The 57671-nt window shown below is 67.8% G+C and carries 33 protein-coding genes and 2 pseudogenes (2 of these 35 cut by a window edge); 17 read left to right on the top strand and 18 right to left on the bottom strand.

Going from position 1 to position 57671, the window contains the following annotated elements:
- The 3 genes from IPK27_08190 to IPK27_08180 form a co-directional block, all read right to left on the bottom strand.
- Window positions 1–311, bottom strand: partial view of a type II toxin-antitoxin system VapC family toxin gene (locus tag IPK27_08190; GenBank protein MBK8067600.1) — the 5' portion only. 100 nt of this gene lie to the left of the window's left edge; the window shows 311 of its 411 coding nt (coding positions 1–311); its start codon is at window positions 309–311; its stop codon lies beyond the left edge, outside the window.
- The gene (locus tag IPK27_08185) at window positions 311–565 is read right to left on the bottom strand and encodes a type II toxin-antitoxin system Phd/YefM family antitoxin (GenBank protein ID MBK8067599.1); all 255 of its coding nucleotides are present in this window, start codon (window positions 563–565) and stop codon (window positions 311–313) included. The genes IPK27_08190 and IPK27_08185 overlap by 1 nt, the downstream gene beginning before the upstream one ends.
- Before the next feature lie 101 nt (window positions 566–666).
- The gene (locus IPK27_08180) at window positions 667–1431 is read right to left on the bottom strand and encodes a DUF4124 domain-containing protein (protein ID MBK8067598.1); all 765 of its coding nucleotides are present in this window, start codon (window positions 1429–1431) and stop codon (window positions 667–669) included.
- Window positions 1432–1627: 196 nt separating this feature from the next.
- On the opposite strand from IPK27_08180, the pseudogene aceE reads away from it, so the two are divergent.
- The 9 genes and pseudogenes from aceE (at window position 1628) to IPK27_08135 (ending at window position 34503) form a co-directional block, all read left to right on the top strand.
- Window positions 1628–3829: pseudogene (aceE, locus tag IPK27_08175) on the top strand (pyruvate dehydrogenase (acetyl-transferring), homodimeric type).
- Window positions 3830–4163: 334 nt separating this feature from the next.
- Entirely contained in the window at window positions 4164–4559 is a 396-nt protein-coding gene (locus tag IPK27_08170; protein MBK8067597.1) for a hypothetical protein, read from the top strand.
- Window positions 4560–4736: 177 nt separating this feature from the next.
- Entirely contained in the window at window positions 4737–6773 is a 2037-nt protein-coding gene (locus IPK27_08165; GenBank protein MBK8067596.1) for a cadherin-like domain-containing protein, read from the top strand.
- 47 nt (window positions 6774–6820) lie between these two features.
- A complete protein-coding gene (locus IPK27_08160; GenBank protein MBK8067595.1) occupies window positions 6821–8035 on the top strand; it encodes a hypothetical protein in 1215 nt (404 codons plus the stop codon).
- Between the two features lie 116 nt (window positions 8036–8151).
- Window positions 8152–8373, top strand: coding sequence for a hypothetical protein (locus IPK27_08155; protein ID MBK8067594.1), 222 nt, complete (start codon window positions 8152–8154; stop codon window positions 8371–8373).
- Between the two features lie 14 nt (window positions 8374–8387).
- Entirely contained in the window at window positions 8388–16781 is an 8394-nt protein-coding gene (locus IPK27_08150) for an Ig-like domain repeat protein (GenBank protein ID MBK8067593.1), read from the top strand.
- 309 nt (window positions 16782–17090) lie between these two features.
- Window positions 17091–21122, top strand: a complete 4032-nt coding sequence (locus IPK27_08145) for a response regulator (GenBank protein MBK8067592.1) — start codon at window positions 17091–17093, stop codon at window positions 21120–21122.
- Window positions 21123–21400: 278 nt separating this feature from the next.
- Entirely contained in the window at window positions 21401–32926 is an 11526-nt protein-coding gene (locus IPK27_08140; GenBank protein ID MBK8067591.1) for a DUF11 domain-containing protein, read from the top strand.
- Window positions 32923–34503, top strand: a complete 1581-nt coding sequence (locus IPK27_08135; GenBank protein MBK8067590.1) for an Ig-like domain repeat protein — start codon at window positions 32923–32925, stop codon at window positions 34501–34503. Before IPK27_08140 ends, IPK27_08135 begins: the two co-directional genes overlap by 4 nt.
- 108 nt (window positions 34504–34611) lie before the next feature.
- Here IPK27_08135 and IPK27_08130 read toward each other — a convergent pair whose 3' ends face one another.
- Together IPK27_08130 and IPK27_08125 are read right to left on the bottom strand one after the other, a co-directional pair.
- A complete protein-coding gene (locus tag IPK27_08130) occupies window positions 34612–36177 on the bottom strand; it encodes a DUF1501 domain-containing protein (protein ID MBK8067589.1) in 1566 nt (521 codons plus the stop codon).
- A 166-nt stretch (window positions 36178–36343) separates the two neighbouring features.
- Window positions 36344–38167, bottom strand: a complete 1824-nt coding sequence (locus IPK27_08125; protein ID MBK8067588.1) for a DUF1800 family protein — start codon at window positions 38165–38167, stop codon at window positions 36344–36346.
- A 181-nt stretch (window positions 38168–38348) separates the two neighbouring features.
- Between IPK27_08125 and IPK27_08120 the strand changes: the two genes are divergently transcribed.
- Window positions 38349–38804, top strand: coding sequence for a hypothetical protein (locus IPK27_08120; GenBank protein MBK8067587.1), 456 nt, complete (start codon window positions 38349–38351; stop codon window positions 38802–38804).
- A gap of 122 nt (window positions 38805–38926) precedes the next feature.
- Here IPK27_08120 and IPK27_08115 read toward each other — a convergent pair whose 3' ends face one another.
- From IPK27_08115 to IPK27_08105, 3 genes are all read right to left on the bottom strand, one after another.
- Entirely contained in the window at window positions 38927–40438 is a 1512-nt protein-coding gene (locus IPK27_08115; GenBank protein ID MBK8067586.1) for a DUF1501 domain-containing protein, read from the bottom strand.
- A gap of 172 nt (window positions 40439–40610) precedes the next feature.
- Complete coding sequence (locus IPK27_08110; protein MBK8067585.1) at window positions 40611–41021, bottom strand: hypothetical protein; 411 nt, start codon at window positions 41019–41021, stop codon at window positions 40611–40613.
- Window positions 40906–43281 carry a DUF1800 family protein gene (locus IPK27_08105; protein ID MBK8067584.1) on the bottom strand — a complete coding sequence of 792 codons (2376 nt, stop codon included), beginning with the start codon at window positions 43279–43281 and terminating at the stop codon, window positions 40906–40908. The genes IPK27_08110 and IPK27_08105 overlap by 116 nt, the downstream gene beginning before the upstream one ends.
- Window positions 43282–44071: 790 nt before the next feature.
- Here IPK27_08105 and IPK27_08100 point away from each other — a divergent pair.
- Both IPK27_08100 and IPK27_08095 read left to right on the top strand, forming a co-directional pair.
- Window positions 44072–44452 carry a bacteriohemerythrin gene (locus tag IPK27_08100; GenBank protein MBK8067583.1) on the top strand — a complete coding sequence of 127 codons (381 nt, stop codon included), beginning with the start codon at window positions 44072–44074 and terminating at the stop codon, window positions 44450–44452.
- Window positions 44453–44465: 13 nt separating this feature from the next.
- Complete coding sequence (locus IPK27_08095) at window positions 44466–44921, top strand: bacteriohemerythrin (protein MBK8067582.1); 456 nt, start codon at window positions 44466–44468, stop codon at window positions 44919–44921.
- Window positions 44922–44958: 37 nt separating this feature from the next.
- Here IPK27_08095 and IPK27_08090 read toward each other — a convergent pair whose 3' ends face one another.
- Window positions 44959–46251, bottom strand: a complete 1293-nt coding sequence (locus IPK27_08090) for an NCS2 family permease (protein MBK8067581.1) — start codon at window positions 46249–46251, stop codon at window positions 44959–44961.
- Window positions 46252–46399: 148 nt separating this feature from the next.
- Here IPK27_08090 and IPK27_08085 point away from each other — a divergent pair, with 148 nt between their 5' ends.
- Both IPK27_08085 and IPK27_08080 read left to right on the top strand, forming a co-directional pair.
- The gene (locus IPK27_08085) at window positions 46400–46750 is read left to right on the top strand and encodes a YciI family protein (GenBank protein MBK8067580.1); all 351 of its coding nucleotides are present in this window, start codon (window positions 46400–46402) and stop codon (window positions 46748–46750) included.
- 4 nt (window positions 46751–46754) lie between these two features.
- Window positions 46755–47975 (top strand): RNA polymerase subunit sigma-24, encoded by a 1221-nt coding sequence (locus IPK27_08080; protein ID MBK8067579.1) that lies wholly within the window; start codon window positions 46755–46757, stop codon window positions 47973–47975.
- Here IPK27_08080 and IPK27_08075 read toward each other — a convergent pair.
- Window positions 47972–48820, bottom strand: a complete 849-nt coding sequence (locus tag IPK27_08075; protein ID MBK8067578.1) for a hypothetical protein — start codon at window positions 48818–48820, stop codon at window positions 47972–47974. The genes IPK27_08080 and IPK27_08075 overlap by 4 nt on opposite strands.
- Before the next feature lie 137 nt (window positions 48821–48957).
- Between IPK27_08075 and IPK27_08070 the strand changes: the two genes are divergently transcribed.
- The 3 genes and pseudogenes from IPK27_08070 to IPK27_08060 all read left to right on the top strand — a co-directional run bounded on the left by IPK27_08070 (window position 48958) and on the right by IPK27_08060 (window position 51286).
- Window positions 48958–49539: a sigma-70 family RNA polymerase sigma factor gene (locus IPK27_08070; protein MBK8067577.1), complete on the top strand. Its 582-nt coding sequence runs from the start codon at window positions 48958–48960 to the stop codon at window positions 49537–49539.
- Between the two features lie 3 nt (window positions 49540–49542).
- A pseudogene (locus IPK27_08065) lies at window positions 49543–50598 on the top strand (serine/threonine protein kinase).
- A gap of 109 nt (window positions 50599–50707) precedes the next feature.
- The gene (locus IPK27_08060; GenBank protein ID MBK8067576.1) at window positions 50708–51286 is read left to right on the top strand and encodes a DUF4384 domain-containing protein; all 579 of its coding nucleotides are present in this window, start codon (window positions 50708–50710) and stop codon (window positions 51284–51286) included.
- 49 nt (window positions 51287–51335) lie between these two features.
- Here the strand turns inward: IPK27_08060 and IPK27_08055 are convergent, their stop codons facing one another.
- The 8 genes in view from IPK27_08055 to IPK27_08020 are tightly spaced (at most 37 nt apart) and all read right to left on the bottom strand, a layout consistent with a single transcriptional unit that may run on beyond the window.
- A complete protein-coding gene (locus IPK27_08055) occupies window positions 51336–51884 on the bottom strand; it encodes a thioredoxin family protein (GenBank protein MBK8067575.1) in 549 nt (182 codons plus the stop codon).
- A gap of 16 nt (window positions 51885–51900) precedes the next feature.
- The gene (locus IPK27_08050) at window positions 51901–52938 is read right to left on the bottom strand and encodes a fructose-bisphosphate aldolase class II (GenBank protein ID MBK8067574.1); all 1038 of its coding nucleotides are present in this window, start codon (window positions 52936–52938) and stop codon (window positions 51901–51903) included.
- 23 nt (window positions 52939–52961) lie between these two features.
- A complete protein-coding gene (locus IPK27_08045; protein MBK8067573.1) occupies window positions 52962–53657 on the bottom strand; it encodes an HAD-IA family hydrolase in 696 nt (231 codons plus the stop codon).
- 10 nt (window positions 53658–53667) lie between these two features.
- Window positions 53668–54543, bottom strand: a complete 876-nt coding sequence (locus IPK27_08040) for a phosphoribulokinase (GenBank protein MBK8067572.1) — start codon at window positions 54541–54543, stop codon at window positions 53668–53670.
- A 37-nt stretch (window positions 54544–54580) separates the two neighbouring features.
- A complete protein-coding gene (locus tag IPK27_08035) occupies window positions 54581–55660 on the bottom strand; it encodes a class 1 fructose-bisphosphatase (protein ID MBK8067571.1) in 1080 nt (359 codons plus the stop codon).
- Between the two features lie 15 nt (window positions 55661–55675).
- A complete protein-coding gene (gene cbbX, locus IPK27_08030; GenBank protein ID MBK8067570.1) occupies window positions 55676–56635 on the bottom strand; it encodes a CbbX protein in 960 nt (319 codons plus the stop codon).
- Window positions 56636–56638: 3 nt separating this feature from the next.
- On the bottom strand, window positions 56639–57079 hold the full coding sequence (locus IPK27_08025; protein ID MBK8067569.1) for a ribulose bisphosphate carboxylase small subunit: 441 nt from the start codon (window positions 57077–57079) through the stop codon (window positions 56639–56641).
- Window positions 57080–57100: 21 nt separating this feature from the next.
- Window positions 57101–57671, bottom strand: partial view of a form I ribulose bisphosphate carboxylase large subunit gene (locus IPK27_08020; protein ID MBK8067568.1) — the 3' end only. It continues 869 nt past the right edge of the window; only the last 571 of its 1440 coding nucleotides appear in the window; its start codon lies off the right edge, out of view; it ends in the stop codon at window positions 57101–57103.

Here is a 57671-nt window from a genome sequence, read left to right as displayed (position 1 = left end):
AGCGCATCGCGCTCGGCGCGCGGGTCAGGCACATGCAGGCTTGCGCAACGCAAAGCCACCTTGAGGTCCACCGCCATGATCCGGCCGTCAAAACGGGTCAATACCTGATCGTTGATCCACTCGCGCAGCAATGCGCCTTGTCCGGCGTCCCGGCGCGCCACCCTCAGCGCACCCAGTTCCAGTTCCAGCAGGCTGATCACTGACAGGAAGCAACTCGCCGCCGCTTGCGCGTTTGCCCATGCGAGCACGCGCGGGTTGGCGCGCTGTGGCCGGCGCAGCTCCGACACCACGTTGGTGTCGAGCAGGTACATCAATCGAACTCGGCTGGCCGGGCGATCTGACCCAGACGCGCAGGTTCAAAGTCCACATCCGGCGCATCGTCCTGCGCGACCGCTTGCGCGAGGCTCATGCCGGCCCCGATCAAGCGCCGATAGTCCTCGATCGAAAGCAGCACATGCGCGGGCTTGCCACGGTCGGTGATGAAGACTGGGCCCTCGTTCGCGGCCTTCTTGGCTTCACTGGCGTTCTGGTTGAACTCGCGACTGGACACGGTGGTTGCAGTCATGACCTTGCGCTCCAACGAGTATGTAGGCACGTTACTACACACTTGCGACAGCCGCAACCGAGCGAACGGCGGTGATCGCCCTTGGGTTCACGCCAGCACGCTCAGCGCACCTGCGTGCACGACTGCCCGGGACCTTCGCGGGGAAACAGCACCTCGGTCGACACCGTCAGCGGATCCTCACCCGCCGCCCGTCGCTCGCGATACGCGTCCTTGCATGCCTGCGGACAGCACCGGGCATCCGGGGTCAGCCTGCCGCCAGGGCAAACCGGCGCATGGGCGAAGCATTGGTCCAGCGAGTGTCCCGCCACTCCGGGCTGGAAGCATGCGGTCACCAGATCCCCGCAGCGGCCGGCCAGCGTGACCGGGTCGTTGGCATCGTTGTGCACGGTGACGCGCCCGCTGCGTGACAGTCTGAACACCTGGCCGTTTGCCTCGATCCGATGCGCCAGCCAGCCGCCCTCGACCGCCCGGCACAGCATCAGCGTCCCACGGCCGTCGAGGTGCGCCTGGATCGCGTCGAAATCCTCGCGCTTGACGCCGGCCAGGACCATGCCACGGACGATGCCCATCAGGGCGAGGCGCTGCGGCTCCGGCAGCTGTTCCAGCGCGTCCTTGATGGCAACGGGTTTTCCGACCGGCGCCGCGCAACGCCGGGTCAGGGCGGCCCCGTCGGGGACGGCGGTGCTTTCCGATGGCTGCCCCAGCGATTGTTGGCTCACGACGGCTTCGCCGGCCGTGCCGGTCTGGCCGCAGGGCCGGTCTGCATAGATGACGCCGCCGCTGGCGGTGGTGCACTTGTAGAGGCTCGACGCAGTGGCAGGAACGCCCGTCAGCAGCAGTGCGACACCCGCCAGTAGGCATCGCATGCACGCCCAGGAATGCTGGTGGAATCGAGGCATCAAAGTGACTCCGGTCCTTGGGCCGCAGCATCGTAGGGCAAGCGCAGAAACGTTGAACCAGGCGTGGGTGCACGGATGCCGACCGAAGGGAATTCGGCGAGACTGCCGCCGTGGCCCATTCCAGCCTAGTCTTCGCGCCCAGCTTCCGTCGAGCCTGTGCAGCATGTCCCTCCCCGAAAACGACCGCGATTTTCCCCGTGCCGCCGAACGTGTGCTGGCGGTGACGCCGACCGTCGCGGACGCCGATCCCGAGGAAACGCGCGAATGGCTGGAGGCCCTCGACGCGGTCGTCCACATTGACGGCAAGGAGCGCGCGCAGTACCTCTACGATCGACTGGCCGACCACGCCCTCACGCGCGGCGTGCAGTCGGCCCGCGCGCGCATCACGCCCTACTGCAATACCATTGCGCACACGGCGCAGCCGCCCTACCCCGGCGATCTGGAACTGGAAGCTCGCTTGGGCGCGGCGATGCGCTGGAACGCGCTGGCGATGGTGGTGCGCGCCAATACCGAGGCCGGCGAACTAGGCGGGCATATTGCCAGCTATGCGTCAGCGGCCGATTTGTTCGAGGTGGGCTTCCACCATTTCTTCAAGGCCGCCGGCCACCCGGACGGCGCGGACCTGGTGTACTTCCAGCCGCACTCCTCACCTGGTGTTTACGCGCGTGCGTACCTCGAAGGCTTCCTGCCGGAGGAACGGCTCGCGCGGTACCGTCGCGAGATCGGCGCGCCCGGCCTGTGTTCCTACCCGCATCCCTGGCTGATGCCGGATTTCTGGCAGTTCCCGACCGGCTCGATGGGCCTGGGTCCGATCAGCGCGATCTACCAGGCGCGCTTCCTGCGCTATCTCGAACATCGGGGTCTTGCGACCACCCACGGCCGGCGCGTCTGGGGCTTCTTCGGCGATGGCGAGATGGACGAGCCCGAATCGATCGGCGCGCTCTCGCTCGCCGCGCGTGAGCGGCTGGACAACCTGACCTTCGTCATCAACTGCAATCTGCAGCGCCTCGACGGTCCGGTGCGCGGCAACAGCCGGGTGATCGATGAGCTGGAGGCGCTGTTCACCGGCGCTGGCTGGAACGTGATCAAGGTGCTGTGGGGCTCCGATTGGGACGCGCTGTTCGCGCGCGACACCGGCGGCGAGCTGCTGCGCGCCTTCGCGCACACCGTCGACGGCCAGTTCCAGACCTTCTCCGCCAACGACGGCGCCTACAACCGCGAGCGCTTTTTCGGCCAGAACGCGGAGCTCGCGGGGCTGGTCGAGGGCCTGTCGGACGGCGACATCGATCGTCTGAAACGCGGCGGCCACGATGCGCGCAAGCTGCACGCGGCCTATGCCCACGCACTGGCGCACAAGGGCCAACCGACCGTAGTGCTGGCCAAGACCATGAAGGGCTTCGGCATGGGCAAGGCCGGCCAGGGCCGCATGACCACCCACCAGCAGAAGAAGCTCGACATCGACGAGCTGCGTGCCTTCCGCGACCGCTTCGGGCTGCCGCTGGCGGATGCCGAGGTCGAGCAGTTGCGCTTCTACAAGCCGGCCGAGGACAGCCCGGAAATGCGCTACCTGCACGCGCGCCGCGCGGCACTCGGCGGCCAGCTTCCGCGCCGCCGGGCGCGCAGCAGCGAGAAGCTGCCGGTGCCCGCGGTGGAGTCCTTCGCGAAGTTTGCGCTGGAGGCCGAGGCCAAGGAGATGTCGACCACGATGGCGGTGGTGCGCATGCTCGGCAACCTGCTGAAGGACGCAGCGCTCGGCCCGCGCGTGGTGCCAATCGTCGCCGACGAGGCGCGCACCTTCGGTATGGCCAGCCTGTTCCGCCAGGTCGGCATCTACGCGCCGCACGGCCAGCAGTACGAGCCCGAGGACCTCGGCTCGATGCTCTACTACCGCGAGGAGAAAAGCGGCCAGATCCTGGAGGAGGGCATCAGCGAAGCCGGTGCGATCAGCTCGTGGATCGCTGCGGCGACGAGTTATTCGACCCACGACCTGCCGATGCTGCCCTGCTACATCTATTACTCGATGTTCGGCTGGCAGCGCGTCGGCGATCTGATCTGGGCCGCGGCCGACCAGCGTGCGCGTGGTTTCCTGCTCGGCGCCACCAGCGGCCGCACCACCCTCGGCGGCGAGGGCCTGCAGCACCAGGACGGCGCCAGCCATCTCGGCTTCGCCGGCGTGCCGAACTGCCGCGCCTACGACCCGGCCTTCGCCTACGAGGTGGCCCTGATCGTGCAGCGCGGCATCGAGGAGATGCTCGGCGAGCAGAACGACGTCTTCTATTACCTGACCGTTGGCAACGAGAACTACCCGCAGCCGTCGATGCCGGCGGGCGTGCGGGAGGGCGTGCTGAGGGGGATGTACTGCGTGAGCCCGGGGCTCGGGACTCGGGAATGGGGAATTGGTGGCGCGGCGGCCCACCTTCTTGCGGGTCTGACCGATCGGGAGCTACGAGTGTTGCGGACGGCTTCGCGGCGCAAGCGGCTTCCTGCGCAGTTAGGCCCGCAACAACGCATCCGGGAATAGGCGAAGGCCTGGGAAGCTGAAGGGGCGTCGTGCGCGTTCCGCCACCGATTCCCCGTTCCCCATTCCCGAATCCCGCCGTCCCCAGGTTCAGCTCCTCGCCTCCGGCGCCATCCTTCCGCAGGCCCTGAAAGCCGCGGACCTCCTCGCGGAGCTCGGCGTCGACGCCCAGGTGTGGAGCGTGACCAGCGGGACCGAACTGCACCGCGATGCGATCGACTGCGAGCGTCTGGCGCGCGTGCGCTGGGACGAGCCGGCGCCGGTGGCCTATGTCTCGCGCCAGCTCGCGGCAACCTCCGGGCCGGTGATCGCCGCCAGCGACTATCTGCGCGCATTGCCGGAACTGATCCGCGCCGCGGTGCCGCGGCGCTACGTCACGCTCGGCACCGACGGCTTTGGCCGCAGCGACACCCGTGCCGGACTGCGCGATTTCTTCGAGGTGGATGCGTCCGCGATCGCGTTCGCGGCGCTGCGCGCATTGCACCAGGATGGGTGCATCGAGTCGAAGGTGCTGGGCGCGGCCGCCGCGCAACTGGGCTGGAACAACCGCGAGCCTGACGCGCCCTGGCTGCGCTGAATTCGCAAGAGTGCGTACTCCCATTGACACGTATTCGGCGTATTGTCCGACGAGCGGTAGGGCCGGGGCCCGAACCGTGAAATCGACAACTGATTGCGCCGCGTGGACGTGTATCGCCACGCCCGCGGCACTGGGAGTTCGCGTATGCCCGCACCGGTCTTCAGGTCCTCTCACTGGTTGGCTGCGGCGCTTGCGTGCGCTGCCGCGTCCACCGCCGGCGCGGCGCCCACGGTTGCCAATGACAGCTACAGTGTCAACGTCAATGCCTCGTTGAGCGTGCCCGTCGGTTCCGGCCTGCTGGCCAACGACACCGGCTTCAATGCAACGACTCACCGGCTCGAGTCCAGCGACGAGTTCAGCCAGTTTGGCGGGCGCGTGATCGTCGCCGCCGACGGCAGCTTCAGCTACCAGCCGGTGCCGGGCTTCCGCGGCGTCGACAGCTTCCAGTACACCGTGCGCGACGCCACCGGCGCGAGCACTGCTCTGGTCAGCATCGACGTGAGTGGCGAAACCGTCTGGTTCGTCGACGACAGCGCACCGGCGGGCGGCAACGGAACGCGCTCGGCGCCGTTCAACAGCTTCGCCCCGCTCAACGGCGCTTCCGGCGTCGGCGATATGGACGCCAACGGCGACACCATTTTCGTGTTTGCCGGCACCTACGATGTGACCTTCGACCTGGAACCCGGGCAGAAGCTGTTTGGCGAGGCGGCGGGCCTCGATCTGGTCGGCACCGCCAACGATGTTCCGCCAGGCACCCGGCCGCTGATTTCGTCCGGCAACAGCTTCCCCTTGATCGAGTTGTTCGGCGCTGGCGGCCGTGTCCGCGAGTTCAATATCGCCAATTCCGGCGGCAAGGCCATTTCCGGCAACGGGGCCGGCGGCTTCACGCTGGAGGGCATTGGCATTGCTTCTGCCGCCGGAGCCAGCGGTGCGATCGAGTTCATCAACAGCGCGGGCGTGATCACGATCCAGGGCGTCGCCATCACTGGCGCTACCCAGGCGACCGGATCAGCCCTGTCCTTCCTCAACAACGCGGCCGCAGTCAGTCTGTTCGGAACCACTGTGTCCGCCTTCACCGGCGGCTACGTGCTGAATGTCTCGGACAACAGTGGCACGATCACCTTCGACAGCGCCAGCGATCTCAGCAGCAGCAACACCCGCGGACTGGCCATCACCACGCAGGGCGCCGCCGGAACCGTGACCCTGGCAGGTGTCGATCTGAACGGCGGCGCCGCGAGTGAACCGCTGATCCGGCTTCAGGGCAACAATGCGACATCGCGAGTGATCTTCGCCGAAGGTGTGCTCGCCGATGCGACCAGCACCGACACCCAGGCCTTCAGCTCTGACGGTGGTCGTCTGCGCATCGACGGCACCAACAGCGTGCTGACGTCCACCGACGGCCCGGCGTTGTACCTGGAAAACGTGAATCTCGTGGCGAATGCCACCTTCACCACACTGTCATCGACCAGCAGCAACGCGCGCGGCATCAGCGTGGACAGCCCGGTGGGCAACAACGACGTCATCGTCACCGGCACCACGACCATCAGCAGTCCGACCACCGAGGCCATCCGCGTCAACAGCGCCTCCGCCAGCGACTTCCTGCTGCAACTGGCCACGCTGACCTCGACCGGCGGCACCGTCGGCATCTCACTGACCAACGCAGCCCTGACCGTCAGCAACAACACCAGTGCGATCACCACCAGCGCGGGCCCCGCGGTGGTCTGCACCGGCGGCACCGCGAATCTGGCGCTGGCCACGCTGACGGCGGCCGGCGGCAGCAATGGCGTGTCCTTCGATGGCTGCGCCGGCACCGTGACCGCGGCCGCCGGCACGCTCAACAGCACCGCCGGTGCCAGCAATGCCGTGGTGAACCTGGTCAACGGCGCCGGTACCAATGCGCTCAACTTCACCTACGGCGGAACCATCAACAAGGCGAATGCCGGCCCTGCAGTCAACATCGTCGGTCTGGCGGTGACTGGCAGCAACGCATCGGGTGGGGTCGTCATCAACAACAATGCCCGCAATGTCACCTTCACAAATCTCAACCTCGGCACTGCCGGCGCCCGCTTCGCCACCACGCCCGTCGCGCTTGGCGGCAACACCGGCAGGGTCAACCTGGGCAATGTCGCGATCTACACCAATGCCGCGACCGCTCTGAACATCAATTACGCCAATGCCAGCCCGGGCCGCGTGACCACTGTCTTCTGGATGTGACGGGCAATGCGACAGCGTTGGTCGTCAATCACGCCACCCTGCATGAAGTGGTCCTGACATTCGCCACGATCACCAGCACTGGCGCGGGTACTCACGGCATCAATCTCAACCGGACCAGCGGCCTGTTGCTGGTCGAGACTCTGGTCAACCTGGGCGCCAAGACGACTGCCGGTGTCGAGATCGCCAACTCGAGCATTTCCGCGAACATCCAGGAACTCGACATCAATGGGGCCCTGGACGGTGTGCGCTTGAGCAACAACACCGGCGATTTCACGATCATGGGCGATCTCAATTTCGTCAATGTGCACAGCGACGGACTCGGCGGCACCTTCACCAATATTGTCGACAACGCCTTCGACCTGACCAACATCCAGGATTTCCGGGCGACCGACGTCATCGTCAACGGGACCGGCGGGCATGGCGTGACCGGCACCGGGATCACCGGCACCAACAACATCTTCTCGAACGTCGATTTCAACAATATTGGCAACGCCGACAACGAGCACGTTTTCAATTTCCGTGAGGGCGCCGTCTCCGGCGCTCAGGTCAGTGGCACCCTCGATATCAACAACAGCATCATCCAGAACTTCACCGACAACGGTTTGTACCTGGAGAACTTCAGCGGAAACCTGGATTTCCGTTGGACCAACATGACCCTGCGCAACAACATCACGACGACGGCCTGCGGTGGCGGCAACTGCAATGGTAACGGCATCCTGTTGCGCGCGGACGGCACCGCGCGGATCAATGCCTTCATCCAGAATGCGGTTTTCGAGGATATCGACGGCATCGCCCTGACCGCCAATCCGGAAGGCAACAGCGGGGCACGCATGGACCTCGCTGTCGTCTCCAGTGCCTTTACCGCGGAACCCTACGCTGGCCCTTCGAATACCAACAATGGCGAGGTCGCGATCAGCCTGCGCAATGCCCAGGGCAACAGCACCCTGAATTTCCGGCTGTTCTCGAACGACATCCGCAACTACACCGGCGAGTTCGCCCTCGGAATCGTCGAGATCGAAGGCGGTGATTTCACCACCACCAACGGCGTGGTCAGCGACCTCTATATCTACAACGCGCACGAAGGCGATGCCGTCGGCATCTTCTCGGACGGTGCCAACACCGGCGGTTCCGGCACCACCAACTACGACCTGATCCTCTCGTTCAACAATGTGCGGACGCCCGCGGCACCGCGGGCTCATCGTTCTACTTCTCCGGCAATGGCGCGATCAGCGGCAGCGATGCGAACGCCCAGATCACCCTGACCAACAGCCAGTTCCCGATTTCGCCCACCAAGGCCTTCTGGCGCACGGTCGACCTGACTTTCGATTCCGGATCTGCCAATTTCAACCGCGCCTGTTTCGACATCCGCAACAACCAGGTGGCAGCCGGCAGCAGCGGATTGCCCGCCATCGACCTCTACTACATCAGCTCCACCATCTTGCGGCTGGAGGGCATGAGCGGTACCGGCGATGTGAACGCGCAGAACTACCTGAATGCCAACAACACGCTTGGCATTTCGTCATCGGTGGGAGTGCTGAACAACATCACCAGCGCCACGTGTACCGACCCAACCCTGCCCGCCGCGTTCCCGTTCAACTGAGCCGGAGGAAAACCATGAACAGCCTTCGCTCAAACAAGTCCTTGCGCACCCTCGGCCTGGCCTGTGGCCTGTTGCTGCTGCCCGCGGCGCCTTTGTCCGCGGCCGTGGTCCAGATCCAGAAGGCCCTGCCCTCCGACTTCACGGTCGACGTACCGCTGAATGTCCCGGATGAGCGCATGGGTGAATCGGTGGCCATGCACCAGACCTGGATGGCGGTCGGTTCGCCGAATGGTCCGGCGCGCAGCGGTTCGGTGTCCATCTACGAACGCGTCGCAGGTGCCTGGGTGTTCCGGCGCAAGCTCGCGCCGCCGACGGAACAGGCCGGCAGCGGCTTCGGCTCGGATGTCGATATCTATGAGGCGGGCGGACTGGTGACCGTGATCGTCGGCGCCCCACAGTGGGATGCCGCGCAGGTCAACCAGGGCCGCGCCTTCATCTTTTCGGACACGGACGCATCGTCCACCGGGTTCAGCTTCACCACCGTCACCATCGATCCACCGGGCGCCGAGACAGACGGCCGGTTTGGCGCCGCCGTGGCGCTTTTCGGCGACATCGCGGCCATTGGCGAGCCGAATGATGGGGTGACCAACGACGGCTCGGTGTCCATCCGATCGCGCAACAACGGCGGCACCAATGCCTGGGGCGCGGCTGCGCTGCCCAAGGTCGGCAACTTGGGCAACGCCTTCGGCGCCTCGGTCGACGTGTCCGGTGAGTACCTGATCATCGGCGCGCCGTACGCGTCCAATCCAAGCGGCGACCGGATCGGACAGGCATTTGTCTTTCGCCAGGACCTCGGCGGTTCCAATGCCTTCGGTCTCAAGCACACGCTGTCGCCGGCTATCGCCGAATCCGGCATGGGCTTCGGTCAAAGTGTCGCGATCTGGGACTCCAATCCCGGGGCCGCGGATTCGGCTTCGCGCTCGCTGGTAGGCGCACCACTGTCCGACAACAGCGGCTTCGTCGATACCGGCTCGGTCGCATTCTTCAACGATGGCACGCTCAACTTCAGCCATGCTTCCGCGGCCGCTGGCAACGTGAATGGGCACCAGGGCTACAGCGTTGCGCTCGATGGCGACAACGCGATTGCCGGCCGGCCCTCGCAAGCGGTGTCCGCACAGGCGTCGGCCGGGCAAGCGAATACCTATGCCTACAACGGCTCGATCTGGGCCACCAACACCATCAACCTGGCGCAGACCGGTGCAGCTGCCGGACACCAGTACGGTCGGTCCGTTGCCATGGCCGGTACGCTGGCGGTAGTCAGCGCGCCGGGAACACGCCTCGGCCAGGTGCCGCGCGCCGGCTCGCTGACCTCGCTGAACAAGCCGGGCGTCACTTGGGCCGTCGACACGGCGGCCACACCGGTGAATGCGCTGGAAGACTTGCCCACCCTGTCGCTGAACCAGCAATTCAGTGATCGAACCGCCATGAGCAGTCAATGGCTTGCCGTCGGCGTGGAGGGTGATGACAACGCGAAGGGTGCCGATGCGGGCGCGGTCTACATGTACCGCAACAATGCCGGCATCTGGACGCCGCACAGCAAGTTGACAGCGCTGTACGGGGCCGCTGGCGATCATTTTGGGCAGGGAATCAGCGTGGACGGAAATCGCCTGGTTGTCGGCGCCCCCACTTTCGATGGTTTCCCGACCGCCACCAACGACGCGGGCGCCGCCTATGTGTTCTTGTTCAATGGAACCGAATGGGTCCAGACGCTGGAGCGGACGGCGCCGAGCCCATCGGCGAATGCCTTCTTCGGCAATCGCGTTGACCTGATGGGTGATGTGCTCACGGTCAGTGCCACTGGCGAGAATTCAAACACCGGGGCGGTCTACGCCTACCGTGACCTGACCTTCATGACGGGAGCGATTGCGCTGCCGATCCCGGGCCTGACGCCGGGCGCGGGCGCCGGCTATAGCGTGTCCGTTGACGAGCCAGCCGCCGGCACCGCCAACGATGAGAGCATCGCGGTCGGGGCGCTCTTCCTGAATGCGAACGAGGGCGCGGCGTGGGTGTTCAGCGGCGCCACGTTCGCCAGTGTCGTCAGCCTGGCCAATCCGACACCTGCCACGCGGTTCTTTGGCAACAGCATTTCGATTTTCAACGGACGTCTGGCCGTCGGCGCGCCCACCGCGTCCCCAGCCACCAGCGGCGCGGTGCATGTGTTCACCGGCCCCGGCTACACCAATGTGCAGACCCTCTCACCGAGTGGCTCGCCGGGTCAGTTCGGGTTTGAAGTCGACCTCGACGACACCCGCCTTCTGGTCGGCGCTCCTGCGACCAACGGGCGCGCCGGCAGTGCTTACGTCTTCTCGCGCAGCGGCAGCAGTTTCAGCGAAAGCGCCATCGCACTGCCCGCCGACCTGCTCGCCAACGACGAATTCGGTGGAACGCTGGCGATGGCCAACGGCATCTTCGCCGTTGGCGCACCGCTGCATGACGCCGCGGGCAATGGCGTCGGCGCCGCCTACCTGTTCGAGGAGGCGCCCGAAGTCACCGTCACGCCGACCACGCTCGCCGTGTCCGAAACCGGACCGACCAGCGACAACTTCAGCGTGTCGTTGAACCAGACGCCGACCTCGAACGTCACCATCGAGCTGACCTTCGGCACCGATGTCCAGGTCAACGCGGGCAGCGGCTTTGGCGCGTCGCCGCAGACTGTCACCCTGACCCCGGCCAACGCCACCACGGGCGTCAGCGTGGCCGTGCGCGCAGTCGATGACGGCATCGACGAGGTCGATCCCGAAGCCGTCACCATCGTCAGCGCCAACACCAGCAGTGCCCAGTCGCGCTTCAACAACCTTGTGGTGGCCGATGTCACGGTCAATGTGGCCGACAACGACACCGCCGGCGTCGGCATCGCGCAGACGGCCGGCAGCACCGCCGTCAGCGAATCGGGCAGCACCGATACCTACACCATCGTGCTCGACAGCCAGCCCGCCGCCACGGTCAACGTCGCCATCGCCTTCCCCGCCAGCGACCTCAGCGTCAACGGCGATACCGATGGCATCTTCGACATCAGCTTCACCACGGCCAACTGGAATACGCCGCAGGTCATCTCCGTGGCCGCGGTCAACGATCGTGCGCTGGAAGGCAACCACAGCGGCAACCTGGTCCATGCATTCACCAGCGCCGACGCGATCTACCATGGCATCACCGCCCGTATCGATGGCAATGCCGGCAACAACTTGCCGGTAAGCATCGTCGACGACGAGTCGGCAGTGCTCGAATGGGTGCCGGCCAGCGCCAGTGCTGCCGAGGGCGCGAACAACATCACCACGGTGCGCCTTGACATCACGGCCTCCCCGGCTGGCGGAACGCCAACCCTTGAAGGCACCATCGACGCCAGCATCGGCCAGACCCTGGTAAGCGCGGAAGCGGCCGATCTGGGCGCGTTCACGCCGAGTGTCTCGTTCACCAACTCGGTCGACCTCGCCACCGTTGCGGTGACGGCCGCGCACAATGTCGACACCCTGGTCGAGGGCAACGAGAGCTACTCGCTGACGCTGTCGATCACCGGCGCGCCGCTTGGGACCAGTGTGTCGCCGACCCCGTTCTCCGGCACGATCACCGACGCGCAATCGGCCACGGTCACGCTCAGCGGCAACGCAAGCGTGAGTGAGTCGGCGGGCAGCACGCCGCTGACCGTCACCCTGAACACCGGCGCCGGCAACACGCTGGAGGGCGCCGCCAGCGTCCAGATCAACCTGGTCGATGGCACTGCCAGCTACGGCGGCGGCACCGGCGACTTCTCCTTCAGCGGACCGAGCAACACCGCGACCGTGAACTTCAGCGCGGGATCCGCCAACGGCGCGACCCAAAGCGCACCGGTGAGCATCGGCGAGGATGTCCTGGTGGAAGGCACCGAGAACTTCACCGCCAGCCTCGGCGGAACCACCGGCGCGATCAGCGCGTCCGGTCCGGGCGCCACGCTGACGATCACCGACAACGACACGGCGGTGGTGAGTTTCCAGGCGCCGACCAGTACCGTCGGCGAAGCCACCACGCCGCACAGCGTCAATGCCCTGCTGACGATCACGGCCGTGGGCAGCGGCACGGCGTCGCTGGCGTCGCCGCTGACCGTCGCGGTCACACAGTCGCCGGGAACGGCCACCCCGGCGGATTACACCCTGTCGACCACCAGCGTGGTCTTTGCCGCGGCCGCTCAGAGTGCCGCCACCCAGCCGATCGCGATCGCCATCGTCGACGACATCATCACCGAGTCCGATGAGACCTTCACACTCGGCTTTGGCGCGGTCACCGGCAGCGGCACTGCGTCCGGCACCCACGTGGTCACGATCACCGACAACGACACCCCGGGGATCACCGTCACCGAGAGCGGCGGCAACACGAGCGTGGTCGAAGGCGGTGCCAACGACAGCTACTCGGTGGTGCTGAACAGCCAGCCGACGGCGGACGTCACCGTCAACCTCACCTTCGATCCGGCCCAGGTCGTCGTCAACGGCGATACGGACGGTACAGTGTCGCTGCTGTTCACGCCGGGTAACTGGAACCTGGCGATCACGGTTCCGGTGGTGGCGGTCGACGACACCGTGATCGAAGCCAATCCGCACGGCACCACCATCGTGCAGGCCGCGGCCAGCAGCGATCCCTTCTATGCTGCGATCGATCCGGCGGATGTCGCGGTCAGCATCGGCGAGAACGACACGCGGGAAATCACCTTCGCCCTCGCGAGCAGCAGTGTCAGCGAGACTGCCGGCACGCACGTGGTCAACGCACGCCTCAACCTCGTGGCCAACGGCACCCCGGGCGGCACCATCGCGACCGACATGTCGGCGAACGTGTTCCTGGTGCTTGGCAGTGCCGAGCTGGCCGACCTCAGCCTGGATAGGGCCCAGGTGACCTTTGCGGCCGGCAGCGCCCACAACGCCATCCTGCCGATCAGCCTGACGCTCATCAATGACCGCCTCCTCGAAGGCGACGAAACCGGCACGCTGAATTTCGGTCTGGTCGGCAGCCCCGGCACGGTCAGCGGCACGCATGTGCTGACCCTGACCGACGACGAGTCGGGCGCAATCGCGTTCACCGCGCCCACCGGCAGCACCAGCGAGTCGGCGGGCACCTACGGGGCTACCGGACGCCTGACGATCAGCGGGACGGGTACCGGTCCGCTGGCCTCCGAAGCCGCCGTCAGTGTGGCCCTCAGCGACACCGCGGGCAGCGCAGCGACCCCGGCCGACTACACCCGCAGCACCGGCAGCCTGGTGTTTGCGGCGAATGCGCCGTCGCCGGTTGACCAGCCGATCTCGGTCAGCATCGCCAACGACGTGCTGATCGAGAACGTCGAGACCTTCACGCTCGGCTTCGGCGCGGTCACCGGCGCAGGCGCGCTCAGCGCCAGCGGCACGCAGTCGGTCAGCATTGCCGACAACGATCTGGCGCAGGTGGCGTTTGCGCCGGCCAATGACACGGTCAGCGAAGGTGCCGGCAGCTTCAGCAAGCCGGTGGTCCTGACCCTGACCGCCGATGGCGTTGGCACGCCGAGCCTGCAGAACGCCATCGTGGTGCCGGTGGGCTTCACCGAAGGCACCGCGACCGAGCCCGAGGACTTCACGCTGGCGACCAGCAGCCTGAGCTTCCCCGCTGGCGCGCTGAACGGCGCGGCGCTGAACGCGACCGCCAACCTGATCGACGACGCGATCAGCGAGGCTGGCGAGGCCTTCGACCTGACCTTGGGCAATGGCTTCGTCACGCCCAACATCACCCTCGGCCGCGCAGCGACCACCGTCAGCATCACCGACAACGACACCCCGGGCGTGACCATCACCGAGAGCGGCGGCACCGCCGTCACCGAGGGCGGCGCTACGGACAGCTACACGGTGGTGCTGACCAGCCAGCCGACGGCCGACGTGAGCATCGCGCTGACCGGCAGCCAGGTGACGACGACGCCATCCTCGCTGACCTTCACCAGCGCCAACTGGGACACGCCGCAACCGGTGACCGTGACGGCCATCGACGACGACATCGACGAAGCCAGCCCGCACACCGGTTCGGTGAGCTTTGCGGTCACCAGCGGCGACAGCAACTACAACAACTTCGTGGTGCCCGCAGTCAGCGTCCAGGTCACAGACAACGACACTGCCGGCGTGACCGTGACCGAGTCCGGCGGCAACACCGCCGTGACCGAGGGCGCTGCCACCGACAGCTACACCGTGGTGCTGCAGAGCGAGCCGACGGGCAATGTGACTGTGGTGCTGTCGACCACCGCCCAGATCAGCCTGGCGCCGCCGGGCCTGACCTTCACACCGGCCAACTGGAACGTGCCGCAGACCGTGACCGTCACCGCCACCGACGACAGTGTGGTCGAAGGCCCGCACACCGCGAGCATCAACCAGTCGGTCACCAGCAGCGACCCGAACTACAGCCAGGCGCTGCCGGCGATCAGCGTGGCCATCACGGACAACGACAGCGCGGTGGTGAACTTCGCGCCGGCGGCGCTCAGCCAGTTGGAAGGCAGCACCCCGATGGCCTTCAGCGTGACCCTGAGCAACCCGGTGGCTTCGGGCGTGACCCTGACGCTGAACAGCGCCAACGGCACCGCGACCGCGGCCGACTACACGCCGATCAGCGGCGCCACGGTCAGCTTCCCGGCCAGCAGCACCACCGCGCAAACGGTCAACGTGGCCATCGCCAGCGACGCGCTGGACGAGGACGACGAGACCTACACGCTGACGCTCTCGGGCCTGACCGCCACCGGCGACGTGACGCTCGGTACCGCGGTGGCCACCGGCACCATCCTCGACGATGACGCCACGCCGACGCTGTCGATCACCAGCCCGAGCCAGCCTGAAGGCGATGCCGGCACCAGCACGATGACCTTCACGGTCAGCCTGTCGGCGGTCTCCGGTCGCGATGTGAGCTTCACGCGGGCCACGGCCGATGGCAGCGCGACGGTGGCGGACAACGACTACGTGGCCATCCCGTCCGGCAGCCTGACCATTCCGGCCGGCGATAGCAGCCTGACCATTCCGGTGACGATCAACGGCAACACCACCTTCGAAGGCAACGAGACCTTCAGCGTCGAGCTGACCGGCATCGCCAATGCCACGCCAGGCATGCTGACCGGCACCGGCACCATCGAGGACGACGACCAGCAGCCGACCACGACCACGATCACCTCCGACCTGCCCGATCCGTCCGTGGTCGGCCAGCCGTACACGGTGAGCGTCACGGTGGCGGCGCAGACGCTGTCGCCCAGCGGCACGGTGACCATCAGCGACGGCAGCGCGAGCTGCGGTCCGGTGACGCTGACGGCAGGCACCGCGCCGAACGCGACGGCGAGCTGCGCCCTGACCAGCACCACCGCCGGCGCCAAGACCCTGACCGCGAGCTACACCGCCGCGACCACGGCCTTCGGCGACAGCAGCGGCACCACCAGCCACCAGGTCGATCCGGCCAGCACCAGCATCAGCGTCACCGGCCCGACCCGTAGCCGGATCAACCAGCCGACGAGCTTCAGCTTCGCCCTCAGCGTCAACGCGCCGGGTGCGGGCACGCCGACCGGTACGGTGACCCTGAGCAGCGGATCGGCCAGCTGCACGGCCACGCTGCCGGCGACCGCTTGCGACCTGAGCTTCGACGCCCTCGGCAACCGCACGGTGAGCGCCAGTTACGCCGGCGATGGCAACTTCAGCGGCTCGAGCAGCAGCGGCGCGGGCAATGCGCAGACCTTGGTGTATGCGTTGTCGGATCTGTCGCTGACCAAGAGCGACGGCGTGCCGACTTACGAGCCCGGCGATCTGCTGGTCTACTCGGTGATCGTGCGCAACCTTGGGCCGGACGCGGCGGCGAATATCCGCATCACCGACGCCATCCCGGCCGGCCTGATCGACGTGACCTGGACCTGCGACGCCTCTGGTGGTGTGGCCTGTCCGGTGACCGGCGGCACGGGCAACCTGGATGTCACCATCGCCAGCTTCCCGGTCGGCGGCCTGCTGAACTTGACCTTCTACGGCAACGTGGACGGCAGCCCGGCGAGCATCGCCAACACCGCGGCGATCACCCTGCCGGCGGACACCACCATCGAGGATCCGGTGCTGGGCAACAACAGCGCGACCGACACCGATTTGCTCGACGGGCTGTTCGCCAATGGCTTCGAGGACCCGCAGGTGAACGCGCCCACCGGCAGCGTGCGCATCCCGGCGCTGGCCCTCGGGCGCTCGCTTGGCGACGAAGCCAGCGTCGCATTCCGCCTGCGAGACGCGCAGGGCGAGGCGGTGCGTGTCTACGCGCGACTGAACGAGGCCACGATCCAGTACGCGGTGGCGCAGCGCGCCGGCAACGGCCGCCTGCGCCTCGGCGCGTGGACGGCGCTGCCCGGCGAGCCGAGCCTGAGCTGGACCGCGCGGCAGACGGCGGCGGGCTGGCTGGTGGAGACGGCGGCGCTGCGCTGAGCGGCCGCAGCGCCGTGGAACGCCTTCGCCGAACCCTGGCCTACGAAAGCCTGTCCCGCAGCCCGGTGTACGCGGCTCCATCGCGTACACCGGGTGCTCGCCTCAAGCGCCGCCGGGGAACGACTTCGCCGCACACCGACCAACGAAATCCCACCCCGTTGCCGGGTGTTCGCAGCGCCGTTGCGTTCACTGGGCAGGACCGAGCGTTGCGCTTTCCGTGGGCCTTTGACCCCTATGGCATGATCGGCCGCTCTGCAGATGACCAGGTTTTGAATGCGGTGCTTCGGCCCACGAGATCGGATCGGCCTGATGCTTGGATCGCTGCTGGTCTGCTCCGGGGCGTTGGGTCGACCGATGGTGGTCCGCCATCTGAGTTCCACCGAGGGCCTGCCGGTGGCCAGCGCCAGCGCGGCACGCATCGACGCCGACGGATTCCTGTGGGTAGCGACGCACGACGGCCTGGCACGCTTCGACGGTCGCGAGTTCACCGTCTACGACGCCGCCAGCAATCCCGACATGTCGGGCAACCGGATCAATTCGCTGCATGCTGATTCCGCGCGGCGCGTGTATGCCCTGTCTTCACGCGGTGAACTCCTCGCCGTGCATTCGTCCGGGATCACACGCATCCGCCCGGATTCCGCAGATCCTGAATCCCCCATTCATTATGTTGATCCGTCGACCCTCTGCCTGACGCTGAATCGCGGCTGGTTCTGTCCGGACGGCCAGGGCAAGTTCTCTCTGCGCAAACAATTCGCCTCGCCTGGCCAGGTCGCACTTGCGCTCAGTGCGGGCGACGGCGCGCTGTGGCTGGTGGTCCACCATGAGGGCGTGTACCTCGATGACGCCAACGGTCATCGCCTGGTCTACGCCGATCCCGATCTGGTGCTGCGGCCCAGGCTGGCGGAAACGCCGCTCGCCGTCGCCACCGACGCCGGTGAACTGCTGTTGGCCACCGATCTCGATCTGCTGCGGGTAACGGCCGACGGCGGTGACCCGGTAACGACCCCCGACGGCAACCGAATCATCGTGGTGCAAATGCGCGCCGACCCGAATACCGGCATCTGGGTCGGTTCCGATCTCGGCTTGTATCGCGTCGACCCCGGCTTATCCACAGCTGTGCGTGTCGGCCCGCCATCGCTGACGGGTTCGCGCAGTTGGCTCGCACCAGACGGAACGCTGTGGCGCTCCCACGACGGAGATCTGTACCGCGGCGAGGTCGCACAGCTGAAAAGTCGTGGGGAAGTGCGCGATCTGCATTTCGACAGCGCCGGCAGCGTCTGGGTCAGCACGCTGCGCGACGGCCTGTACGCCCTGTACCCGACGCGCGTCGATCTGCTCAATGTCGACAACTCGATGGTCAATGACAACATCTACGCAGTGTCCGAGGCTGGCGACGGCAGCATGTGGCTGGGCAGCCTCGGTGGCGGCCTCCAGCACGTCGCAACCGACGGAACGGTACGCACCTACGGCCTGGAGTCAGGCCTGCCGGGGCTCAACCCCTGGGTGGTATCCGTGGCGCCCGACCAGAGCATCTACGCTGCGACGTTCGCCCCGGGTCTGTATCGCAAAGCCGCCGACAGCGAACGCTTCCAGCCCGTCGCGCTGCCGCCGCCGCTCCAGGAGCAGCAGATCCTCGCGCTCAGCTTTGCGTCCGATGATCGACTCTGGGTGGGTGGCGGTGCCGGTGCGTGGCGCCAGGATGGCGAACAGTGGCAGCGCATAGGGCCCGGGGATAGTGTCGTACGCGTCAACGCCATCCTGCACGGTTCGGACGGCAGCGTGCATCTGGCCAGTCACCAGGGCCTTTGGCGGATCGATGCCGGCGGCGTGCATGCAGTCGCGAGCGCGCTGTTGGCTGGCTTGCCGGTGCGCGGCCTGTTCCGCGCCAGAGACGGTACACTGTGGGGCTGCACCGAAGGTCGCGGATTGGTGCGCATCGATGCTGATGACGCCACGGGCAGTCGCGCACGGTTCATCGGTCGCGCTGCTGGCTTGCCTTCGAACAGCCCGCATGCGGTGGTCGAGGACGCCAGTGGCAATCTGTGGGTCAACAGCAACCAGGGCATCTTCCGCCTGACCCGTACCGGCCTGACCGAGTTTCTGGAGGGGCGCAGCCGCTTCCTGTCGCCGCTGACCCTGGGCCTCGCCGACGGCCTGACCGAACTGGAGGGCAATGGCGGTGTGCAGCCCGCTGCCGCCGTCGACACCGTCGGGCGCATCTGGTTTCCGTCGCAGCGCGGCGTCGTGCGCGTCGATCCGGGGAAGTTGCCCTTGCGGCGCTCGGCCCCGCGGGCGGTCATCGATGGCGTCGACAGTCAGGGCTCGCCGGTCAAACTCGACCAACAGCGGCTGCCAATCGGGATGCGTTCGGTGCAGGTGCGCTACAACGCCGCCGATCTGCACGCCGGTGCCGAAGTGCGCTTCCGCTACCGGTTGCATCCGGTCGACCGCGACTGGACCGATGCAGGCACCCGCCGGGTAGCCGCATTCGCGGCGCTGGCGCCAAACCACTATCGCCTCGACGTGGTGGCCGGCAACAGCGACGGCTTCTGGTCGCAAGATCCCGTGGCACTCGAATTCACCGTGCCCGCTTACTGGCATGAGACCCGCGAGTTTCGCTGGTTGCTGGGCCTCGGCTGCCTGCTGCTGATGGCCGGACTGGCCCAATGGCGCGTGAGTCGATTGCGCCAGCGTGCCAAAGACCTCGATGCCCAGGTGCGCCTGCGGACTCAGGAACTCAGCGCCGAAAAGGAGCGTGTGGAAGCCACCCTGGTTGAGCTGGCGCAAGTGCACGGCGATCTGGCGGTGACCCATGGGGAGATCGAAGTTCGCAATCGCAAGCTCGCCGAGCAGACCGCACGGCTTCAGGCCCTCGACCGATTCCGTATCCGACTTCTGGCGGACGTCAGCCACGAGTTGCGCACCCCGCTGATGCTGATCAAGCTGCCGCTGCGAGAGCTGATGGAAGGCCCGCGGAGCCTTCCGTCCACTGATCGGCAACGTCTGCAATTGCCGCTGCAGCAAACCGAGCGCCTGAGCCATCTGGTCGAGCAACTGGTCGGGCTGGTGCAGGCCGAGGGTGGGCAGTTGCGCCTCAAGGTGCGCCGAATCGACCTCGTCGCCTGGGCGAAAAAGGTCATCGCCGGATTTGCGCCAATCACCGAGCAACATCAGGTGCAAGTGGTATTGCACAGCGGGGTCAGCAGCCTGCCGGTCTACGCCGACGCCGATCACCTGACCACCATCCTCGGCAATCTCCTGGACAACGCGCTGAAATACGCGCCGAGCCATACGGCCGTTCGCGTCAGCATCGATATCGACGCGCACGGCGACCGCGTCCACATCGGCGTGGCTGACCGCGGGCCGGGCTACCCCCCCGAACTGGCCGATTCGCTGTTCGATCGATTCTTTCGCGCCGACGGTCCACCGCGCGCTGGGCGCGAAGGCCTGGGCATCGGTCTGGCGTTGGCGCGCGAATTGACCGAGTTGCATGGCGGTCGCATCGGCACGTCGGTCGACGCCGCCGAAGGTACCGTGTTCTGGCTGGATCTCCCGCTCGGCAGTGCGCACATTGCCCTAGACGAGGTGGTGCTGGAAACCCCCGATGAAGCGGGTCTGCCGCTGATCGCTTCAGGACAGGATGGCGGCATTCTGCTGGTCGAGGATCACCCCGAACTGGCGGCGTACCTGAGCGAACGGCTGGCCGAGTTCTTTGCGGTGCGCACGGTGGCCACGGCCGAGCTGGCGATGGCGGAGATGCAGCGTGGTGACGTGCGCGTGCTGGTCAGCGACGTCAAGCTGCCAGGCATGGATGGCGTGGCGCTGTGCCGGACCTTGAAGGCCATGCCGGAATTTGCCGCACTGCCGGTGATCCTGATCTCGGCGAAATCAACGCTGATGGATCGCGATGCCGGAATCGACGCGGGCGCGGTCACCTGGATCACGAAGCCATTCGAGCTCTCCGAGCTGATCGCCGAGATTCGACGCTATTGGCCGCAGCAGCAGGGTGCCGCAGCGCGGCCGGCTGCACCCGCGAACGCCATCGCCCATCTTGACGACCCGATCCTGCAGATCGTGCGCCAGCGGATGGCCGATCCTGCCTTCGGGGTCGCTGAGTGGTCCGACGCTGCACACTTGTCGGATCGACAACTACGGCGAAGAGTGACTGATCTAACCGGTTTGTCGCCGATCGTCTGGTTACGCGTGCAGCGACTGAACTCGGTTCGTGAACTGATCAGCAGTGGCAGCTGCCAGACGCTCGCCGAAGCGGGTCGCCAATGTGGGTTCGACAACCCGAGCTATCTGTATCGGCTGTACCGCGCCCAGTTCGGCGAGGTCTGAACGTCAACGACCCAGCGCTGAGCGTCACGCCCGCCGCGCCGCTCGGCAGCCGGCTTGGAGCTGTTCACAGCTGGCCGCTTGGCGCGCTGCCCTGCGCAAACCGATGCAAAAGTCCGATTTGTGCCTGTCGATGGCCGAATCCTGTCTATGTCCGATTCGCGCCTGAGTTCATGCTCCCGGGCGCCACGCAGTTGCCGCGTGGCAATTCGCCTGCCGACCCGTTCGCCATTCAGGGCTTGCCGCAAATGAACAATCTCTCGCCGTCGCACTCCGGTCGCATGATGTTGTGGGTCGTGAGGCTGCGCCGGCTGGTCATCGGGCTGGCTCTGCTGTCCCTGGGCATGCCGCTGGCGGCGCAGGTGGTAACCAGTCTGGCGGACAACGTGGCGTCGCCACCGGCCGGCAGCCTGCGCGCGGCGTTGAACACTGCAAATGCATCGGGCAGTGCCGCAACGATCACCTTCAACATTGCCGGCGGCGGCACCATCAACCTGGCCGGCGCGTTGCCGGTGCTGCGCAATCCGAACGGGATCAGCATCAACGGCGCCAACGGCGGCCAGGGTGCCATCGTGATCGATGGCGGTTCGTCCTCCGCCACCACGGGGGATCGCATTTTCTTCCTCGGCGTGCGTGGCAGCGACGGCAGCGGACTGACCGCCACCCCCGGCGCGACCTGGAGCATTTCCAATCTCACGCTGCAGGACGGCAATGCGCGCGGCGGTGCCGGCGGCAACGGGAGCAGCATCAACGGCGGGTGGAGCGCTGGCGGCGGCGGGGCCGGCCTCGGCGGGGCGGTCTTCGTCAACGAAGGCAATGCGACGCTGAGCAACGTGCAGTTGCTGACCAACCGCGCGACCGGCGGAAACGGCGGCAACGTCAGCGCGGCCGTGGCCGAGGGGGGCTCCGGTGGCGGTGGCGGTATGGGCGGCAACGGTGGCAATGGCGGCAGCTACAATGCCGGCGGTGGCGGTGGCCTGGGCCTGGGCGCCAATGGCGGTGTCGGGTCTGGCGGCGCCGGTAGTTCTGGCCTGTTGGCCGGCGCAACCGCCGGCGGCGCGGGGGCGGGTACTGGCGTTGGTGCTGGCGGCGCAAACGGCGGCGGCGGTGGTGGCTCGGGCGCCAATCAGAATGGCGGTGGCGGCGGCCCGGGCGGCGAAACCGCCACCGTTGTTGGCCCTCCTGGCGGCGCCGGGAAAGGCGGCAACGGTGCTTTCGGCGGTGGTGGCGGCGCGGGTGGCGGCAATAACACCCAGGTGGGTGGCATCGGCGGCTATGGCGGCGGTGGCGGTGGGGCCGGGGCGGGTTCCGGCGGTGCCGGCGGCTTCGCAGGTGGCGGTGGTGCAGGGCAGAACGGTGGCGCAGCCGGCTTCGGCGGCGGCAGCGGCGCCGCCAACTACCAGGGCGGTGGCGGTGGGGCCGGGCTCGGCGGCGCTGTGTTCGTGCGCCAGGGCGCGACCCTCACTGTCGTCGGCGGCGGTATGAGCGGCGGCTCCGTCCTGGCCGGCAGCGCGGGTCCCAGCGCCGGCAGTGGCTTGGGCCTCGGCACCGCAGCCTTCCTGGCCGGCAACCTGACCTGGACGGTGTCCACCGGCCAGACCGTGACCGTGGCATCCAGCCAGACCCTGAGCGGCGGCAGCGATCCGCTGGTCAGCGGCGGCCTGACCAAATCGGGTCCGGGCACCCTGGTGCTGAACAGCACCAGCACCTATGTCGGCCCGACCACCGTTGCGGCCGGCCAGCTGCAAGTCAACGGCAGTTCCGTGGGCACCGGCGCGATCAGCGTGGCCAGTGGCGCCACTCTGGCCGGCACCGGCACGCTCGGCGGCGCCACCAGCGTGGCGAGCGGCGGCACCCTGGCGCCGGGCCAGGGCGCGCCCGGGCGCCTCAACACGGTCAACATGGCGCTGACGGCCGGCGCCACCTTCGCCGCCGAGATCACCGGCGCGACCGTCGCCACGCAATACGACCAGCTCGACGTCACCGGCACGGTCAATCTGGGCGGCGCCACGTTGGCGCTGTCCGGCGCCTTCGTGCCCGGCAGCGGGCAGAGCTTCGTGCTGATCGACAACGACGCCAGCGACGCGATCACCGGCACCTTTGCCGGCCTGCCGAACGGCGGCACTGTGCTGTTCAACGGCGTCAGTCTGACCATCAGCTACAACGGCGGCGACGGCAACGACGTGGTGCTGACCTTCGTGGATCCCTGCGCCGCCTATGTATTTCCCTACACGCTGACCGGTGCCAACAATGCCGCGCGGGTGGCCAACCTGCGCCAGGCCATGCAATGCGCCAATTCGAACGGTGCAGGTGCCGACAGCATCAACCTCAATGGCCAGACGCTCTCGTTCACCGACGCCCATGGCGACTACGCGGGCGCCACGGCGCTGCCCCAGGTCACCAGCAGCATGACCCTGACCGGCGGCACCTTGACCCGACCCACCGGTGGCAGCCAGTTCCGCCTGGTGAACGTGGCGCCGGCCGGCACGCTGAACCTGGTGCAGCTGACCCTCAGCAATGGTTATGGCTTTGGGCCGGGCGGGGCCGGCGGTGGCGGTGCGGTCTTCAACAGCGGCACGCTGAACATCACCGACAGCGTGATCAGCAGCAATTTTTCTGAACTCGATGGCGGTGCCATCTACAACGATTTCGGCACCATCAGCCTGATCCGGTCCACGCTGAACGGCAATTCCACCAACACGGCCGGCGGTGGCGTGGGCGGTGCACTCGCCAACACCGGCGGCACCGTGGTCATCACCAACGTGCTGATCTCCGGCAATCGGGGGGTGCAGGGTGGCGGCATCTACAACAACAATGCCGGGATCCTGACGCTGAACAACAGCACCATCGCCAGCAACCTTACCAATGACCAGGGCGGCGGCCTGCGCAACGAGAACAGTGACTCGCCGGCAGTGCTCTCCAACACGCTGCTGTTCGGCAACCAGTCCACGGTATTCCCCGCGACCAACGACATCGGCGGTACCACCACCAACCAGTCCAGCCTGGTTGGCGTGAATCCGTCGTTTGTCAATCCGCAGAGCGCTGCCGCCGCACCCAACGCGCTCGGGGACTATCGGCTCGGCAATCTCAGCAGTGCAGTCGACGCCGGCAACAATGCCCTGATTCCGGGCGGCACCACCCTGGATCGGGATGGCAATCCGCGCCGCTACAACGACACCGGCGTCACCGACACGGGCAGCGGCACCGCGCCGATCGTCGATGTCGGCGCCTTCGAGAAGCAGACCAATTCGACCCTGCCCACGGTGAGCATCGCAGTCACCCCGGCCAGCGTGCTGGAGAACGGCGCCGGCAACCTGACCTACACCGTCACCCGCAGTCCCAGCCTGCCAACCGCCACCACCGTCAATATCGGCACGGCCGGCACCGCGACCAGCGGCGGCGACTACACCGGTGGTGGAATCGCGACGCTGGTCATCCCGTCCAATTCGAGCACCGCGACGATCACCATCGATCCCACCGGGGACACCACTGTCGAACCGGATGAAACCGTGATCCTGAGCGTCGCTTCGGGAAGCGGCTACACGGTGGGATCGCCGATCAGCGCCACCGGCACGATCCAGAACGACGACGCGGACCCCTGCGCCGCGATCAGCTTCCCGTACACGCTGCCGGACAATCTGCCGGCGACGTTGACTCAGGCCATCGAATGCGCGAACGCCAATGGCACGGCCGACATCATCAACCTCAACGGCCAGACCGTCACCCTCACCAGTTCCTTCGCGGACTACACCGGTGCCACCGGCCTGCCGCAGGTCACCACCGACCTCACGCTGCGCAACGGCACGATCACCCGCAGCGGTGCCAGCGAGTTCCGTCTGCTCAGCGCGTCCACGGCGGCGACCCTGAGGCTCACGGATCTGACCCTGAGCAATGGTGGTGGTACGACCTACGCCAGCCTGGGCGGCGGTTTGTCCTCGCAAGGCTCGTTGTTCCTGACCGGCGTGACGATGTCCGGTCACCGCAGCACCCAGGGCGGTGGTGCCATCGCAATTCCGGCGCTGCAGAGTGGCGCGACGGTCTCCATTGTCGACTCCACGCTCAGCGGCAACACTTCTCTGGGCGGCAGCGCGCTGTATTTCTCGCCGGGCGTCAGCGCAACCGTGACCCTCGCCGGCAGCACGCTGGCCAGCAATGTGGGCAGCGGCGGGCCAGGTGCGATCTTCATCACCGGCACGGGTGCGGTGATCAACGTCCGCAACAGCACCTTCAGTGGCAACAGTTCCGGCAATAGCGCCTCCCCCGATGCCATCGGTGTGTTCGCTGCGGCGCAGGCCAACATCGCCTTCACCACCTTCTCGGGCCATGACAACGGGACCAGTGCGTCCACGGTCGGCATCGTTCACGCGACCGGCAGTTCGACGGTCAACCTGCGGGCGTCGGTGATCGCCAACAATGTGCGCACCGGCGGCGGCACTGCGCGGGAATGCACCGCGTCCGGGTCCACCTTCACCGGCACCAGCAATTACGCGGCCGACACTTTCTGCCCGGGACGCGTGGCCACTCCGCAATTCATCGACACGACGCTGGCCGCAAACGGCGGCCCGACCCAGACGCATCTGCCGGCCCCGCACAGCAATGTGGTGAATGCCGACAGCACCAACCTGTGCGGACCGGCCAATCTGAACCTGACGGTGGATCAGCGCGGCGAGCCGCGCCAGGTCGGACCGGCCTGTGATGTGGGCGCGGTGGAAATCGACGCCTGCGGGTCGATCTCTTTCCCGTACACCCTGCCGGACAACACGCCCGCGACCCTCAACGCGGCGATCGACTGCGCCAACTCCACCGCAGCGACTGCGGATCTGATCGACCTGAACGGCCAGACCGTCACGCTGACCCAGTCGGCAGTGGATGCCGGCGGCCTGACGGGTCTGGTCAGCATTCGCAGCCCGATCACGCTGCGCAACGGGACGATCACCCGCAGCGGCAGCAATCAATTCCGCCTGCTCAACGTCAACGGCACCGGCAACCTGACGCTGCGCGACATGAGCCTGACCAATGGCGGCGGCACGGCCTATGCCGATACCGGCGGCCTGATCAGCTCCGATACCGGCAGCACGCTCACCATTGTCCGCAGCACGCTCAGCGGCGCCGTGGGCAGCACGGCGAGCAGCGGCGGCGCGATCTTCGCCAGTGGTGCGCTGAACCTGGTCAACAGCACCGTCCATGGCAACAGTGCCGGGCGCGGTGGCGCCCTGTCCGCACAGAATGGTCCGATCGTCATCGCCAACAGCGTGCTGTCCGGCAATGTCGCGACCAACACCACCAGCAATGGCGGTGGAGCGATGTATCTGAGTTCCATCACGGCCAACGACGCGCGGATCATCAACAGCACGGTTACCGGGAACTACGCGACCGGCAGCGCTCGGACCGGCGGCATCGCCGGGGATGCCACTTCCGGCGTCGATCTGATCCTGCAGAACAGCATCGTCTGGGGCAACGGCAATGCCGGCACGGCGGCGGCGCAGATCGTCAATGCGGCCGCCTCCAGCACCAACACGGTCAGCAACAGCATTGTCGCGGGCGGCCTGTTCGGTGCGCTCGACAGCGATCCGCTGTTCACCACCCCGCTGACAGCGTCGGCCACGCCGAGCACGGCGGGCAACTTCGCGCTGCAGAACACCAGCCCGGCGATCGATGCCGGCGCCAATGCCAACGTCCCGGCGGACGGCTTCGACGTCAACGGCAACAGCAACTCCACCGAAGACGCCCCCGACCGCGCCGGCAATCCGCGTCGCTACGACGACACCGGCGTCACCGACACCGGTAGCGGCACGGCACCGATCGTCGACCTCGGCGCATTCGAAAAGCAGACCAACTCGACGCTGTCGCAGCTGACGCTGACCAAGACGGCCAGTGCCGCCAGTTTCGTGGTCGGTACGCCGGTCAGCTTCACCTTGCAGCTGAGCAACACCGGCACGGCCGCAACGACGGCCGCCAGCATGATCACCGACCCAATTCCAGCAGGACTCGTGATCGGCACGCTACCGGCAGGCTGCACGGCGGCCGGCCAGACGGTGACCTGCACGGTGCCGGCGGGCCTCGCGGCCAGCGGCAGCACCAGCTTCGTGATCCCAGTGACGCCGAGTGTCGCGACCGCGGCAAGCATCACCAATACGGCGACGGTCAGCGGTGGCGGGGATTCGACCTGCCCGGCGGCGGCGCGCTGCAGCGGTTCGGTGACGGTGGCCGTCAATCGGCCCCAGTTGACCCTGACGAAGACGGCCAGTGGCCCAAGCTTTACGGTCGGCACGCCCGCCAACTTCACCTTGCAGCTGAGCAACACCGGCACGGCCGCCACGACGGCCGCCAGCACGATCACCGACACGATTCCCGCCGGATTGACGATCGGCACGCTGCCCGCAGGTTGCGCGGCGGCCGGCCAGACGGTGACTTGCACTGTGCCAGCGGGTCTCGCGGCGAGCGGCAGCGCCGGCTTCGTGATCCCGGTGACGCCGGGTGTCGCGACCGCGGCGAGCATCACCAACACGGCAACGGTCAGCGGAGGCGGGGATTCGACCTGCCCGGCGGCGGCGCGCTGCAGCAGCTCGGTGACGGTGGCGGTGAGCGGCACCTGCACCGGCTTCACCTTCCCCTACACGCTGGCGGGAGCCAACAACGCGGCGCGGGTGGCCAGCCTGCGCCAGGCCATCCAGTGCGCGAATCTCAATGGCACGGCCGACAGCATCGACCTGAACGCGCAGACGGTCACTCTGAGCGATGCCTTCGCGGACTACGCCGGCGCCACAGGTCTGCCGCAAGTCACGACCGAAATCACGCTCGAGAACGGCTCCGTCACCCGCGACAGCGGCGCACCGCAGTTCCGCTTCCTGGCGGTTTCGTCCACCGGCAGTCTCGTTCTGGATGGCGTGAACTTGTCGGGCGGCGGCCTCGGGAATCTTTCCAATGCAGGGGCCATTTACAACGATGGCGGCATCCTGACCCTCCGCGCCAGCACGCTCTCCGGGAATGGCGCGGGATTCGGCGGCGCGATCTACAACCTGGGCAGCGTGATGGCGATCAACAGCCAGTTCACCGGCAACAGCGCCAGCCAGAACAGCGGCTTCCTGATGAACGACAATGCGACCGCAACCATCATCGGCAGCACGATTTCCGGCAACAGCTCCAGCGGGGTCGCCGGCAACGGCGCCATCTACAATGCCAACGGTGCGCTCGACATCATCGACAGCGCAGTCTCCGGCAACACCTCCACGTCGGTCGGGGCGGTGCAGAATTTCGGCGGCACCACCCGCATCGCCAACAGCGTTTTCACCGGCAACAGCGCGGCGAGTGGCATTGGCGCGGTCTCGAATAACTCTGCCGGTCAAATGACCATCAGCAACAGCGCCTTGACCGGCAACAGGGCTGGTACGTCGCCGGGTGCGCTGTTCAACAACGTCGGCAGCACGCTGACGATCAGCAACAGCACGATCGCCGGCAACCATGCAACCTCTGGCGGTGCCATCCTGAACAATGGCGGCACGCTGACCATCGGCAACAGCATCCTGTGGGGCAACAGCGGCAGCAGCGTGCTGACTGGCGCGACCATCACCCACACCATCGTCGAGGGTGGTTTTGCGGGGACCGGCAATCTGTCCGTCGATCCGTTGTTCGTTGCGCCGGTCGCTTCGGCATCGGCGCCGACCACCTCGGGAGATTACCGCCTGCAGGATTCGAGCCCGGCGACGGATGCTGGCAACAACGCGCAGGTGCCGGTCGATACCTTCGATCTGAACGACAACGCCAGCACGACCGACGAAGCCCCCGACCTCGCCGGCAATCCGCGGCGCTACAACGATGCCGGGGTGCCAGACACCGGGCTCGGAACAGCCCCGATCGTCGACATGGGCGCATACGAGCGGCAAACCGACACCCCGTTCCAGGCCGACCTTTCCATCGCCAAGACCGACGGCCGGACCACCGATGTGCCGGGGACGTCGATCACGTACACGATCACCGCCAGCAATGCCGGTCCGCTGGCAGTGCCCAGCGCGACGGTGGCGGACACCTTCCCGGCCAACATCACGGGCGTGAGCTGGACCTGCGTGGGCGCCGGTGGCGGCAGCTGTCCGGCATCGGGCAGCGGCAATCTCAACGCGACGGTGAACCTGCCGGTGGGCGGCAGCGTGAGCTTCACGGCGACCGGCACGATCAGCGCGGCGGCGGCGGGGACGCTGAGCAACACGGCGACGGTGAGTTCGGCCGTCAGCGACCCGGTTCCGGGCAACAACAGCGCGACCGACAGCACAACCCTGACGCCACAAGCCGATCTCTCCATCACCAAGACCGACGGCCAGACCGCGGCGATCCCGGGCTCGGGGATCAGCTACACCATCGTGGCGAGCAACGCCGGTCCGAGCAGTGTGGCCAGTGCGACGGTCGCAGACACCTTCCCGGCCAGCATCACGGGCGTCAACTGGACCTGCGTGGGCGCGGGCGGCGCGACCTGCCCGGCTTCGGGCAGTGGCAACCTCAATGCGACCGTGGGCCTGCCGGCGGGCGGCAGCGTGAGCTTCACGGCAACCGGCACGATCAACGTGGCGGCGACGGGGACGCTAAGCAACACGGCGACGGTGACTTCGGCGGTGACTGACCCGACGCCGGGCAACAACAGCGCAACCGACACCACCACGCTGTCGACCTTGCCGCAGTTGAGCATCTCCGATGTCAGCCTCAGCGAGGGCAACAGCGGCACCACGCAGTTCGATTTCATTGTGAGTCTGTCCAGCCCGGCGCTGGCGGGCGGCGTCAGTTTCGATATTGCGACGGCAAACGGCACGGCGACAGCTGGCAGTGACTACCAGGCTCGCTCGCTGACCGGCCAGAGCATCCCGGCGGGCAGCAGTGACTACACCTTCTCGGTGCAGGTCAACGGTGATGTCGTGGCCGAGGCCAATGAGACCTTCGTCGTCAATGTGAGCAACGTGGTCGGGGCGGGCGTGTTGGACGGCCAGGGCCAGGGCACGATCCAGAACGATGACATTGCCGGCATCACGGTCAATCCGACCGCAGGTCTGGTCACCACTGAAGCCGGTGGTACTGCGACCTTCACGGTGGTGCTGAACAGCCAGCCGACCGCCGATGTCAGCATCGGCCTGAGCAGCAGCGACGCCACCGAAGGCAGCGTCGCGCCGACCAGCCTCGTGTTCACCAGCGGCAACTGGAATGTGGCACGTACGGTGACGGTGACCGGCATCGACGACCTGATCGCGGACGGCACCGTCGCCTACACGATCGTGACGGCAGCGGCGACCAGCGCAGACAGCAGCTACAACGGCTTGAATGCGACCGACGTCGGTGTCAGCAACAGCGACAATGACATCGTCGGCATCACGGTCAGCCCGACCGCAGGTCTGGTCACCACCGAAGCCGGTGGTACGGCGACCTTCACGGTGGTGCTGAACAGCGAGCCGACCGCCGATGTCACCATCGGCCTCAGCAGCAGCGACGCCACAGAAGGCAGCGTCGCCCCGACCAGTCTGGTGTTCACCGCGGTCAACTGGAATGTGGCGCGCACGGTGACGGTGACCGGCGTCGACGATCTGATCGTCGACGGCACTGTCGCCTACACGGTCGTGACAGCGGCGGCGACCAGCGCGGACAGCAGCTACAACGGCGTGAATGCGACCGATGTAGGTGTCAGCAACAGCGACGACGACACCGCCGGGGTGATCCTGGCCGAGTCCGACGGCAGCACTGCGGTGACCGAAGGCGGCGCAACGGACACCTATACGCTGGTGCTTCGCAGTCAGCCGACGGCGGACGTGACGGTGGCGATCAACCCGAACGCGCAACTGACGATGGCGCCCTCGGTGACGTTCACCCCTGCGAACTGGAATGTGCCACGGACGGTGACCGTGACGGCGACCAATGACACCGTGGTCGAGGGCACGCACAGTGCGGGCGTCTCCCACTCGGTGACCAGCGCCGATGCCAGCTACAACGGGCTGAGCGTGGCCGCCGTGACCGCGACGATCAGCGACAACGACACCGCCGAGATCATTCTTGCTTCGAGCGGCTTCAGCGTCGTGGAAGGGGCGGTGTTCTCGCCTGGCGCGACGCTCAAGGTCACGGCCAATGGAGCGCCGGGTGGGACTATCGCAGCGCAGGTCGTTGCCACCATGAATCTTACCCTGGGCACGGCCGGTGCCGCCGACGTGGCAGTGTCCGGCAGCTTCGTGTTTCCGGCCGGATCTAGCCACGATACGGTGGCGAACAGTGCCGAGGCCTCCGTCACCGACGACCGTCTGGTCGAAGCCACGGAAACCTTCACCCTTTCGCTGGAAATCCAGAGCGGGCTTGCCACCACCAGCGCCAGCAACAGCTATTCAATCCTCAGCGACGACAGCGCCGCTATCACCTTCGTGGCGTCGACGAGCAGTGTGGGCGAGTCCGCCGGCACCACTGGCGTCCCCGTCGTGCTGGCCATCTCCGGCACCGGGACAGGCCCGGCAGCGCTGGGTGTCGATATCGCTGTCAGCGTGCAGCAGACGGCCGAATCAGCGACCACACCAACCGACTACCAACTCACCACCACGTCACTGAGTTTCCTCGGAGGCACCGCGGATGGCGATACGCGCAACATCGACGTGACAGTGGTCAACGACGGACTGATCGAAGGCAACCACACCTTCCAGTTGGGGTTCGGTGCGCTGACCACGACTGCGACCAACGCATCGGCAAGCGGCCTGCATCGGGTCACCTTGGTCGATGACGACGTCGCAGGTGTCGTCATCACCGAATCTGCGGGGGAGACGGTGGTCACTGAGGGCGGTCCGGGCGATTCATTTACGCTGGAACTGACTGCCCAGCCCGCCAGCACCGTCACCATCACCTTCGACGTCGGCACCCAGGTGAACTTTGCGCCGAATCCGCTGGTGATCACGCCTGCCCAGTGGAACGTCCCGCAGACCGTCACGGTGACGGCGGTGGACGATGGCGCCTCCGAGGGACCGCACTCGGCCACCGTCGGCCTGATCTTCACCGGCGATGCCGACTTTGCCGCCATCACGCCCAACTTGATCGGGGTGCAGGTGGCGATCATCGACCGCGCGGACGTGACGGTGACGCAATCTGGCGGTACCACCGCGGTCACCGAGGGCGGCGCGACGGATACCTACACGGTGGTTCTGACCAGCCAGCCGACCAGCGATGTCGCGGTGATCCTCGGCGCTGGCGCGCAACTCAGCCTGTCGCCGCCGAACCTCGTGTTCACCAGCGCTAACTGGAATGTGGCGCGAACGGTCACGGTGACCGCGACCGACGATGCCGTGGTCGAAGGCCCGCAGAGCGTGGCGATCACGCACTCGACCAGCAGCAGCGATCCGAACTACAGCGGCATCACGGTGGCCGGGATCGATGTCGACATCACGGACAACGACAGCGCCGTGGTGAGCTTCGCGTTGGCGGCGCTCAGCCAGTTGGAAGGCAGCACCCCGATGGCCTTCAGCGTGACCCTGAGCAACCCGGTGGCCTCCGGCGTGACCCTGACGCTGAACAGCGCGAACGGCACGGCGACCGCAGCGGACTACACGCCGATCAGCGGCGCCACGGTCAGCTTCCCGGCCAGCAGCACCACCGCGCAAACGGTCAACGTGGCCATCGCCAGCGACGCGCTGGACGAGGACGACGAGACCTACACGCTGACGCTCTCGGGCCTGACCGCCACCGGCGACGTGACGCTCGGTACCGCGGTGGCACCGGCACCATCCTCGACGATGACGCCACGCCGACGCTGTCGATCACCAGCCCGAGCCAGCCTGAAGGCGATGCCGGCACCAGCACGATGACCTTCACGGTCAGCCTGTCGGCGGTCTCCGGTCGCGATGTGAGCTTCACGCGGGCCACGGCCGATGGCAGCGCGACGGTGGCGGACAACGACTACGTGGCCATCCCGTCCGGCAGCCTGACCATTCCGGCCGGCGATAGCAGCCTGACCATTCCGGTGACGATCAACGGCAACACCACCTTCGAAGGCAACGAGACCTTCAGCGTCAAGCTGACCGGCATCGCCAATGCCACGCCGGGCATGCTGACCGGCACCGGCACCATCGAGGACGACGACCAGCAACCGACCACGACCACGATCACCTCCGATCTGCCCGATCCGTCCGTGGTCGGCCAGCCGTACACGGTGAGCGTCACGGTGGCGGCGCAGACGCTGTCGCCCAGCGGCACGGTGACCATCAGCGACGGCAGCGCGAGCTGCGGTCCGGTGACGCTGACGGCAGGCACCGCGCCGAACGCGACGGCGAGCTGCGCCCTGACCAGCACCACCGCCGGCGCCAAGACCCTGACCGCGAGCTACACCGCCGCGACCACGGCCTTCGGCGACAGCAGCGGCACCACCAGCCACCAGGTCGATCCGGCCAGCACCAGCATCAGCGTCACCGGCCCGACCCGTAGCCGGATCAACCAGCCGACGAGCTTCAGCTTCGCCCTCAGCGTCAACGCGCCGGGTGCGGGCACGCCGACCGGTACGGTGACCCTGAGCAGCGGATCGGCCAGCTGCACGGCCACGCTGCCGGCGACCGCTTGCGACCTGAGCTTCGACGCCCTCGGCAACCGCACGGTGAGCGCCAGTTATGCCGGCGATGGCAACTTCAGCGGCTCGAGCAGCAGCGGCGCGGGCAATGCGCAGACCTTGGTGTATGCGTTGTCCGATCTGTCGCTGACCAAGAGCGACGGCGTGCCGACTTACGAGCCCGGCGATCTGCTGGTCTACTCGGTGATCGTGCGCAACCTTGGGCCGGACGCGGCAGCGAATATCCGCATCACCGACGCCATCCCGGCCGGCCTGATCGACGTGACCTGGACCTGCGACGCCTCTGGTGGTGTGGCCTGTCCGGTGACCGGCGGCACGGGCAACCTGGATGTCACCATCGCCAGCTTCCCGGTCGGCGGCCTGCTGAACTTCACCTTCTACGGCAACGTGGACGGCAGCCCGGCGAGCATCGCCAACACCGCGGCGATCACCCTGCCGGCGGACACCACCATCGAGGATCCGGTGCTGGGCAACAACAGCGCGACCGACACCGATTTGCTCGACGGGCTGTTCGCCAATGGCTTCGAGGACCCGCAGGTGAACGCGCCCACCGGCAGCGTGCGCATCCCGGCGATCGTACTCGGGCGCACGCTGGGCGATGACGCGACCATCGTGCTCAGGCTGACCGATGCCAACGGCGAGGCGGTCCGCGTCTACGCGCGGCTGCACGAGGCGGCAATCCAGTACGCCGTGGCCAAGCGCGCCGCCAGCGGCAAGTTGCGCCTGGGTGCATGGGCAGCGCTGCCCGGCGAGCCGACGTTGAGCTGGAGCGCGCGGCAGACGGCAGCGGGCTGGATGCTGGAGACGGCGGAGCTGCGCTGACCGAGCACCCCGCGTAGCCCGGGGTACTCGCGCCAGCGCGTTCCCCCGGGTGCTTGCGCAAGCTCCGGCGGTGAATCGCTGCGCGATACACCGACCTACGCGGTCGCTTCAGGCCGGGAGGAACCCCAGCGGCCCGCTGAAATTGCCCAGGTTCGGGAACACCGTGCCAAGGTCACCCGCGCCCACGCCGAGCCAGCGCGCGAGCGTCGCTGCCATCTGGTCGCTCGCGGTGCTCGGGATGTACTGCCCGCGGCCAAAGCTCCAGTCCTGTTGGGCATTGTTGTTGCTGTTGGCCACCAGTAGCGGATAGCGCCCGTAGATCTGGCCGCCCAACACGGCGCCCCCGACCGCGAACTGCACGCCGCCCCACGCGTGATCAGTGCCATCGCCGTTGGACGACAGCGTGCGCCCGAAGTCGCTCATCGTGAACAGGCTGACCTCGTTCTGCGCGCCGATCTCGCCCAGCGCCTGCCAGAACCAGCCGATGGCCTGGGTCAGGCGCCCCAGCAGCAAGGGGTGCAGGTCCATCTGGTCGCCATGGGTATCGAAACCATCCAGGCGCACGTAGTAGATCTGGCGCGACTGGTCTACGCCGGCCACCGGATCCCGGCTGACCTTGATCATGCGTGCGACCATGCGCAACTGGTCGAGCAACTGGTTGCTGTAGTCGGTGCCAAGCACGCGTACATTGGCGTTCGGATAGAAATTGCCGGCAGGATTCGGCGGCGTGCCGCCGACATAGTCGTAGGGCGTGGTGATCCGGCCTGCGCTGCTGTTGAGCGCGGACTGCAGCAGCGCTGCCAGTTGGCGCGAGCGCGTCAGCACTGCGCGATATTCCTGCGTCAGCAGATGTGGCGAGGATTGTGCAAGCAGTTCGTCGAGCGCAGCGCGGCGTTGGTCGCCGAAATTGAACCCCCCCGAGAAATTGGTCAGCTGGGTGACACCGGTCGAAGGCGACATCTGGTACGGAAACACGCTGCTGCCGACCTGGTAGCGGGTGCTCCCTGCAACCGAGATGCACGGCGACAGGATCGCCAAGCCACCTGGATCGATCAGGTCCATCGTCCTGCCGCCCCAGCCGTGCTGGACCGCGGCACTGGTGGTACCGAGGTTCCATTGCAGCTCCTGGTCACTGTGCGAATAGAGCTGCGGCGGAATTGGCGCGCCATTGGTGAAATCGGTCAGCGACGTTGGCTGGACCAACGGACCCACGTTCGCCACGAACGCAAGCTTCTGCTGCGTGAACAGCGACGCCAGACCCGGGTGGTTGTAGTTCTGTCCATTGCGCGTGACCACATAGTCGGCTGCCTGGGGATGCAAGCCGAAGGCGGAGGACTGGCCAGGCGGCGTGCCGAGGTCCAGCAGTGCATTGAAATCGAGCGCCAGTCCGAAGGGGTTGGAATTGGCGTTGTAGATCCCCCCGCGCGAATCGCGATAGGTGCTGTAGCGTGAGCCGGGGTTGGTCGAATCGCGCGGCACCAGCAGGTTGAAGGAATCATTGCCACCGGCGAGGTAGATGCACACCAGCGCCTTGTAGCCGGGCAGGCCACCTCGGGTGGCAGCCAGAGCCTGGCCGACCAGTCCGAGACCGGGCATCAGGGCAGCACCCGCTCCGGCGCAGAGCGCGGCGCTGGTCTGGCGGAGGAACTGGCGGCGGGAGGCGTGGGTGGTCATGGCGCGGGAATCCGGGATTTGAGAAGCGGGGCAAGGGGAAGGGGGCAAGGGACGCGACCCGCCGGCATGAACGACAGCGCCGCGGATCGTGGATTCGACGAGCGACGTCTGGACGACGGTGTCAGTCCCCTGCCCCCCGCCCCGTCCTCCGTTTTTCGATTCCGACTCATCGCTGCACCGCATACTCCGGCGATACCAGCACCAGATGGATCAGGCCGAGCTTCTTGCGCCGGGCGTCGGCGGCCGCCATGTCGCACTGGAGCAGCTTGTACAGCGTGCCCTTCATGCCGCTGCCCGCGGCGCAGTTGCCGGCGGTGTAGCTGCCGCTCATCGAACCGAACAGGAGCCTGGCGTTCATCGCATCGACCAGGCCGGCCGCGTCGTTCGGCAGCGCGTCCAGCGTGGTCGTGGGAATCGAGGCATTCCGCGGCGGCGCCGTGAACGCCCCATCGTTCGTCGAGTAGCCGGGCCACACCATCGACCACAGTTCGTTGGCCGCGGTCACGCTGCTGGTCTCGTCGAAAATCTGGAACTCGGGCGCGTACAGGCCGGCGTTGGCGATCGGCCCCGGCTGACGGAAATCAGGTTCGAAGAAATTGAACACGCTCGGCGCACCCAGCGGCCGCTGCAGGAAGGCCACCTGGGGGGCACGCTGGCCCATGCGCAGCTCGGACAAGGTCGGCGGTGCGCCCGACTGGTCGAGACAGGAGCCGGCACAAACCCCGGCCTGCGCGTCGAAGGCGCGCCAGAACGCCGTCAGGCGCAACAGCGGCTCGCGCAGCTTGCCGAAGTTCGCCGGCTGGCCAAGGTCGGCCGCGGCCGGGTTGAACGCGCGCGCCTCCGGATCCAGCAGCACCGCGCGCACGAGCGCACCGAGGTTGCGCCCGCTGGCATCAAAGGCGCTGGCCGCGCGCTGCACATAGGCGGGGCTCGGATTGCTCGTGACCAGCTTCTGGATCAGCTGCTGGGCCAGGAATGGCGGCACGTTCGGGTGATTCGCCAGCATGTCGAGCGCGCCGTCGAGGTCGCTGGCGCAATACGCGAAGCACTGCGTCTGCAGCGCCGAGCCATTCGCCGGCGCTGGATCGCAGGCCGGGCCGGCCGGCAGCGTTACCCGGTTCACGCCAGCGCCCGGATCCAGGTCGAGCAGCAACTTGGTCGACAGGTCATGGTGCAGCGGGAAACAGGCCATCGGCTCATAGCTGTCGAACACATTGGTGATGCCGGTGTAGGAATTGCACAGGCCGGGCGGTGTGGGACAGCGATTGCCGAAGCCGGTGAACACCTGGGCCAGCTCGCTGATCACGCTCTGGTCGTAGGTCGGGACTGGCACCCCACCCTGCAGCATCGGCGTGCCGTCCGGGTTCAACCAGACCAGGCCGATCGAGAACAACTGCATGATCTCGCGCGCGAAGTTCTCGTCCGGCTGGGTCGTCGCCGAGGCCTTGCGGTTGCGCCAATGCGACAGGTACTTGCCCATCTGCGGGCTCATCGACACCTGCTCCAGCAAGTCGCGGTAGCTGCCAAATGCACCGCGCTTCAGATGGTCATCGAATTCGGCGATGCCCGCCCAGTCGTTGGTCAGGTTGTCCGGACGGTCGGAGACCACGAAGATCTCCGAGAGGGCGAAAGCCACCCGCTGGCGCAACTGGTCAGGTGCGGCCACCGCGCTGTGAAACCAGCGATCGAGACGCTGGCCCTGGCTTACCGCAAGGCCCTCGACCGCCTTCGCCTGCAGGTAGGGGCGGCTTTCGGTCGCCGGCAGTGCCATCTGCTGGTCCAGCCATGCGCTGTAGCCGATGGCTCGCAGGTTGGCAATGTCGGCTGCGTTGGGTCCGAAGGTGGCTTGCGTCAGGAAGCGCGCGGCATGCGCATCCGTCTGCGGCACGTCTGCCTCGAAGCCGTTGCGGAACACGGCATCCTGTGCGCTGGCAATCGTGGCGAGCATCAACAGGCCAGACAGCCATGCGAAACGGTCGATGGTGCGCATCAAGCCTGGTCCTGTGCTCTCGGTCATGGGTGCAAACGCTACCGGGCGCCGAAGCGCACGCGAAGTGCGCAAGATCCCAATCCGGCGTTTCCGCTGCTCATTCCGACGAAATCAGGGCGCGCTTCGGCGAAATGCGCACCGTGCCCATGCCACGCACGGCCGACGAGTGGAGAATGCGCCCATGAACCTCTTGTCGCTCACGACCCTGTTGGCGATGGCAGTGCCGCCTGAGTCCTGCGACCCGGCTTTTCGCGCCGAGCCGCAGACCCATGCCTTCGACTACGCAGCGCAGATCCAGCCGATCTGGAACCAGTACTGCGCCGACTGCCATGTGCAGCACGGCGGCAACCCGGCGATGGGCCTGGATCTGGAGCCGCCGTTCTCGCGCGACAACCTGGTGCTGGTGCCGAGCGCGCAGGACCCGACGGTGGCCCTGGTGTGGCCGGGACAGCCGACAATCTCGCTGCTCTGGCACAAGCTCAATTGCGGCTCGCCCGGGCCACTGCCCGGCGGCCACCAGATGCCCTTCGGTCGCCCGCCGCTGCCGCTGGCGCTGCAGGCGCTGGTGTACGACTGGATTTCTGCGGGTGCGCCGGTCGAGGTACTCATGCGCGATGGCTTCGATGAGAGACAGTGAGTGAGCGGTCCGCGCGGATCTCGTTGCGCTGAAGCGTAGCCCGTTGTGCCGCGCAGCGGCTCAGCGGGTACTCGTCGCAAGCACCCGGGGAACGCGCTGCGCGCGTACCGCCGGGCTACCTGCTACCCCATGAATCCGAGGTCACTGCCCGAGAAATTCGGCAGCAATGGGAACATGGCATTCAATGCCGCGCTGTCAGTCACGCCCATCCATTTCGCCAGCGTCGCGGCGAACTGGTCGATCGCCGTGGTCGGGATGTACTGGCCGCGGCTCAGACTGAAATCGCGATTGGCGGTGTCATTGCTGTTGATCACCAGCCGGGGATAGGTGCCGTACAAGCGGTTGCCGGCGACCGCGTCGCCGAACACCAGCTGGTTGCCACCCCAGGCGTGGTCCGAGCCGCCGCCGTTGCCGGTCAGGGTGCGGCCGAACTCGCTCATCGTGAAGCTGCTGACCTGGCTGCGCGCACCGATCTCGCCGAGCGCCGTCCAGTAGGCGCCGATCGCCTGGTTCAGCGTGCTCAGCAGCGCACCATGGCCGCTGGTCGCCACCGGGCCGCCATCGAACAGGCCCGAGTGCATGTCCCAGCCGCCCAGGCGCACGAAGTACACTTGGCGCTGCGCGCCGAGCGAGTTGCGGCTGACCTTGATCATGCGCACGACCATCTTCAGCTGATCGGCGAGCGAATTCCCGCTCGGGAACAGCGTGGTCACATTGCCGCTGCCGTCCGCGGCGTCGAGCAGGGTCGCCAGGCTCTCGCCCACCGCCAGCGAGCGTTGCGCGATGCCCGCGTAGCCGCGCTGGAACTTGTGCGCGTGGCTGTCGTTGAGGATGTCGTCGAGCAGCGCCCGGCGCGCCGCGGTGTAATTGTTGCCGGCGCTGCCGGTCGTGTAGTTGTCGATCAGGTCGACCCCGCCCGACGACACCTGGTAGGGCAGGATCTGGTCGCCGATCAGCATGCGCGCTGCGCCGGCCACCGACAGGGTGGGCGACAGCCCGTTCGGCAATGATCCGCCGGCCGTCGCGCGGGCTACCCGGCCACCCCAGCCGAAGCGCGCCACCGACTCTCCGGTGGTGCCCATGCCGACATGCCACAGCAGTTCCTGGTCGTTGTGCGAGAACAGCTGCGCCGGACGTGGCGCGCCGGCGTCGTACTCCGCGCGCGTCAGCGGCTGCAGCAGCGGCCCGGTATTGCACACGAAGGCCGCCTTGCCGCTGTCGAACAGCGTGCGCAGGCCCGAGTGCGCCTGCGAGTTGCTGCCGCTGGTCACGCTGAAATCGGCGCACGCAGGGTGCAGGCCGAAGGCGATCGCCTGGTTGGCGGGCGTCACCGGCAGCAGGTCGGCAAAGGACAGTGCCAGCCCGTTGCTGTTGCTGCTGCTGTAGACGCCGCCGCGGCTCGACTTGTAGGTGTCGTAGCGGCTGCCGGACGACTCGCTGTCGCGCGGCACCAGCCAGTTGAAGGAATCGTTGGCGCCGGCGAGGTAGATGCACACCAGCGCGCGATAGCCACTGGCGGACTGCGCCACCGCCCGCGGCATCAGCGCCAGTTGCGGCAGCAGCGCGCCGAGGGTTCCACTGGCGAGGCAGCCACCGAGGCGCTTGAGGAAGGTGCGGCGGGTATGGGTGGTCATGGCGTGCTCCGGGGAAAATCGAGAGCGGAGAAGGGGGCAAGGGGCGGGGGACCCAGCCCATGCGATGCACAGGCAACGACGCTCGTCGCGGACGGCCGGTGTGGATGGGCGAGCGAAATCACAGGTCCCCTGCCCCCTGCCCCGCTTCTCCTCCCCCGCTTTGTGGTCGCGATCATTGTTGCAGCGCGAACTCGGGCGAGATCGCGATCAGGTGGATCAGGTCGAGCACCTTGCGCCGGTGCTCGGCGGCGGACATCTGGGTATTGAGGAACTCGGTCAGCTTGTTGCGCAGGGTGCTGCTCATGCGCCCGAACAGCAGCTTCTGGTTGAGCGCCTCGACCAGCGCATCGTGCGCCTGCGGGATGGCATCCAGCGCGGAGGTCGGCAGGTAGCCGGCGTTCGGCACCGCGAAACTGGTGCTGGTCGGGCTGCCGATCGAGTAGCCGGAGAAGATGCGCCGCCAGAGTTCATCGGAAATGGTGATGAAGCTCGACTCGTTGAGGATCTGGAACTCGGGCGCGTAAAGGCCCGCGTCGGCGATCTCTCCCGGCTGCTGGTAGTCGGGCTCGAAGAAATTGAACACACTCGGCGCGCCGAGCGGGCGTTGCGGCCAGCTGCGCTCCAGCCCACCGACATTCCAGGTACCGCCGTTCCCCGGCTGCGCGCCGAATGCCCGCCAGATCGCAGTGAGCACCAGCAGCGGTTCGCGCAGCTTGCCGAAATCCGCATGCGGGACGGCCGCGCGCGCCTCGGGATCCAGCAGCACCGCCTTCACCACCGCGCCCAGGTTGCCGCGCACGCCGGCGCCGTCGTCCTCGAACACCGCGGCCACCCGGTCGATGTAGCCCGCCGACGGACTGCTGGTGGTCAGCCGCTGGATCAGCTGGCGCGAGAAGAACGGCGGCAGGTTCGGGTGCATGAACAGCGCTGTCGAGCAGGGTATCCAGCTGGCCGTTGCAGTAGTCGATACAGGCCTGCTGCTCGCTCGCCGGCGTGCCGGCGTGACAGGCCACAGCGCTCGGTGCGATGGTCACGCCGCCGATCAGGGTCTTGTCCTGGTGCGGGCTCGGCAGCACCGCGTAGCTGTTCGCGCTGGTCGCCGAGCGGCCGGTGTCGGCGTAGCGCGGGTAGCAGACCATCGGCAGGTAGTTGTCCGGGTGCACCAGGCCCGTGCCGGTGACGCCCGACTGATAGCGCGGCGGGTTGGCGAAGAACAGCTGGGTCTGGAAGTTGCACGAGGGGCCGGTGCAACTGCCGCAGTTGCGGTTGATCGCCGCCCCGCCGATCGTCACGTTGCCGGTGCAACCATAGGTGAATCCGGTCAGCACCCGCGCGGTCTGCGTGATCACGTCCTGGTTGTAGGTCGGCACGGGCTGGCCGTTCTGCAGGATGGGCGAGAAGTCGCGGTTGCGCTCGACCAGGCCGATCGAGAACAGCTGCATGACCTCACGGGCGTAGTTCTCGTCCGGCGACACCAGCCCCGGCGCCGGATTGCCGCTGGCATCCAGCGTCCAGTCGGTCTTCTGGTTACGCAGATGGGTCAGGAAGTTGCCCATCATCGGCGACAGGCTGACTTGCTCCAGCAGCGTGCGGTAGTTGCCGAATGCGTTGCGCACCAGGATGTCGTTGTACTCGGCGACGCCGACCGGATTGGCCTCCAGCGCGCCGACATCGGACAGCACCAGGATCTCCGACAGCGCGAAGGCCGCGCGCTGGCGTAGTTGGTCGCTGGCGCGCACCGCGTTGTCGAACCAGCGTTCCAGGCGGAATGATTTGTAGAAGCTGGCACCGGAGGGCTGCACCTGCACATGCGCTGCCACTGCGGCTTCCATCGCTGGGCGGTGCAGCGTGGCGGCGAGTGCCAGTTGCTGGTCGATCCAGCCGCCGTAGCCCAGCGCGCGCACGCTGGCCACATCCGCCGCCGTCGGGCCGAAGCTGGCCTGGGTCAGGAAGCGCGCGGCATCGGCATCGGTCTGCGGGCCGCAGTCGCTTCCGGTCAGGCTGGACAGACGGGTCAGGCTGAGGCTGCCGCTGCCGTAGCCGCTCTGCGTGCTGTTCCAGCTCCAGGTGGCGTGGTTGGCATCGACCGCGCGGAAAGTGAGCGTGCCCCAGGACTGCAGCGTCACCTGCGCCGGGTTGAAATCGGGCGGGAAGTCGCCGCCGCTGGTGATGCTGGCGGTCAGGGTGGCGCTATCGCCACTGATCGGCCCGGTGGCCGTGATCCAGCGCTGCGCGCCGTTGAGATAGGCGTACCAGATGGCCACCAGGGTACGGTTGCTGCCGCTGCCGACCACCTCGGTGAACACCCCGTGGCCGCTCTGGGTGGCGTCGTACCAGGAACCGGCGTGGCAGTCGGCCACGCGTCCACTGACGGCGCCGAAGCTGCCGGCCGGCTGGGTCAGGCGCTGGATGTTCATCGAGCCGTTGGCGAAGCCCGCGTAGCTGGTGGTCCAGGCGGCGGTCGCACTGTTGCGGCTGGCGAAGCTCAGGACCAGCTCGCCCCAGGGCTCCGTGACCACGCTGGCTGCATTGAAGCGCGGCGGGAAATCGCCCCCGCGGGTGATCGACAGCGCCACCCGCGCGCTGTTGCCGCTTGCCGGGCCCACGCCGACCAGCCAGCGCTGCTCGCCGTCGAGATAGGTGAACCAGGTCACCAGCACCAGCGGCGTGCCGTTGCTGACGATGTGCTCGACGATGAAGCCGTGCCCGTTCTGGGCCGGATCGTAGAAGGTGCCCGAAAGATCGGGCCCCACCGCGTAGACCACCGCCGGTGACGGGCGCGGCGCCCCCATCAGTACCAGCGCAGCCCACAGCCACAGCCATGCGACCGACGACGTCTTCATGCGCCCTCCCCCTGCACGAGCCGACCCCTGCCAGAAGTCACGCATTCGCGTGGAAGCGGGGGCCATGTCACCGCTCGCTGGCGCCCGGGCGGCCCCCCCCCCCCGCCCCCGCCGCGCCCGCCCGCGGCCGCCGCGCCCCCGGCCCCCGGCGGCCCCCGGCCCGCGCCCCCCCCCCCCCGCGGCCCGCGCGCGGCCCGCGGCCGGGCGCGGGGCCCCCGGCCCGCCGGCGCGCGCCCGCGGGGCCGGCGGCCGCGGCGGCCGGGCCCCCGGGCGCCCGGCCCGGCCCCGGCCCGGCCGGCGCGCCCCGGCGGCGCCGGCCCCCGCCCCCGCCGCCCGGCCCGCGCGGGCCCGCCCCGCCGCCCGCGCCGCCCGCGCGGCGCGGCCGGGGGGGCCGGGCCCCGGCCCGGGGGGGGGGCCGGGGCCCGGCCCGCCGCGGGGCCCGGCGCCCGCGCGCCGGCGCGCCCGGGGCCCGGCGGCCCCCCGCGGGCCGGCGGCCCCGGCGGGGGGGGGGGGCCGGCCGGCCGGCCGGCCCGGGCGGGCGGCCGGGGGGGGGGGGGGCGGCGGGCGCCGGCGGGCGGCGGGGGGGCCGGCGGCGCCGCCGGGGGCCCGGGGGCCGGGGGGGGCGGGCGGGCGGCGCGGGGGGGGCGCGGGGGCGGGGGGGGGGGGGTCCTTGTCGGCTGTTACACGGGATTGCCCCGACGGTTGACGGATGTCATTCCCGCCTCCCTGCATGGGTCTTACTGTGCAGCCGTGCGCAGCTGGGTTGCAGGTTTACCGGAGGGAAATGCAGATGAGCATCGTGATGTGGTCTTCGGCGTTCGCAACGGGTGTCAAGGAAATCGACGACCAGCACCGTCGCCTGCTCGGTTACATCAACGAGCTGAACGCAGCGACCAGCCAAGCCGATATCGGCCACATCCTCGAATCGGCGATCGATTACACGATGTACCACTTCGCCTTCGAGGAAGCGGTGATGGAGTCGAATGGGTACCACCTCCGGGATGCGCACAAGCGGATACATGACCAATTCGCGCGCGAGCTGCTGGACCTGAAAGACCAGTACGCAGCCGGCACGATGGCCGCCGAGCAGTTGCGCGCCGCGCTGTCGCGCTGGCTCTTCGACCACATCAGCAAAGCCGATCCCCCCGCGATCAACCCAAACTCACGCTAAGTCGGGAGCCGCCATGACTCACCTCGTCTGGACCGACGATCTCAACACCGGGATCCCTGTCATCGACGGTCAACATCGTCAGATCGTCGAATACATCAACCAGTTGTACGATGCGCGGATGAAGAACGATCGCCAGGCCGTCGGCGACGTGATCAACAACCTGATCGACTACACGCTGTCGCACTTCTCCTTCGAGGAAGAGCTGATGGTGGAATCCGGCTACCCGTTCGCCGGACCGCACAAGCGCGTGCACGATGTCTTCGTCAAGCGTGTCGGCGAGTACCAGCTGCGCTACAAGTCCGGCGAGGACATCTCAGGTGAGTTGCACGCGCTGCTGATGCGCTGGCTGGTCGGGCACATCAAGAACGATGACGCCGCCTATGCCACCACGGTGATGGCGCACACCCATTCCGTGGCGCACCAGAAGAGCGGTTGGCTTGCCCGCACGCTGGGTCGGTGGTTCCGCTGAGTGTCCGCGCGGGCTTGTTGGACGCCTGAAGCCGCGCTCAGCCCAGCCACCCGAACTTGCCCACGAACACCCCGGCCAGCACCCAGACCGTCACCGGCACTTCGCGCGCACGCCCAGCGAGCAGCTTGATCGCGGCGTAGCTGACAAAGCCGAAGGCAATCCCGTGGGCGATGGAGAAGGTCAGCGGCATGCTGATCGCGCACAGGAAGGCGGGCGCGGCCTCGGTCAGATCGTCCCAGTCCACGTCCGCCAGCGCGCGGCTCATCAGCACCGCGACGTAGATCAGCGCCGGCGCGGTGGCGAAGGCCGGCACCGTGCCCGCCAGCGGCGCGAGGAACAGGGCCGCGAGGAACAGCAGGCCGACGACCACCGCGGTGAGCCCGGTGCGCCCGCCGGCGGCGGTGCCGGCGGCGCTCTCGATGTAGGCGGTGGTCGATGAGGTGCCGAGCAGCGAGCCCGCGGCGATCGCGCTGGAATCAGCCAGCAGCGCGCGCTTCAGGCGTGGCAGATTGCCCTCCGCATCGAGCAGTCCGGCGCGATGGGAGACGCCGATCAGCGTGCCGGTGGCATCGAACAACTCGACCAGGAAGAAGGTCAGCACCACCGCAATCAGCCCGGCGTTGAAGGCGCCGGCGATGTCGAGTTCGAGGAAGGTCGGCGCCAGCGACGGCGGCATCGCGAACAAGCCGTTGAAGGGGCTGAGTCCGAAGGCCACCGCGAGCACGGTCACCACCAGCACGCCGATGACGATGCCGCCGGTGACCCGGCGTGCCTCCAGCCCGATGATCAGCAGCAGGCCGGCGATGGCGAGCAAGGTGCTCGGCGCGTGCAGATTGCCCAGGGTCACGAAGGTCGCCGGGCTCGCTGCGATCAGGCCTGCGTTCTTGAGCCCGATGATTGCCAGGAACAGGCCGATGCCGGCCGAGATCGCCAGCTTCTGCGAACGCGGGATCGCGTTGATGATCCACTCGCGGACACGGAACAGGCTGACTGCCACGATCAGCAGGCCGGAGATGAACACCGCGCCCAGCGCCGCCTGCCAGGAGTAGCCCAGGGTGCCGACCACGGTGAACGCGAAGTAGGCGTTCAGCCCCATCCCGGGGGCCATCGCGATCGGGTAGTTCGCATACAGACCCATCAGCATCGAGCCGAAGGCGGCCGCGAGGCAGGTCGCCACGAACACCGCATCGCGCGGCATGCCGGCAGCGGAGAGGATGTCCGGATTGACGAACAGGATGTAGGCCATCGCGAGGAAGGTCGAGAGTCCCGCGAGGCACTCGGTGCGCAGGTTGCTGCCATGGGCGCGCAGCTGGAACCAGGATTCGAGCATGTCAGTTCCTCGCGATGGCTCAGACAAAGCGGAGGTATAGCAGCCGCGCCGGGCGCAAAAAAATCTTCCTGGGCTTGTCGAAATCCTGCGCGCTGGCGCGTCAGAGTAGCGCCCGATGCCGGGTCCCACCCAGAAACTGGAGTCAACGATGAAGTACATCCTGCTGATTTACGGCGATCCCGCCGCCGAGGCGCAGCTGAGCGAGGCGCAGATGCAGGCCATCTACCAGGCGCACGCGGCCTATGGCCAGGCGCTCGAGGCCGCCGGCGTGATTCGCGGCGGCGCCGAGTTGAAGCCGCCGGCTACCGCGACGACGCTGCGCTTTTCCGGCGGTCGCTCGACCCTGGTCGATGGGCCCTACGCCGAGACCAAGGAACAACTCGGCGGCTACTACCTGATCGAGACCGACACGCTCGACGAAGCACTGGCCTGGGCGGCGAAGATGCCGGGCATGGAGGCCGGTGCCGTCGAAGTGCGTCCGCTCGGCATGGGCGCCTGAGACGGTGGACGCGCCCGCGGCGCTGGCGCGCTGGCGGCGTGAGGATGGCGGACGCCTGCTGGCCAGCCTGATCCGGCTGGCCGGCGATATCGGCGATGCCGAAGACGCCTTCCAGCAGGCCTGCGTGCGCGCGCTCGAGCACTGGCCGGAGAGCGGAATTCCGGCACAGCCCGGTGCCTGGTTGAACACCGTCGCGCGGCGGCTGGTGTTCGACCGCCAGCGGCGCAGCGGTGAGCTGGCGCTGGCGGACGTCGAGTCCGCGGCCGCCACCAGCGATGACCCGGACGCCTCGGGCATTGCCGACGACCGCCTGCGTCTGTTGTTCACCTGCTGCCACCCCTCGCTCGCGCCGCAAGCCAGTTGCGCGCTCGCCCTGCGCACCCTCGGCGGGCTCAGCACGCGCGAGATCGCGCGCGCCTTCGTCGAGAACGAGGCCACCACCGCGCAGCGGATCGTGCGCGCCAAGCTCAAGATCCGTGAGGCCGGCATCGCCTTCGAGGTGCCCTCGCGCGCCTTTCTGCCGCAACGGCTGGATGCGGTGCTGGCGGTGCTCTACCTGATGTTCAACGAGGGCTACACCGCCACCGAGGCCGATACCCTGCAGCGCCCCGATGTGTGCGCCGAGGCCATCCGGTTGGCACGCCTCGCCGCCGAATCGCTGCCGCAGGAGCGCGAGGCGCGCGCGCTGCTGGCGCTGATGCTGCTGACGCATGCGCGACGCGATGCGCGGGTCGATGCCGATGGCGCGCTGGTCCCGCTGGAGGCGCAGGACCGCCGCCGCTGGCGTCAGGACGAGATCGCCGCTGCGACCCGTTTGCTCGACCGCACGCTCGCTGTGCCCGGCGCGCCGGGACCGTACGCACTGCAAGCGGCGATCGCCGCGCTGCACGGCGCGGCGGCCACCGCGGCAGAAACCGATTGGCCGCAGATCGCGCTGCTCTATCGCGGGCTGCTGCAACTGGCGCCATCCGCCGTGGTGGAACTGAACGCTGCCGTGGCGCATGGCATGGCGCACTCGCTGGACGATGCGCTCGCCTGGATCGCGCGCATCGAGGCCAGCGGCGCACTCGCCGGCTACCACCTGCTGCCGGCCGCGCAGGCCGAGTTGCTGCGCCGGACCGGCGACCTGCCGGCAGCGCTTGTCGCCTATGACCGCGCGCTGGCGCTGGCGCGCAATGCCGCCGAGCGCCGCTTCCTCATGCGCCGACGAGAGGAATCCCTCTAGTCGCCCTTCAGCGGCAGCGGCTGCAGCAGTGCTTCGTCGGCTCCCGTCGCGGGCGGCGAGGCGCTGATCTGTGGCAGCCACCAGACGCCATGGTGGCGCCGGTCGTTGAGCGTGTCGCCGAGGGTCAAGCCCGGTTCGAACGGCGCCTCCGGCATCTGCCAGGCGCGGCAGTGTTCGGGATCGGGACACATCCAGGTGCTGCCCTTCACGCCCATGATCTCGACTGCATACGGATCCTGCTCGCGCAGGAAATGGCCCATGAAATCGTGCGCCGGGTCCCATGGCGCGCCGGACTGGATGCGCGTGTGGAAATTGCCGGCCAGCACCAGCAGGCGCGCATCCGGCATCGATTCGAGGCGCGCCAGCAGCAGCTCGCCCATGCTGCGGTCGCGCTCGGCGCCGGTGATGTCGGATTCCGCCTCGATGTCGAAGGCGACCACCGCCAACGGTGCTTTCAGCGCCAGCGCGCGCAGACGCTCGATCAGCGCGACCACCGCCTCGCTGCTGCGCCCGTCGCGGGTGGCCCAGAAGGGTCCGGCCAGCAGCCTCTCGCGATCTTCCCCGGTGCCGGCGCTGGCGAGATAGCGGTCGAGCGCCGCCTGTTCGCTGCGCCAGATCTCCAGGCCGACGAGCAGCGGCCGCTCGTCGGCAAGGAGGTTGGTGGCGAGCCCGGCGACGATCCCCGGGACTTCCCAGCTGCCATGCAGCTCGCCGACCAGCAGTACGCGATGCGCTTGCGCGCGCTCGGTCAGTTCAGCGAGCGGATCGGGCACTTCATCGGCGGGGCGGGCCGCGCCCGCCAGCAGTGAAGCTGCGCAGAACAGCAGCGATCGGAGCAGGTGCATGCGAGACTCCCCGGTAACCAACCGTGACGATGGACTGGCGGTAGACATTGCGCAATGTCCGGGGTTCCCGCGACGGCGCGTTGACCCTCCGGGTTACCATCGGTCGTTGCCCGTAAACCTGCCTGCCGGAGCGCCGCATGCCCGTCGAACCCAGCCTGGAAACCACCATCGACCTGGTCGACCGCAGTCGCAGCGGCGACGACGCGGCGCGCAACCGCTTGATCCAGCGCTATCTCCCGCTGTTGTCGCGCTGGGCCCATGGGCGCCTGCCGCACACCGCGCGCGATCTGTCCGAAACCGCCGATCTGGTCCAGGTCACCCTGTTGCGTGCGTTCCAGAACCTGCCGGCGTTTGATGTGCAGGGACCGGGGGCTTTCTTCGGTTATCTGAGGCACATCATGACCAATCTGCTGCGCGACGAGATGCGTCGCGTCGGCCGCCGGCCGCTGATGGCGGAACTCGACGAGCGCCTGGAGGAACCCGAGGCCTCGCCGCTGGCGAGCAGCATCACCTTCGAGACATTGAAGGCCTACGAGTCTGCGCTGGCGCGGATGCAGCCCGAGGCGCGGGAGCTGGTGGTGATGCGGGTGGAACTGGGCATGCCGCATGAGGAGATCGCCGCGGTCACCGGCAGCCCGAGTCCGAATGCGGCGCGCATGCGCGTGGCGCGCGCGCTGGCCGATCTGGCGCGCGAGATGGCGGCGTTCAAGCCGGAGTGAGTCATGAAGAGCGGGGCAGGAGAAGCGGGGCAGGGGGCAAGGGACCAGGCGAGCGTGGTCGATCTCGCGCAAGGCGGCTCTTCCCCTGCCCCCTGCCCCGCTTCATCTTCCCCGCTTGTGTCCCTCGACGACCGCACTGACCGCCTCGCCGCCGAGGACCCGCTGCTCAAGTGGACCGAGCGCATCGCCGATGGGCATGCCGTCGACTGGGCGGAGGTCGAGGCCGAGCTGGATCCGGGGTTGATCCCGGGCCTGAAGCAGCTCGCCGCGCTGGCCGGCGGCTTTGGCATCTGCGCCACCGATCCGGTGCCACCACAAAGCGACACCCTGCCGCCGGGTACGCAGTTCGGTGCGCTGACCATCGTCGACCTGCTCGGTCGCGGTGCCTATGGCGCGGTATACCGGGCGCGCGATGCGCAACTCGACCGGGAAGTCGCGCTCAAGGTCCTCGGCCATCCCACGCTGACGCGCGCCGAACTGCTGCGCGAAGGCCAGCTGATGGCGCGCATCGACCATCCGAATGTGCTCAAGGTCTATGGCGCGGTCGAGGACTCGGGCCAGGTCGGCTTCGCCTGCGAGCTGATGCCGGGTGAGAGCATGGAGGAATGGCTTGCGCGCCAGGGCACGCTCGGCGCGCATGAACTGATCGCGGTCGGCAGTGAGCTGTGCGCGGCGCTGTGCGCGCTGCATCGCGGCAACATCCTGCACGGCGACCTCAAGCCCAGCAATGTGCTGCGGCATGCCGACGGTCGCTGGGTGGTCGCCGATTTCGGCTCCAGCCAGTACGCCCACGACGCCTATGGCACCAGCGGCACACCGCTGTACATGGCACCCGAGCGCCTGCGCCAGCAGGCGCCGAGCGCGGCCTCGGACCAGTACAGCCTGGGCGTGCTGCTGTTCCGCCTGGCCACGCGGCGCTTCCCCTTCGAGGCCGAGACCACGGCGGAGCTGGAAAACAAACACCACGCGAACGCCCGCCTGCGCCTGCTCGATGTGCGTCCGGACCTGCCGCGTCCCTTGATCGCGGCGATCGAACGCGCACTCGCGGTGGACGCCACCCGGCGTCACGCCTCGCTGGGCGCCTTCGCCTCGGCCCTGGCCGAGGCGATGCCGAGAAGCCCAGGGCCTGCGCCCGGCGTCCCGCTGGGCCTGGGCAGCCGCGGCAGCCGTGGTGGTCGCGGCCGGCACCTGGTTCGTGCTGCCCCGCGAGCAGCCCGCCGCCGCGGCCCAGGCCGTGTGGCTGCGCGCCACCGGCCAGCAGGACGAGGTGCTGCGGCCCGGCGGCGAGGTCCGCCTCGGCGATGCCTTGTCGCTGGAGCTGACGCTGGATCGCAGCCGACATGTCTATGTGATCAACGAGGACACCCGCGGCGAGCGCTTCCAGCTGTTCCCGCTGGCCGAGTCGGACCTTGCCAATCCGCTGCCGGCCGGCCGCGTGCGCCTGCCCGGCACCGCCGCCGGCGAGCCGATCGACTGGCGCATCACCAGCCGCGGCGGCCGCGAGCGCTTCTACGTGCTGATCGCCGACGAGCCGCTCGCGGACCTCAAGCGACTCGCGCTCGACCAGCCGACGATGCTGCAGGCCAACGATGGCAGCCTGTACGCCGCCAACGATCCCACCCGCGGGGTCGGCGGCCTCTCCCCGCGCGCACCCGCGGGCACGGTGGCCGATGCCGACTGGCTGGCCAGCCTGCGCCAGCGCTATCCGGCGCTGACGGTTGAACGCTTCGAGCTGGCGAATCCGTGACGCCGGTCGGGGCGGACCAGGCGTATGGCGCCGCTGTCCACACGACAGATCAGCTTGCGCGCCATTTGATCGAACATCCGATCGCAGGCATCTGTGCCACGGGTCCCACGCCGGATTGCGCTATCTGGCACATCGCCAGATACAACTCGCGGGGCGCGCCGCTGTCGGCTGCGGTCTTGAGCGAAGCGTCCAGCCGTCCGCGGTAGCGCAGGCGCAAGTCGGCATCGAGGCCGAAGAAATCCGGTGTGCAGACCGCGCCGAAGGCCCGCGCCACGGCCTGCGTGGCGTCGTGCAGGTAAGGGAATGGCCAGTCCCGCGCCGCCTCGACCATTGCCTGGTAGTTGTCTGCGGGATAGGCCTCGCCGTCGTTGGGATTGACCGCCACCACGTTGACGCCGCGCGGAGCGAGATCGCGCGCGTCGCGCAGCAGCCGCGGCAGGACGGCCTGCACATAGGGACAGTGATTGCAGATGAACGCAATCACGGTTCCACGCGTGCCAGCGAGGCTGCCCAGTGCATGCCATTGCCCGTCGGTACCGCGCAAGGTGAACGCCGGTGCGAGCCAGCCGGGATTGGCCGGCGGAGCGGTTTCAGCCATTTGCGATGCTCCAGATTCAGTGGTAGCGCATCACCATACGCTCCAACGGCACCGGCTTGATCAGCGCCGCCTTGCCGGCACAGCCGAAGGCGTCGAAGCGCGCCTTGCAGATATCGCGGGCCGCATCGCGGGCGGCAATCAGCGCCTTGCGCGGATCGAACTCCTCCGGATGCTGCGCCAGGCTGCGACGCATCGCCCCCGACATCGCCAGCCGGATGTCGGTATCGATGTTGACCTTGCGCACGCCGCTCCGGATCCCGCGCACGATTTCCTCGATCGGCACACCATAGGTTTCGCGGATCGCGCCGCCATGTTCGCGGATGATCGCCAGCCATTCCTGCGGAACGCTGGACGAACCATGCATCACCAGATGCGTTTGCGGCACGGCCGCGTGGATCGCCGCGATGCGCTCGATCGCCAGCGTCTCTCCGGTGGGCTGGCGGGTGAACTTGTAGGCGCCGTGACTGGTGCCGATCGCGATCGCCAGCGCATCGACGCCGGTGGCGGTCACGAATTCTCGCGCCTGCGCCGGATCGGTCAGCAGCTGCGCATGACTGAGCTTGCCCGACGCCCCGACACCGTCTTCGTCGCCCGCCTCGCCGGTTTCGAGCGAGCCCAGACACCCCAGCTCTCCTTCGACCGAGACGCCCACGGCGTGCGCGAACTCGCACACCTTGCGCGTGACTTCGACGTTGTACTCGTAGCTCGACGGGGTCTTCGCGTCCTCGCGCAACGAACCGTCCATCATCACGCTGGTGAAGCCCGACCGGATGGATTGCTGGCAAACCGCAGGCGTGGCGCCGTGGTCCTGATGCAACACCACGGGAATATCGGGCCAGGATTCGACTGCCGCCAGCACCATGTGCCGCAGGAAGGGCTCGCCCGCGTATTTGCGGGCGCCGGCCGAGGCCTGGAGGATGACCGGAGCGCCGCAGTCGGCCGCGGCCAGCATGATCGCCTGGATCTGCTCCAGATTGTTGACGTTGAAGGCTGGCACGCCGTAGTCGTGTTCGGCGGCGTGTTCCAGCAATTGGCGCAGTGAGATCAGGGCCATCGTGTCGGGTCTCCGGTCGGAAATCAGTCGGTCAGGGCGAAGCGCTGGGCGAGTACATGCGCACCCAACGCCGCCAACGAATCGAAAATGCGGTCCGGCTTGGCAAGACGGATCGGCAGGCCCGCGTTGTAGCCATAAGGCAACGCCCATGCCGTGACACCCGCGTTGCGCGCGCACTCGACATCGGTGACCGAATCGCCGACATGCGCGAGTTGGGCGGGGACCAGGTCGAATCGATCCAGCACATGCTGCAAGGTACGAGCGTCCGGCTTGCGCACCGGCAGGGAATCACCACCCACGAGCAGATCGATGTAGGCGTCGAGACCGTTCACCGCGAGCACGCGGCTTGCGTAACGGCTGTCCTTGTTGGTCACGCAGGCCAGCCGAAAACCCGCTTCGCGCAAGCCCGCAAGGGCACCCGCCGCGCCGGGAAATGCGCTCGCCCGGCGGCCGGCCGTGGCGTCGTAATGCACTCGCAACCGCTGCATCAGCCGGGCGAAGGGCACCCGCAACGTCCCTTCCGGTGAATGCCGTTCGAGGTGATCGAGCACCCGCGCGAGCAAGGGCTCCATGCCCGCCCCAACCATTCGTGCGATGGTCGGCAGAGACAACGGCTCGCGGCGGAATTCCAGCAACAGGCGATTGACCGCCTCGGCAATTTCCGGGGCGGTGTCGGCCAGCGTCCCGTCGAGGTCAAAACTGATTGCGGCCAGTTGCATGGTGCTCTCCTCAGCCGGCGCGCCGCTTCAGGTCCATCAGGCGCAGGATCATCGGGGTGAAGATCAGCTGCATCGCCAGGCCCATCTTGCCGCCCGGCACGACGATGTTGTTCGGACGGCTCATCCAGGCGCCATGCAGCATCGACAGCAAGTAGGGGAAATCGATGCCGCGCGGGTTGGCGAAGCGGATCACCACCATCGACTCGTCCGCGCTGGGAATGTCCTTGGCAATGAAGGGATTGCTGGTGTCCACCGTCGGCACGCGCTGGAAGTTGACGTGCGTGCGGCTGAACTGCGGGCAGATGTGTTTGACGTAGTCCGGCATGCGCCGCAGGATGGTTTCCACCACCGCCTCCTGGCTGTAGCCGCGCAGGTGCTGGTCGCGGTGCAGCTTCTGGATCCACTCGAGGTTGATGATCGGCACCACACCGACCAGCAAGTCCACCTGCGCGGCGACATCGCCTTCCTCGCCGACGTAGCCGCCGTGCAGTCCCTCGTAGAACAGCAGATCGCTGCCGGTTGCGATCGTCTCCCACGGCGTAAAGCTGCCGGGCTCGCCGCCGAGCTCGGCGGCCTCGCGGGCGTCGTGGATGTAGCGGCGCACCCGGCCACCCCCGCTGCGCCCGTATTCGGCGAAGTTGGTGGCCAGTTCGCCGAGCAGATTGGACTCCGGCCCGAAGTGGCTGATCGGCGGCCCCTGGCCGGAGTCGGCGCGGCGCACCCGCTCGCGCATCTCGGCGCGGTCATAGCGATGGAAGGAATCGCCCTCGATCACCTGTGCGTGGATGCCCTCGCGGCGGAAGATGTGGGCGAAGCTCTTCATCACCGTGGTAGTACCGGCTCCGGAAGACCCGGTGACCGCGATGATCGGGTGCGCCTGGCTCATGGCCTGCTCCTGGCGATGCGGAAAGGGCGGGTGCAATTCATGCGCGCGCTTCCGGCCGGAACAGCGAACGCTCGTTGAACAGCGGCGAGACGAATGGGCGGTCGGTGCCGGCATCGAACTCGGCGTGGTAGCGCTCGATGCGCTCGACCTCGTTGCGCGAGCCCAGGATCACCGGCACGCGCTGGTGCAGTTCGGCCGGCGGCAGGTCGAGGATGGGCTGGCGCCCGGTGCTGGCACGGCCGCCGGCCTGCTCGATCAGGAAGCCGATCGGATTGGCCTCGTACAGCAGCCGCAGCCGCCCGGGCTTGCCCGGATCCCGGGTGTCGCGCGGATACATGAACACCCCTCCGCGCATCAGGATGCGATGCACCTCGGCCACCATCGACGCGATCCAGCGCATGTTGAAGTCGCGCCCGCGGTCGCCGCTCCTGCCCGCCTGGCACTCGGTCACGTAACGGTGCACCGGCGCCTCCCAGAAGCGCGCGTTGCTGGTGTTGATCGCGAACTCGCTGGTGTCGGCACCCACGGTGAGGTTGGGATGGGTCAGGATGAAGTTGCCGATCTCGCGGTCCAGCGTGAACCCGTGGGTCCCCTTGCCGACCGTCAGCACGAGCATCGTCGCCGGGCCATAGATGGCGTAACCGGCGGCAACCTGCCGCGCTCCCGGCTGCAGGTAGTCCGCCAGCGCCGGTGCCTCGCTGCGACCATGCCGCAGTACCGAGAAGATCGTGCCGACCGAGACATTGACATCGGTATTCGACGAGCCGTCGAGCGGATCGAAGACCAGCAGGTAGGCGCCGCGGGCGTAATCGGGTGGGATCGCGTAGGGCTCATCGAGTTCTTCGGAGGCCATGCCGGCCACCAGTCCGCCCCATTCGCAGGCACGCAACATCGCGTCGTTTGCCAGCACATCGAGCTTCTTCTGGGTCTCGCCCTGCACGTTGACGGCGTCCAGCGCGCCGAGGTAGCCGCCCAGCGCGCCCTTGGCAGTCATCGCCGAAATCGCCTTGACCGCCGCGGCCACGTCCACCAGCAGCGCGCCGAGGTAGCTCGCGCCGTCAATGTCCTTCAGTTGCTGGATCAGGAACTTGGAAAGGGTGGTGCGTCCCAGGTGCATGGCGTCCTCGCGGGATCAGGGGGTCGGGGCGGGCGCGAACACCCGGCTGGCGCGGATGTCGGGCTCGGCCAGGGTGCACAGGTCCTCGCGCGTCAGCGCGCGCTCGCGGTCGGCGTACAGGCGGCCCGCCTGGCGCAGGCGCGCGCGGTCGAGCGCATTGCGGACACTGCGCGCGTTGGCGAAATGCGGCTGGGTGACGCGCAGCGCGAGGTATTCCTCGAAGGCGCGCCGGGCGCCGGCGTCGAAGCGGTAGTTCTGCGCCGCGAGCATGCGTTCGCCGATCTGCAGCAACTCGGGTTCGGCGTAGTCGGGGAAGGCGAGATGGTGCGCGATCCGCGAGGACAGGCCGGGGTTGGACTGGAAGAACACATCCATCCGCTGCTGGTAGCCGGCGAGGACCACGACCAGGTCCTCGCGCTGGTTCTCCATCACCTGGAGCAGCACCTCGATCGCCTCGAGGCCGTAGTCGCGCTCGTTCTCCGGCCGGTACAGGGTATAGGCCTCGTCGATGAACAGCACCCCGCCCATCGCCCGCTTCAACACCTCGCGCGTCTTGGGCGCCGAGTGGCCGATGTACTGGCCGACCAGATCGTCGCGTCCGACCGCCACCAGGTGGCCGCTGCGCACATAGCCGAGCCGGTGCAGGATGGTCGCCATGCGCAACGCGACGGTGGTCTTGCCGGTCCCGGGATTGCCGGTGAAGCACATGTGCAGCGAGGGCGGCTGCGCCTGCAGGCCGTGCGCGGCGCGCATCCGGTCGACCACCAGCAGGGCGGCGATCTCGCGGATGCGCTGCTTCACCGGCGCCAGGCCGATCAGCTCGCGGTCGAGCTCGTCCAGCACCGCCTCGACCTGGGTCGCCGCGAGCACCTCGGCGATGGTCCGCGGGGGCGCCGCAGCCGGCGCCGACACGCCGGGCGAGGCATCCGCGCGCGCCTGGCTGCGTCCGGGGATGTGATAGGCGGGCGCGCTCATCGTTCAGTCGCCGTAGCGCTCGCCGTCGGGACGTTGCGCCGCGTAGCCACGCAGGCTGTAGCGCTGCCGGCGGCCATCCACCTCCTGGCGCTCCAAGGCAAAGCCGGGCTCGGACAATGGCCGCTGCACGATGAAGCTCATCGCGATCGACTCCACGCCGCGCGTCGAGTCGAAGGCCATCAGGCGGATGTAGTGGCGCGGGAAGGCCTTGCGGCATTCCGCAAGTTCGGCCAGCACGCCGGCGGCGTCGCGCAGGTCGAACATGGGCATGCCGTACATCTCCCAGTAGGTGTTGCGCGGGTGCGGGTCGTCGCTGTACTCGACGCTCCAGGCGTAACCGCGGCGCAGCCCGTAGGCCACCTGCAGGCGGATCTCCTCGTCGCTGAGGTCTGGCAGGAAGCTGAACTGCCCCTGGGTCAGGCGGCCGGTGGGATTGTTCATCATGGCGCGTGGCTCCGGGCGGTTTCAGGCGGCGGTTGGGGTAGTCGCGTAGTCGCTGCTGTCGGTCGAGGCATAGTTGAAGCTGACGTCCTTCCAGACCTCGAGCGCCCGCTTCAGCGGCGTGCAGAACTGCGCGGCGCGACGCAGGACCTCCGGGCCTTCGGCAGCGATGTCGCGGCCTTCGTTGCGCGCCTTGACCATCGCTTCGAGGGCCACGCGATTGGCCACCGCACCAGCCTGGATCCCGTCCGGGTGGCCGATGGTGCCGCCGCCGAACTGCAGCACGACGTCGTCGCCGAGGTAGTCGATCAGCTGGTGCATCTGGCCGGCGTGGATGCCGCCCGAGGCCACCGGCATGACCTTGCGCAAATCGGCCCAGTCCTGCTCGAAGTACAGCCCGCGCGGCAAGTCGATGGCGGTGCGCGCATCGCGGCAGACGTTGTAATAGCCCTGCACGGTCAGCGGGTCGCCCTCCAGCTTGCCGACCGCGGTGCCTGCGTGCAGGTGGTCGACACCGGCCAGCCGCAGCCACTTGGCGATCACGCGGAAGCTGACGCCGTGGCTCTTCTGGCGCGTGTAGGTGCCGTGCCCGGCG

Source organism: Rhodanobacteraceae bacterium, assembly GCA_016713135.1.
In the GTDB taxonomy this organism is placed as follows: domain Bacteria; phylum Pseudomonadota; class Gammaproteobacteria; order Xanthomonadales; family SZUA-5; genus JADKFD01.
Note: the sequence above shows the minus strand (reverse complement) of the source record. Positions and strands in the feature narration are given on the sequence as shown.

Bases quoted from the DNA above. Each gene is read 5' to 3' on its own strand.
- IPK27_08185 (MBK8067599.1), bottom strand. From the start codon at position 565: ATGACTGCAACCACCGTGTCCAGTCGCGAGTTCAACCAGAACGCCAGT.
- IPK27_08180 (MBK8067598.1), bottom strand. From the start codon at position 1,431: ATGCGATGCCTACTGGCGGGTGTCGCACTGCTGCTGACGGGCGTTCCT.
- IPK27_08150 (MBK8067593.1), top strand. From the start codon at position 8,388: ATGAACAGCCTTCGCTCAAACAAGTCCTTGCGCACCCTCGGCCTGGCC.
- IPK27_08145 (MBK8067592.1), top strand. From the start codon at position 17,091: ATGCTTGGATCGCTGCTGGTCTGCTCCGGGGCGTTGGGTCGACCGATG.
- IPK27_08140 (MBK8067591.1), top strand. From the start codon at position 21,401: ATGATGTTGTGGGTCGTGAGGCTGCGCCGGCTGGTCATCGGGCTGGCT.
- IPK27_08135 (MBK8067590.1), top strand. From the start codon at position 32,923: ATGACCTTCACGGTCAGCCTGTCGGCGGTCTCCGGTCGCGATGTGAGC.
- IPK27_08130 (MBK8067589.1), bottom strand. From the start codon at position 36,177: ATGACCACCCACGCCTCCCGCCGCCAGTTCCTCCGCCAGACCAGCGCC.
- IPK27_08125 (MBK8067588.1), bottom strand. From the start codon at position 38,167: ATGCGCACCATCGACCGTTTCGCATGGCTGTCTGGCCTGTTGATGCTC.
- IPK27_08120 (MBK8067587.1), top strand. From the start codon at position 38,349: ATGAACCTCTTGTCGCTCACGACCCTGTTGGCGATGGCAGTGCCGCCT.
- IPK27_08115 (MBK8067586.1), bottom strand. From the start codon at position 40,438: ATGACCACCCATACCCGCCGCACCTTCCTCAAGCGCCTCGGTGGCTGC.
- IPK27_08105 (MBK8067584.1), bottom strand. From the start codon at position 43,281: ATGAAGACGTCGTCGGTCGCATGGCTGTGGCTGTGGGCTGCGCTGGTA.
- IPK27_08100 (MBK8067583.1), top strand. From the start codon at position 44,072: ATGAGCATCGTGATGTGGTCTTCGGCGTTCGCAACGGGTGTCAAGGAA.
- IPK27_08095 (MBK8067582.1), top strand. From the start codon at position 44,466: ATGACTCACCTCGTCTGGACCGACGATCTCAACACCGGGATCCCTGTC.
- IPK27_08090 (MBK8067581.1), bottom strand. From the start codon at position 46,251: ATGCTCGAATCCTGGTTCCAGCTGCGCGCCCATGGCAGCAACCTGCGC.
- IPK27_08085 (MBK8067580.1), top strand. From the start codon at position 46,400: ATGAAGTACATCCTGCTGATTTACGGCGATCCCGCCGCCGAGGCGCAG.
- IPK27_08075 (MBK8067578.1), bottom strand. From the start codon at position 48,820: ATGCACCTGCTCCGATCGCTGCTGTTCTGCGCAGCTTCACTGCTGGCG.
- IPK27_08070 (MBK8067577.1), top strand. From the start codon at position 48,958: ATGCCCGTCGAACCCAGCCTGGAAACCACCATCGACCTGGTCGACCGC.
- IPK27_08055 (MBK8067575.1), bottom strand. From the start codon at position 51,884: ATGGCTGAAACCGCTCCGCCGGCCAATCCCGGCTGGCTCGCACCGGCG.
- IPK27_08050 (MBK8067574.1), bottom strand. From the start codon at position 52,938: ATGGCCCTGATCTCACTGCGCCAATTGCTGGAACACGCCGCCGAACAC.
- IPK27_08045 (MBK8067573.1), bottom strand. From the start codon at position 53,657: ATGCAACTGGCCGCAATCAGTTTTGACCTCGACGGGACGCTGGCCGAC.
- IPK27_08040 (MBK8067572.1), bottom strand. From the start codon at position 54,543: ATGAGCCAGGCGCACCCGATCATCGCGGTCACCGGGTCTTCCGGAGCC.
- IPK27_08035 (MBK8067571.1), bottom strand. From the start codon at position 55,660: ATGCACCTGGGACGCACCACCCTTTCCAAGTTCCTGATCCAGCAACTG.
- cbbX (MBK8067570.1), bottom strand. From the start codon at position 56,635: ATGAGCGCGCCCGCCTATCACATCCCCGGACGCAGCCAGGCGCGCGCG.
- IPK27_08025 (MBK8067569.1), bottom strand. From the start codon at position 57,079: ATGATGAACAATCCCACCGGCCGCCTGACCCAGGGGCAGTTCAGCTTC.